This is a genomic window from Microvirga antarctica (assembly GCF_017921815.1).
GTDB lineage: Bacteria > Pseudomonadota > Alphaproteobacteria > Rhizobiales > Beijerinckiaceae > Microvirga > Microvirga antarctica.
Map to the genome: position 1 here is coordinate 227,504 of NZ_JAGEMM010000006.1, position 55,618 is coordinate 283,121.

Consider the following 55,618-nt stretch of genomic DNA (forward strand, 5'->3'; position numbering starts at 1 on the left):
ACGCGGCGGCGTCGCCCGGCGCCGGCGGTTCTCCGTCAGGTCAGAGTGAGACTCCCGCGACGGTCAAACCCATCACCTCGCCGTAGCGGGCGAGCCGGGAATCAATCATGTCGTCGATCTTGGCGGAGACTTCTGCAATGCTGAGCTGGCGCGTCTTGCGTCCGACCTTGGCAAAAAACAGCGCCTTGTTGGCCTTCGCGGCGGCCGGGAACAAACGCGGAGCGCTCTGCTTGGGCTTGTCGTCGACGAGGCTCATGAACCTGCGGGCGCTGTCGACGCCGAAGAAGTGCGCCAGATAATATTCCGACCGGCTGATCTTGCGGCCCAGTTTGCTCTCGATGGTCGCTGTGTCGCGCTTCTTCATCTCGCCTGCCATCAAGGCCGACAGGAAGGCGTTGCGCCGCAAGCCGAGAATATGCTCGCGCATGCGCGCGTCATCCACCGTGAGTTGGCCCCCCACCATCTGAATCGCGTCGGCCTCTGCCTCGAAGCCATATTTGGCGCCAAAGGTGCGGATGACCTCGAGCCACGTGCCGGTGATAAACTGGAACAGGCCCTCGGCTGACGACGTCCCCGCCTTGTTGTGAGGAATGAAACTCGATTCCTTGTCGGCCAGCGCCATCATGTAGACCGGGTCGACGCCCGTGGTGTCCGACCCGCGCAAGATCGCATCGACGATCCAGCGGGGCACGCTGCGGTCGCCGAAATGCACCGCGTCTCCTGGGCTCTGCTGGCTGTCGGAGAACCCGTCGTCGCCCCAGTCGGCCGTCATGCCTGTAATCATGGCCCCACGAGGATCCGGGATGGTCGCCGCCGCACCGACCTTCACGATTTCCAGGGGATCCGGGCCCTCTGGACCACCGTCAGACGAGGCCGTTTCCGCCGGCCATGGAGTCGTCGCCCCCGCGACAGGAGCCAGCCCCGACAGGTCGATGGGCGCCGGCTCCAAGGCTGCCACAGAGGCATTCGGATCGAGCAGAAGCGGCGTATGAATGGAGCCCGCTGGCCCGCTCGCGCCATTGGCGGTGGCCAACGTGACGCAGAGGGCGCCCAGGGCACTCATGGTCACGCGGCGAAGAGAACGGAGCCTGTTGTTTGGTTGAGGCAAAGAGAACCGGTGCTCTGAGCTGCCGTTAATGGATTCGTAATACATTTCTGGCTGGCAAGCGTCATGTAACGCTGTCAGTTCGACTTTCATAGAATAACCCCCGACGGGATGGCGCAGTGCCCCTGTCAAAGTGGCATGCCATACGTGTTTCTTGTAAGCTGTACTGCCTCCTGACGTTCGGATGTGTTCAGAATAGGTCAGCTTGACCTTTTCGACGACACTCTGTGCCAGATGCGACGACCCGTCGCCTCTCGGAATGAAGGGGGTGACGTTAGCGCGCCCGTTGGCCCAGCGCGGTGGCGAGGCGCGGCAAGGCCTCGGGGAGGGGAATGCCGAAGCGCAGCAGGTTCGGGTCATGGGAGAAGGGGCGAACCCAGATCCCGGCCTGGGCCAAGTCTGAAAAGACCGTGAGGGCGTCAGGGTGACGGGCGAGACGAAACAGCCATGTGCCACCCTCAATCGTCAACCCGGCTTCAACCAGCAGATGGTCAAGCTCGTGGCAGACCAGCCGCAGGGCTCGCTTCTGGGCCAGCAGCCAAGCCGGATCGGCCAGAGCCTCGGCCCCGATGGCCAAAGCGGGTCCTGAAATCGACCACAAGCCGAGATGGGGTCGGATCGTGTCGGCGATGACCGTGGTCGCGATGGCAAAACCGAGCCGGATTCCGGCCAGCCCATAGGTTTTTCCGAAGGAACGCAGGACGATCATGGCCGGGCCGAGGCGCGGGACGACGGAGACGCCGTCTTCCAGATCCGCGAAGGCTTCGTCGACCACGAGCCAGCCGGCCCTGTCATGGAGCGCCTGTGCGGCCCGGGCGAGATCGGACCCGGGGATCACGCGCCCGTCGGGATTGTTGGGGTTGACGAGAATGACAACGTCCGGCCGGGTCGCGAGCGCCTGGGCCAGATCAGCGGCGGGCAAGCAGACATGCCCCGCACGCGCCCAGCATTCGGCGTGCTCCGTATAGGTCGGACCGAGAATGGCGACGCGGCCGGGGGGGCGAAGACGCGGCAAAAGCTCGATCAGCGCCTGGGTGCCGCCCGCTGCAACCACTTGCGCGGGATCGACCGCGCCATAGGCACGGGCCGCGATGGCCTCGAGGTCTCGAACGGCTCCGGTCGCGGGCAGCCTGGCCGAAGCCTCCGGCGGAAGGGCGCTGAACGGATAGGCCTGCGGGTTGATTCCGGTCGACAGGTCGATCCAGGGTTCGGGTGCTTCCGGGAACTTCGCTTTTGCGTCATGAAGGTCGCCGCCATGTTTCACGCTTGGGATGCTCCTGACCCGATGCCGTTCTTTCTTGCCACCCTTTCGACCACGTTGACAGCTCTCGCTGTGGAGGCAGCGGGCGGTTATCCGGCGCGGATTTATGCTGCGATCGGCCATCCGGTGACGTGGTTCGGTTCCCTCATCGGCGGCCTCGAACAGGTTCTGAACCGTCTTGAGCTTTCGCCGTCCAGCCGCCGATTTCGGGGAGTTGTAGCGCTTGTCGCCACGCTGGTCCTCACGGTGGGGGCGGCCGTGGTGGTGTCGGCGCTCGCAAGCCGCTGGCTGGCGGGCGGGGCCGTGATCCTTCTCGGCATTCTTGCGAGCACCCTGATCGCTCAACGGAGTCTCCACGACCACGTCCGCCGGGTGGCGAGCGGCCTGTCGACCAGTCTCGGCGAAGGCCGCATGGCCGTGGCGCATATTGTCGGCCGAGACCCCCAAACCCTCGACCGGGCCGCCGTCGCTCGCGCTGCGATCGAAAGCCTGGCTGAAAACTTCTCCGACGGGGTGGTGGCGCCGGTTCTCTATCTGGCCGTCGCCGGGTTGCCGGGCGCGGTTGCCTACAAGACCATCAACACGGCTGACAGCATGATCGGCCACCGCTCGCCCCGCTACGAGGCGTATGGGTGGGCGGCCGCCCGCCTCGACGATCTGGTCAACCTGCCGGCATCCCGCCTCTCTGCCCTGCTGATCGTGACGGCGGCAGCCTTGCGCCCTGGCTGCAGCGCGCTCGAGGCCGCAAGGGCTGTGTGGCGGGATGCATCCCGCCATCGCTCACCCAATGCGGGCTGGCCCGAGGCCGCGATGGCAGGAGCCCTCGGGCTGCGCCTTGCAGGCCCGCGCACCTATGACGGTGTGGTGGTCCAGGACGGATGGATGGGGCATGGGCGCTCCGAGGCGGAGGCCTCGGATATTCTGGCCGCGCTGGCTCTCTATCGCCTCGCCTGCACGCTTCAGGCCCTCGTGATCGCCGTCGTGCTCGTCACGGGGGGCGCCGGCTTTGCGTGAATCAAAACAACTTTCGCCCCTGCTGGGAGCGCTCGCCACAGGCCTCCTGCTGACCCTGGCGGCGATCTCGGCTGCGACGGCGCAAGAGCGCCCGGCCCGGGTCGTCTCGCTCAACCTCTGCGCCGATCAGTTGCTCCTGCGGTTGGCCGACCCGGCGCAGATCGCCTCTCTCAGCCCCCTGTCGCGGGACGCCTCCCTGTCGTATCTGGCCGATGGGGCAACCCGGTTCACGGCCAATGACGGACGGGGCGAGTCCATCCTTTTCAGCGGCGCGGATCTCGTCCTCACCGGCAGCTTCGGCCAGCAGACCCGGACCGCGCTGCTGCGCCGCCGGGGGTTCGACGTCCAGGCGCTTGAGCCATGGCGCTCGCTGGCCCATGGGCGCGAGCAGATCCGTCTTGTGGCCGGACGCCTCGGGCATCCCGAGCGAGGTGAAACGCTGATCGGCGAGATCGACGCCGCACTTGCTGACGCAGCCCATGCGGTACCGGCCGGACGCCGGATCCTGACCTATTATCGGCGCGGCTGGGTGCCCGCTTCCGACTCGCTGGTGAGCGAGATCCTGACCCATCTGGGCTTTTCCCCGCATCAGGAGAGCCTGGGCCTCGAGCGCGGCGGCATCGTGCGCCTCGAGACCCTCGTCATGACGCCGCCGGACGCACTCCTGCTCGATGACGAGTCTGGCAGGGCCATCGATAACGGATCGGCCCTGCTCACCCACCCGGCCCTTGCCGCCGCGGTCCCTTCGACGCGCCGCCTGTCTGTCGATAGTCGGTTGTCGATCTGCGGCGGACCCTCGACACCGGCGCTGATCCAGTCTCTGGCGGCACAGGCCCGTTCCAGCCTGCGCTAGCTTAGACAGCCGAGCGCGCGATCGCCAGAATGGCTTGCGTGTCGAGATGCGTGTCGAGATGAAGCGCCAGGGCATCGAGCGTGGCCTCGACGGTTTCGTCGTAGCGAAGGCCGTCGAAGGGCTGGTCCGGTGTCATGCCCTGGAGAAACGCCGTGCGGAAGGCGTCTACCGTGAACAGTCCGTGCAGATAGGTTCCGATAACCCTTCCGTCGGCCGAGGCCGCGCCCTCATCCAACCCGGCCACCTTAAATGGCGCGCGCGCTGTGTCCTCGCCTTGGGTCAGGCCGAGATGGATCTCGTAGGCGGCAAATGGCGTCCCGGTTGCTCTGTGGCGGGCCTGAATGGGTCGAACGGTCTTGTCCTGCCCTAGAACGGTGTCGACGGCGAGCAATCCAAGGCCCGCGACGGTTCCGGCATCGCCCTCCACGCCGTGGGGATCGGCGATCGTGCGCCCCAGCATCTGGTATCCCCCACACAAGCCCAGAACCGCGCCGCCGCGCCGGCGATGGGCCGCAAGATCGATGTGCCATCCCTGGGCTCGCAGGAAAGCGAGGTCGGCGATGGTGGATTTCGAGCCGGGCAGGATGATGAGGTCCGCATCGAGCGGCAGCGGCGTGCCGGGCGGAATCATCACCAGGTCGATGGCGGGATCGAGCGCAAGGGGGTCGAGATCATCGAAATTGGCGATCCGCGGCAGGACGGGAACGGCGATCTTGAACCCGGCCCCCGCACGGCGGGACGACGCGATGTCGAGAGCATCTTCGGCCGGCAGCGCGTGGGCCGATGGAAACCATGGGACGACGCCGAGCGACGGCCAGCCCGTCAGCTGTTCGATGGTTCTGACGCCTTCTTGGAACAGGCTGACGTCGCCGCGAAACTTGTTGATGAGAAAGCCCCGGATTTGGCTGCGGTCGGCTGCGTCGAGGACGGCGGACGTTCCCACAAGGCTCGCGATGACGCCGCCCCGGTCGATATCCCCCGCGAGCACGACCGGGACCCCCGCCGCATGGGCGAATCCCATATTGGCGATGTCCCCCGCGCGCAGGTTGGTCTCCGCGGGACTGCCTGCGCCTTCCACGATGATCAGGTCCGCGCCCTCGCTCAAATGGCGAAAACTGTCGAGCACGAAGGGCAGGAGGGTGGCCCGGTCGCGATAGGTGGCGGCGTCGAGCAGGCCGTGACGCTTCCCCTGGACGATGACCTGCGACCGGCGATCGGTCTCGGGTTTGAGCAGGACCGGGTTCATGTGGACATGGGGCGCGATCATCGCCGCCCGGGCCTGAAGCGCCTGTGCGCGGCCGATTTCGCCGCCCTCGACGGCTGCGGCGTTGTTCGACATGTTCTGGGGCTTGAACGGCCTCACCCGCAGACCGTGGCGCGCGAACAGGCGGCACAGGCCGGCGACGAGCATTGACTTGCCCACATTCGACCCGGTCCCCTGGATCATGACGGCGGGGATCCGCAGGCTCATGCGAGGTCGAGACGAAATGCAGGCGTGGGTTTTACCATGCGCGGGATGCCCGCCGTCACGAGCACGACCGCCTGTGCGGTCTCGGCGATGCGCTGGTTGAGTCGCCCCTGCGCGTCGCGAAAAAGCCTGCCGAGTGCCGTTGCCGGGACAATTCCCTGCCCGACTTCATTCGAGACGAGAACCAGCGGGCCCGCGGCGGATGACACGGCGTCGACAAGACGCTCGGTCTCAGGTCCCGGATCGCGCTCCGCCAGAATGACATTGGACAGCCACAGGGTGAGGCAATCGACGAGGACGGCCCGTCCCGGCGCGGCCTCGGCAAGGATCGCATCGGCGAGGTCGAGGCTCGCCTCCCGGGTCCGCCAGTGGATATCTCGGTCCGCCTGGTGCCGGGCAATGCGGTCCCGCATCTCGTCGTCGAACGCCTGCGCGGTCGCGATGAACACGCGCTCGGCGGAGGCCGCCTCGGCAATCTGCTGGGCGACCCGGCTCTTGCCCGAGCGGGCGCCGCCAAGAATCAAGGCGCTGCGGTACCGATCCATGCGACTACAGGGACAGGCGATCGAAGGGCAGGATCATGTGGAGATGCAGCCCGTCAGGGCGCCAGTCCCGCTCGAGACTGCCGCCCAATTGACCGCTGACGCTGCGCAGAGCGAGCTGCGTGCCAAAGCCCTCGAAGGTCGGGGCGCCCTCCAGGGGCGGACCGCCGGTTTCCTCCCAGATCAGGTCGACCCCGGTCTCGGTTTCCGTCCAACGAATCGTCAAATGGCCCTCCGGGCGCGACAGGCAGCCGTACTTGGCGGCGTTTGTCGCCAGCTCATGAAGCACCAGCGCAAGGCTCGTGGTGGTATTCGACCCCACGCTCACGGGCGGGCCCGCTGCGATCACCTGACTGCCGCCGGCTTCCACATACGGCGCGAGGACGGCATCGATCAACTGACTGAGGCTGGCCCGAGCGCCCGTCGAAGGGGCGCCGACGGTCAGCGGCTGCGCGAGCTCATGAGCACGGGCGAGCGCGCTGAGGCGTCCGCGCAGGGCCGTGGCCATTTCCTTGGTGTCCTTGGCGGTCCGCGCCGTCATGGACACCATGCCGTTGGCGATGGCGAAGAGGTTTTTGACCCGATGCGAGAGTTCGCGCATCAGCAACTCCTGCGCTTCCGCGACAGAGCGCCGGTGCGTCACGTCCCCGATGACACCGGAAAGACCGGCAACACGGCGCTCAGGACAGTCATCGACATAGATCACCCGGCCGTTGGAGCGCGTCCAGCGGACCGATCCATCCTGGAGGACGGTGCGATACTCAACCTCATAGACGCCGTTCGAGCCGGGAGCGAGGGCCGCCTCCATGCGTGCGCGAACGGCGTCGCGGTCATCGGGATGCACCCTCTCGAAGGCTTCATCGATGGGGAGGCTTCGTAAGCCGTCGGCCGGAATGTCGAACAGAGCGCAGCAGCCTTCGTCCCAGCTGACCGTGCCGGTTTCGCGTTCGACCCGCCAGGTCCCCAGCCTGGCGGCATCGAGAGCAAGGCGGTGCTGCTCCTCGAGCCCGCGCAGAGAGGCTTCCGCCTGCTTCTGGGCGTCAATGATCGTGCAGGTGCCGAACCACCGCAGGACAGTCCCGGCCTCGTTCCGATCCGGCATTCCCCGGCTCAGAACCCAGCTGAAAGCGCCCGACGCGCTCCGGATCCTGTATTCGACCTCGTAGGGTTCGCCCGCGGCAAGCGCCACAGCCCAGAGCCAGTCGACCGTTTTTAGATCGTCCGTGTGGACGGCGCTGCGCCACCCGCTGCCCACCGATTGTTCCGGCGACAGGCCGGTAAAGTCATACCATTGCCGATTGAAATAGTCGTGGAAGCCGTCTGGCCGGGTGGACCACACAAGTTGCGGCAACCGCTCTGCGAGGGTTGCGAACTGGCTCTCGGAATGGTTGAAATTCACCCGCGTTCCCCTGGCACCAGCAGAAAGCTGCGGTCCGCCCTTACTATAATCACAGTTGAGGGCTTTTTTTCGAGCCCGCACCGCCAATCCCAACATTACCCTGCGCCAGCCGGAGGGCAACGGGATGAGCGTGGGGCGCGAACGGATGATCTGATCTCCCCGTCTCTGGCACTTTTCGCAAGGAGCGACTAGATGCAGGATCACATCCGCATCGGGTCCGGCCTCCTCAACGTTTGCAACCGGTTTTCTTCTATGAACGATATGAGCCCTCGACCCGCGCCCGCCCCGGAGATGACGTCTGCCGAGGCGCTTCATCCCCGCGAGAGACGATCGCGCCGGTTTGCCTGGATTGGGATGGCCGCAAGCCTGCTGCTGTTCGGCGCGTCTCTGGTCGTGCTGTGGCATATGGTGTCGGGAATTGACGTTGCGGAGCTCAAGGCGGCCTTCACGGCAGCGAGCTTAAGGCAGATCGGACTGGCGGTGTTGTTGACGGCGGTCAGCTACAGCCTCTTGACCTGCTACGACGCCATCGCGCTTCGCCAGCTTCAGGTCCATATCCCTTACCGCACGACCTCGCTTGCCTCGTTCACCAGCTATGCGGTGAGCTTTACTCTCGGGTTCCCGCTCCTGACGGCCGGCACCGTCCGGTACTGGATCTACGCGCCTCGCGGGCTCAGTGCCGGGAGAGTGGCCAGCCTGACGGTCATCGCGGGCGTGACCTTCTGGCTCGGCATGGCGCTCGTTCTGGCGTGGACCATGATCAGGCAGGCTGATGAAGTCTCGAGTCTCGTCTGGACCAATATCTGGGTCAATCAGCTGGTTGGCCTTGCGGCCGCCCTCCTCGTGGTGGGCTATCTCATCTGGGTTTCCTTCAAGCGCCGCGTGGTCAAGATTCAAGGCTGGCGTCTGGAGCTTCCGGGGTTCCGCCTGACGGTCGCGCAGATGCTCATTGGAGCCGCCGACGTCTGCGCCGGCGCGGCCGTTCTCTACGTGCTGCTTCCCGGCGGACACAATATCGGGTTCGAAACGTTTGTGGCGATCTACATCTTCGCCGTGATGCTGGGGGTGGCAAGCCACGCGCCTGGCGGCCTCGGCGTCTTTGAGGCGACAATCCTGCTGGCTTTGTCGAGCTATCCCCGTGAGCCCGTTCTGGGAGCCTTGCTGCTCTACCGCCTCTGCTATTATCTGGTGCCCTTCGTGGTCGCCCTGGCGTTCCTTGGGGCGTACGAAATCCGCAACCGCATCAAGTCGTCGCGCGCTGCCTTCCGGCAGGATGAGGATGAGGCGGACAACGCGTCGCCCTGATCCCAGTCGTTACGCATATCCCGAAGGCCCAGAGATGAGCGCGCGCCCATGAGCTCCCAGGACGATCCCGAGCGGGGCGAGACAGCGCGGGCGGTGGCCGTCAGAAGCGCGGTGCTGACCTGCGCCATCCTCCTCGCCGCCGCTGCACTCCTCGGCGTCTTCAGCCTCTGGATGATGGGCGCGGCCGTCATCGCCATCGCTGTGTGCGCCGGACTTGCTCCCCGACGCCGGATCAGGGCCCTGCTTGCATCCGATCCCAGCACCATCGCCCGGCATCCCGGCGTGGCCGACGCCGTGCTGGCCCACATCCCCGACCCGGTGATCCTTGTCGATCAGCGCGCCATCGTCGTGGAAGCCAATGAGGCCGCGCTGCTGCTTCTCCCCGGGCTGAAACTCGGTCACCCGCTCTCGTTCGCCCTGCGCAGCCCGGTCGTGCTGGATGGCATCGATGAGGTTCTGGCCGCGCGCGAGCCCTTGAAGGTGGAATATTCCGAGCGCGTGCCGACGGAGCGAACCTTCGAAGTGCATATCGGCCCGCTGCGAAGCCAGAGTCCCGACCTGAAGGTTAGGTCGGGGGTCGTGCTGTTCTTTCGCGATCTCACCTCGGCGCGGCGGCTGGAGGCCATGCGGACGGATTTCGTTGCCAATGCCAGTCATGAGCTGCGCACGCCACTGGCCTCCCTGCTCGGGTTCGTCGAAACCCTCCAGGGCCCGGCGCGCAACGACACGGTCGCGCGCGAGCGTTTTCTCGATATCATGCGCCAGCAGGCCCAGCGCATGACGCGGCTGATCGATGACCTGCTGTCGCTGTCGCGCATCGAGATGCGGCTGCACGTTCATCCGACGACCCCGGTCGATCTCGTGGCGATCACCGCACACATGGTCGAGGCCTTGACCGCGCTTGCCACCACGCGGGGCGTTTCCCTGGAGGCTGACCTTCCAGCAGGTCCCCTTTTCGTTCTTGGTGATCGGGATGAGCTGCTGCGCCTGCTGGAAAACCTGATCACCAACGCTTCGAAATACGGCGAAGCCGGCGGCCGGGTGGACATCTCTCTGGCGCGGTCCGACGGTCCGCACGGCCAGTCACAGGCCGTTCTGTCCGTTCGCGACTATGGTCCGGGCATCGCGCCCGAACACCTGCCGCGGCTGACGGAGCGCTTCTACCGCGTCGATGTGGAACAGAGCCGCGAAAAAGGCGGCACGGGTCTGGGGCTCGCCATCGTCAAGCACATCGTGAACCGCCACCGGGGAGTTCTCGCCATCGACAGTAAGCCGGGCGAGGGTGCCCGCTTCCTTGTCACGCTTCCCGAAGTTCGGACCTGAAACAGCCTCTGGCCGGGTGTCACTGAACTGTCATCGAACTGTCGTAGACCCGACATCGCGACCCCGTAGGTGTCCGGTGCGGTCGGGTTCGGTCCCTTCTTCGAGGTGACTCCGCCGCTTCTGTGAACAAGGAGATGTCTCTTGAAACCTCTATCCTTCGCCTTCGCGGCTGGCCTTGCCGTCGCCTCTTTCTCGACTGCTGCCACGGCCGCCGAAATCACCGGCGCAGGCGCGACGTTCCCGTTTCCGATCTACGCGAAGTGGGCGGAAGCTTACAAGAAAGACACCAATAACAGCCTGAACTATCAGTCGATTGGCTCCAGCGGCGGCATTCGCCAGATCCGCGCCAAGACGGTTGATTTCGGTGCGACCGATGCGCCCCTGAAAGGCGATGAGCTGGACAAGGACGCCTTCGTCCAGTTTCCGATGGTCACGGGCGGCGTGGTCGCCGTCTACAACATTCCCGGCGTCGCCTCGGAGAAGCTGAAGCTGAGCGGCGAGGTTCTGGCCGATATCTTCAACGGCAAAATCACCAAGTGGAACGATCCCAAGATCGTCCAGATCAACGCGGGCGTCACGCTTCCGGCCGCCACCATCACGCCGGTCTACCGTTCCGACGGATCGGGCACCACCAGCGTGTTCACGACCTACCTGTCGCAGGTCTCCGAGACCTGGAAGAGCGGTCCGGGAGCGGGCGCTTCGGTGCAGTGGCCTGCAGGTCAGGGCGGCAAGGGCAACGAGGGCGTCGCAGCACTCGTCAAGCAGGTGCCGAACGCCATCGGGTACGTCGAATATGCCTATGCCAAACAGAACGCCATTCCGTTCGCCCAGATGCAGAACAAGAACGGCAAGTTCGTGTCGCCTGACTCGGCCACCTTCCAGGCGGCCGCAGCCGGCGCGGACTGGAAGTCGGCTCCCGGTTACGGCATCTCGCTGACCAACCAGCCGGGCGACGCCGCCTGGCCCATCACCGCCCCGACCTTCATCCTGGTTCCCAAGAACCCCGAGAAGCCGGAACAGGTCGCCGAAGCCCTCAAGTTCTTCGATTGGGCCTTCAAGAACGGCGACAAGATGGCGGTCGAGCTTGATTACGTTCCCCTGCCTGCGCAGGTGAAGGACCTTGTTCGGGCCACCTGGGCTGCCGACATCAAGGACAAGTCCGGCCAGCCGGTCTTCAAGAAGTAACGCGACCACCTCTGGATAAGAATCGGATCGGCGGATGGTAGCTCTCTCGCAAGAACGTCTCGTCTCAAGCATCAGCGCTCCCGTCCGCCGCTCACCGCCCAAAGCCTTCGACCGCTTCTTTCGGATCGCCAGTCTCGGCTCGGCCCTCCTGGTGCTGACCGTGCTGCTCGGCATCCTTGCCTCCATGGTCTACGGGGGGGCTCCGGCCTTCCGCGAATTTGGTCTCGGGTTCATCACCTCCAGCGTCTGGGATGTGCAGCGCGACCAGTACGGCGCCTGGGTGGCCATCGTCGGGACGCTGACGACGGCGCTGATCGCCCTGGTCATCGGTGTTCCGATCTCGCTCGGCATCGCGATCTTCCTGACGCAGCTCTGCCCGCTCTGGCTGAAGCGTCCCGTCGCCACGACGATCGAACTGCTCGCCGCCGTGCCCAGCATCATCTACGGCATGTGGGGTCTGTTCGTCTTTGCGCCGCTCTTCGCGCGGTTTATCCAGATCCCTGTCTCCAATCTGGTGGAAGGCATTCCGATCATCGGCACCGTGCTCTATGCCAGCGTCCCGTCCGGCGTCGGCATCCTGACGGCCGGCATCATCCTGGCGGTGATGATCGTACCCTTCGTCGCCTCCATCACCCGGGACATTTTCGACCAGATCCCGCCAGTTCTGCGCGAGAGCGCCTATGGCATCGGCTGCACGACCTGGGAAGTGGTGCGCCATGTTCTCCTGCCGCAGGCTGGCGTCAGCATCATCGGGGCGGTCATGCTGGGTCTGGGCCGCGCGCTCGGCGAAACCATGGCGGTGACCTTCGTCATCGGAAACGCCAACCGGCTGTCGGCCTCGCTGTTCGATCCGGGTTCGACCATCGCGTCGCGGATCGCCAATGAATTCAATGAGGCGCTCGGCCTCCAGCTCAATGCGCTGATGGCGCTGGGTTGCATCCTGTTCCTCGTTACCTTCACCGTCCTCGTGCTGGCGCGCCTCCTGATCGCCCGCGTCAATGCCCGATAGGAGGCACTGATGGATACGGCCCTGCAAAACTCCCACATGGCCACGGCAAAGCCGTGGGGCCGCGTACGTCGCAGCCGCTATGTGGCGGACCGCGCCCTCAAGATCATCTGCACGCTGTTCACCATCATCGGCGCCTTCGTTCTTGGCTGGATCCTGCTGATGCTGATCATCGAGGGCGCCCAAGGCTTCTCGCCGCTCCTGTTCACGCAGACGACCCCCGGTCCCGGCACGCAGGGAGGCGGCATCGCGAACGCCCTCGTGGGCAGCCTGATCCTCACCGTTCTCGGCATCGTGGTTGCGACCCCGGTCGGGGTGTTGGCCGGCACGTATCTGGCCGAGTACGGACGGACCTCCAAGCTCGCGGAGGTCATCCGCTTCGTGAACGATATCCTGCTCGCCGCACCGAGCATTCTCATCGGCCTGTTCGTCTACACCCTGATGGTGCAGCCCATGGGCAGCTATTCGGGTTGGGCCGGCAGCGTGGCGCTGGCCATCATCGCGGTTCCGGTGATCGTGCGAACGACCGAGGACATGCTGCGCCTCGTTCCTGGCTCGCTGCGCGAAGCGGGCGCTGCCCTCGGCGCGCCGATGTCGACAGTCATCATGCAGGTGAGCTGGCGGGCGGCGCGGGCCGGCATGGTGACGGGCGTGCTGCTTGCCACTGCGCGCATCGCCGGCGAGACGGCGCCATTGTTGTTCACCGCGCTGAACAACAATTTCTGGTTCAAGCCGAATCTCATGGGCGGCGTCTCGAACCTGCCGGTCATGATCTACCAGTTTGCTTTGGCGCCTTACCAGAACTGGCGCGAGCTGGCATGGGCCGGCGCGCTTATCATCACCCTGTCCATCCTGGCGCTCTCCATCGTGGCGCGCCTGATCGTGAAGAAGGATCAAGCACGATGAGCCAGATCTCCGTCAACACCAGCAGCGCCATCGGCCATGCGGCAGCCGCCGACATCGATGCGCCGATCCGCATCGCCGTGCGGAATCTCAATTTCTACTATAGCGACGCGCTGGCCCTGAAGAACGTGTCGATGAATTTTCACGACAAGCAGGTGACGGCTCTGATCGGACCGTCCGGCTGTGGCAAGTCGACGTTGTTGCGCACGTTCAACCGCATCTACAGCCTCTACCCGGAGCAGCGCGCCGATGGCGAGATCCTGCTCGACGGCCAGAATGTGCTGTCGCCGTCCGTGGACGTGAACGAACTTCGCGCCCGCGTCGGCATGGTGTTCCAGAAGCCGACGCCGTTTCCGATGTCCATCTACGACAACATCGCGTTCGGCATTCGCCTCTACGAGAAGCTGCCGAAGTCGGAACTGGATGGCCGCGTCGAGGAAGCGCTCAAAAAGGCGGCCCTCTGGAACGAGGCGAAGGACAAGCTGCGCCAATCCGGCATGGGCCTGTCAGGCGGTCAGCAGCAGCGCCTGTGCATCGCCCGCACGATTGCCCAGAACCCGGAAGTGATCCTTCTCGACGAGCCGACCTCGGCGCTGGATCCAATCTCGACCGGCAAGATCGAGGAACTGATCGAGCAGCTTCGCGAGGAATTCACCATCGTGATCGTCACGCACAACATGCAGCAGGCCGCGCGCATCTCGCAGTTCACCGCCTTCATGTATCTGGGCGAACTGGTCGAGTTCGGTCAGACCGACAAGATGTTCATGACGCCGACCAAAAAACAGACCCAGGACTACATCACCGGCCGCTTCGGCTAACCGCCCGCTTGAACGGAGGCCTCCCCATGTCGGAGCACATCGTCAGTTCCTACGACAACGACCTGCAGGATCTGCGTCGCCGCATTTCCGAGATGGGCGGCATCGCCGAGAAGATGCTTGTCGATTCCATCGCGGCGCTGCTGCGCGGCGACCTGCCGCTGGCACAGACCGTCATCGCGTCTGACACGCGCCTCGACATTCTGCAGCGCGAGGTTGAAGAGAGCGCCATCCTCACGATCGCCCGGCGGCAGCCGCTCGCTGTCGACCTGCGCGAAACGATCTCGGCCATCCGCGTCTCCGGCGACGTCGAGCGCATCGGCGATCTCGCCAAGAACATCGCCAAGCGGGCCTTGGCCATCGGCGGCCAGCTCCAGCCGCAGAAGATCGCCGTCGGCGTGCAGCATATGAGCGATCTGGTTCTCGGGCAGCTCAAGGACGTGCTCGATTCCTACGCCCAGCAGGACACCATCAAGGCGGTCGACGTCTGGCGGCGTGACGGGGCTATCGATGCGCTCTATACATCGCTGTTTCGCGAACTGCTGACCTACATGATGGAAGATCCGCGCAACATCTCGTTCTGCACGCACCTTCTGTTCTGCGCCAAGAACATCGAGCGGATCGGCGATCACACGACCAATATCGCCGAAACGGTTCACTACCTTGTCACCGGCGAGACCCTGGCTATCGACCGGCCCAAGAACGACACGTCGATCGACGCCACCGCCGAGGTTGGAGCCTGACATGGGTCCGCGCGTTCTGATCGTCGAGGACGAAGAGCCCCTGACGTTGCTGCTGCGCTACAATCTCGAAGCCGAGGGCTACGAGGTCGACAGCGTCGCGCGGGGCGACGAGGCCGAGATCCGTCTTCGTGAACAGCTTCCTGATCTCGTTCTTCTCGACTGGATGCTGCCGGGATTGTCCGGAATCGAATTGTGCCGCCGCATTCGCGTGCGGCCCGAGACCGAGCGCATGCCCGTGATCATGCTGACGGCGCGCGGTGAGGAGGGCGATCGCATTCGCGGTCTTGCCACGGGTGCAGACGATTACATCGTCAAGCCGTTTTCGGTGCCGGAACTCCTGGCCCGGGTCCGTGCGCTTCTGCGCCGCGCCAAGCCGACCCATATCGCCACACTCCTCACAGCCGGCGACATGGAACTGGACCGCGAAACCCACCGCGCGCGCCGCGACGGCAAGGAACTGCATCTCGGTCCGACAGAGTTCCGCCTGCTCGAGTTCCTGATGCGCAGCCCCGGCCGGGTTTTCAGCCGCGAGCATCTGCTCAACGCTGTATGGGGCCATGACGTTTATATCGACGAACGCACGGTCGACGTGCATGTGGGCCGCCTGCGAAAGGCCATCAGCCTGCCGCGCAAGCCCGATCCCATCCGCACCGTACGGGGTGCCGGTTACTCCTTTGACGAGACCTTTGCCCGCGGCGAGTAGCAGCGACTAGCCGCGAGGCTCGCTGCGAGCGCGACGAACGTTGCCTTAGGGAGGCCGCTTTCACGCAACCAAGCCGGCGGTCGCAGATCTGCGCCATATCGTGGTGACCTGCCTGCGTAGAGCAGGCGCGACAGGAAATTCAGGGGTCAAGAAAACCGACACTGTGCGAAGCAGTCGACGCTCACGCGCGACCGCGAAGCTATTAAAGTGCTGCCGCGCGATGTCGGGCCGTTGCGCCCGACGTCGACCAGGCCTCAGCCGCGCGCGAACTTGCGTTCGCGCTTCCGGTCGGCCACCGGCTGATAGGCGATCCGCGCATGGTGATCGCAATAGGGCAGACCGCCAATTGAGCGGGCGCCACAGAAACGGAACTCTGCCTTGGTCGGATCACCCATCGGCCAGCGGCACATGGACTCACGCAGTTCCATGATGGTTACGCGCTCGGAGACGGGAACGCCGATCTCGTCATCTTCGACCGGCAAAACAGGCGCTTCGTGCACGACGGCCGGACGCGGAACTGGCGCAAGGACGACGTTGCTGCGGTTCTGTGGCGGAATGGCAACGGGTGCGCTCGGCGCGCGAGCGGCCTTGCGCGGCCGTTGAGCCGCCGCAGCCTTGTCCTTTTCCCGACCCGACAGACCCAGGCGATGCACTTTGCCGATCACTGCATTGCGCGTCACATTGCCCAACTCGGTGGCGATCTGGCTCGCACTCAAGCCATCGGTCCAGAGCTTCCTCAGAAGCTCCACTCGCTCGTCCGTCCAGGTCAGGCTCACGTCTGTCATTCTCAACTGCCTCCATCGGGGCCGCTCTAGCCAGGCTCGAATCCCTGATGCGCCGCGGTCAACGAGATTGCCGCGTCGCGAGGATCGCTCCTGGGGGTGAAAGCCGCCGCACGAATGTCGTACTCGACGGCCCCGAAGTTACTTGATCGGTGGACTCCGGCGCAAGAGTCCGCGGACAAGGGTTTCCGTTTTCCCCAGGGAACTGGCTTGCTCTGGAAATCTCCCGGCGATGGATAAGATCATTTCTCTTGAATTGACAGCCTTACGGGTCACATTAGAATCCATAGCTGCCGCCTCGCATTGGGCGGCGCTTTCTTTTTCGGGCCCATGCTTGATTTTGGGCCTATCCAGGCGGAGACGACCCGTGACATCGCCCTTGCTGCAGATCTTTGCGCGCGCTGATCTTTCCTTCGAGAAAGGAGAGGGGGCCTGGCTCGTGACCAGCGATGGGGAGCGATATCTCGATTTCGGCGCTGGGATCGCCGTCAACGCATTGGGTCACGCCCATCCCCATCTGGTCGAGGCGCTCACGACCCAGGCCGGCAAGCTGTGGCATACGTCCAATCTTTTCCACATTCCAGAGGGAGAGCGCCTTGCGCAGAGACTGGTGGATGCCAGTTTTGCCGATGTGGTGTTTTTCTCCAATTCCGGCGCCGAGGCGAACGAGGCGGCGATCAAGATCGCCCGCCGCTATCATTTCTCGAACGGCCATCCGGATCGTTACCGCATCATTACCTTCGAGGGCGCGTTTCACGGTCGCACGCTGGCGACGCTCGCGGCCGGCGGGCAGGCCAAATACCTGGAGGGCTTCGGTCCCAAGGTCGAAGGCTTCGATCAGGTTCCGCTAGGAGATATGGCGGCCCTGAAAGCGGCGATCGGCCCCGACACGGCCGCGCTGATGATCGAGCCGATCCAGGGGGAGGGGGGCGTGCGCGAAGTGCCGAACGCCTATCTCCAGGAATTGCGCGCGCTGTGCGACCAGCATGGCATTTTGCTCATCTTCGACGAGATCCAGACCGGCATCGGCCGGACCGGCAAACTCTTTGCCTATGAGAATACCGGCGTCACCCCCGACATCCTGGCTGCCGCCAAAGGGATCGGCGGCGGATTTCCCATGGGAGCGTGCCTGGCGACCAGCCGCGCCGCGAAAGGCATGACCTATGGGTCGCATGGGACAACCTTCGGCGGCAATCCCCTCGCCATGGCGGTGGGGAATGCCGTGCTCGACGTGGTGCTGGCGCCGGGCTTTCTCGAGGATGTCGAGCGCAAGGGCCTGCTGCTGAAGCAACGGCTCGCCTCCCTCATCGACCGGCATCCGACGATGATTGCGGAAATCCGCGGCCACGGGCTGATGATGGGGATCAAGACACGGGTGCCGAACACGGATTTCGTGACCGCGGCGCGCGATCAGAAGATCATCGTGATCGGGGCTGGCGACAACGTCGTTCGGCTACTGCCGCCGCTGATCGTCTCCGATGCCGAGATCGCCGAGGCGGTTGACCGGCTCGACGCGACCTGTGCGGCGCTCGAATCCGAGCAAGCGGCCAAAGCGGCGCCGGGAGCAGCCCTATGACCACCCGTCACTTTCTCGATCTTAGCGACCTCTCGGGCCAGCAGATCCGCCATGTTCTCGATGTGGGCTCAGCCATCAAGGCCAAGCGTCGCAAAGGCGAACGGTCGGTCGACCGGCCTCTCGAGGGCAAGGTGCTGGCGATGGTCTTCGACAAGCCCTCCACCCGCACGCGGGTGTCGTTCGATGTGGGCATGCGGGAACTCGGTGGCGAGACTTTGATGCTCACCGGCCGCGAGATGCAGCTTGGCCGTGGCGAGACCATCGCCGATACGGCGCGGGTGCTGTCTCGCTATGTCGATGCGATCATGATCCGCACGCTTGATCACGCAATGGTCACGGAACTTGCTGAAAACGCATCGATTCCCGTGATCAATGGCCTGACCAAGATGACCCATCCCTGCCAGATCATGGCGGATGTGATGACCTACGAGGAGCATCGCGGACCGATCAAGGGCCGCACGGTCGCCTGGACCGGCGACGCCAACAACGTGCTCGCCTCATGGGTTCACGCGGCCGCGCGGCTGGATTTCCGATTGACCATCGCGTCCCCGCCGGAACTCGCGCCGCGCCCCGAGCTTCTGGCATGGGCGAAGAAAGAAGGGGCCGACATCACGGTGACGACGGATGCATTCGAGGCGGCCGATGGGGCGCATGCCATTGTGACGGATTGCTGGGTCTCGATGGGCGACGAGGATGAGTTCCGTCGTCACAATTTGCTGAAGCCTTACCAGGTCAATGCCACGCTTATGGGCGTCGCCGACAAGGACGCGATCTTCATGCATTGCCTGCCAGCCCATCGCGGCGAAGAGGTCACCGACGATATCATGGACGGACCACGCTCTGTGGTGTTCGATGAAGCCGAAAATCGGCTCCATGCCCAGAAGGGAATTCTTGCCTGGTGCCTGGGAGCGGCGGAAGCATGAGCGGCGCACCTTTCGAGGGCGCAGACGATGTGGTGCTGCCATTCGCGGTGGAGCCGCTGGACATCCGCGGAAAGATTGTCCGACTGGGAACATCGATCGACACCATCATCGCCCGTCACGGCTATCCTGACGCCGTTTCGCGCGTGCTGGGCGAAGCCGCGGCCCTGACGGTGCTGCTCGGGTCATCGTTGAAGTTCCAGGGCCGTTTCCAGCTCCAGACCAAGACCGACGGACCGATCGAGATGATCGTCGTCGATTTCGATGCGCCGGATCGTCTTCGCGCGACTGCGCGGTTCGACCAGGAGCGGCTGGATGCCGCGTTGGCCGCAGCACCAAAGACCGGCGATCTGATCGGATCGGGCTATCTCGCCATGACCATCGACCAGGGCACCGATCAGAGCCGGTATCAGGGCGTGGTGGCCCTTGAGGGTCAGGGCTTCGAAGAAGCAGCGCACGAGTATTTCCGGCAATCCGAGCAGATTCCGACCCGCGTTCGCCTCGCGGTCGCCGAACAGTTCGAGAACGGCACCCGTACCTACCGGGCAGGCGGCCTGATGGTGCAGTTCCTGCCGACGTCGCCCGAACGGATCCGGCAGGCCGATCTGTCGCCCGGCGACATCCCCGAGGGCCATGCCGCAAGCGAAGCGGACCCCGTGTCGGAGGATGATGCGTGGGCCGAGGCGAAAGCTCTCGTTCAGACCGTCGAAGACCATGAATTGATCGATCCCACTGTCTCCAGCGAGCGCCTTCTCTATCGGCTTTTCCACGAGCGTGGCGTGCGCGTCTTCGAGGGCCAGAGCGTACACGAGGAATGCCGCTGCTCGGAGAGCCGGGTGATGTCGATGATGCGCCGCTTTGCGCCGGACGATCGCCGCGACATGGTCGGGGACAACGGCCGCATCGGCATCACGTGCGAATTCTGTTCGCGCTTCTACGATCTCGATCCCGTGGCCGTCGAAGCGGAAATCGCCCGCGCGGAAGCCGAGTCCGAGTGAGCCGGTCGTCTGTTGCGGGCGTTATGCTCCGATCAGGCTGCGCGTTTCGGCGCAGGTCGCCGCAAGACGTCGCATGAAGGCCGTCCCGGCTTCGATCTGGTCCAGCGTAATGTACTCGTCCGCCTGATGGGCCTGGTTGATGGAGCCTGGACCGCAGACCACGGTTGGAATGCCCGCCTGCTGATAGTGCCCCGCCTCCGTCCCGAAGGGGACCGTCTGCGTGCGGTTGCGCCCTGCCAGGCGCAGCGCCAGCGCCTCGGCGGCTGACCCCGGCGCCGGCGCAAGCCCTGGTACGGCCACAGCAAGCGTCGTCTCGATGCGGCCGAAATCGCCGAAGCGGTTGAGGCGCCGGAGCGCCACCTCTGATGCGTAATGATCGAGCCGGTTCGGGATCTCCTGCGGATCGAGGCTTGGCAGCCCGCGAAACTCCCACTGGAAACTGCAGAACTTGGAGATGATGTTGCGCGCGGTGCCGCCGGCGATCGTCCCCACATGCACGGTCGTGTAGGGCGGATCGAACCGCCCGCTCGGATCCCCGCGCTCCATCATTTCGTCGGCGATCCGGTTCAACTCCCCGATGAGATCGGCCGCCGTCATGACCGCACTGGCGCCGAGATACGGCTTTGAGGAATGCGCCTCGAAGCCGTGGACGTCGGTCGTGAACGTGACGACGCTTTTATGCGCATCGACCACTTCCAGTTCGGTCGGCTCGCCGACGATGGCGACTTTCGGCAGCGGCAGTTCGCGCCCGAACTGGCGGATTGCGCCCATCACGCCGAGACAGGTCGTCTCCTCGTCGTAGGAAAGCATGAGGTGAATGGGAATTGTCAGATCGGCGGCGAGAAATTCCGGCACGAGCGCCAGAGCGATGGCCAGAAACGCCTTCATGTCGACGGCGCCCCGGCCATAGGCCCTGCCGTGATCGATCCTCAGTGTGAACGGGTCAGAGGTCCAGCTCTGCCCGGTGACGGGAACGACATCCGTGTGGCCTGACAGAACGATGCCGCCCCGATCCCGGGGGCCGATCGTGGCGTAGAGCGCAGCCTTTTTGCCGGTCTCGTTCGGCAAGCGAAGAACCGGAATGCCCCAGCCCGAGAGATACTCCTCGACGAACGCAATGAGCGGCAGATTGGATTTTGCGCTTTCGGTATCGAACGACACGAGCTTGGCCAACATGTCGAGCGGTGTGAAAGACTGACCTACGGCGGACATGACGACCTCAATGGACCACACGCCTGGCCTGGGGAATGTCGAGTGAGAAAAGGGGTATTTCGGCGACGAACGTCTCGCCGGCGTCGGTCTCCATGATGTAATTGCCCTGCATCGTGCCGCTTCTGGTCTGCAAGGGACATCCGCTCGTATAGCTGAAGCTCTCGCCCGGCCCCAGGATCGGCTGCTCCCCGACGACGCCGGGACCGCGAACCTCCTGGACCTGGCCGCGATCGTCCATGATGCGCCAGTAGCGTGAGCGCAGCTGCACCCGCTCCGAGCCGGTGTTTACGATTTCGACTGTGTAGGCAAAGAAATAGCGTTCTTCCTTTGGGGACGATTCTTCCGGCATGTAGCGCGGCGCAACCGTCACGCTGATGTCCCGGGTCACGGCCTTGTACATCGGTATCTCTCGAGAACGCTCGTCTGGTACAATCGTCCTGACGTGGTAGGACGGCGCATGCGTGCCGTCAATCGAACGCCGGAACCCCGCCTGTCTAGGGTCCTGATGAGGCGACGTTAGGGCAACGGCCGGCGCAGTGGCGATGCCCCTTGGCCCAGGTGGCGCTTCTAAGCTAGGGAGAGGGGTCAAACCGGAAGAGACCTCATGATTGCCTTGAAGGACGGGATTCAATCGGCCGATACCATCGAGCGTCTTGCCGCGGCAGGCGTGATCCGGTCGGACCGTCCGTTCGCGTCGGACCAGGTCCAGCCGGCAAGCCTCGATCTGCGCCTCGGCAACCGCGCCTATCGGGTGCGCGCCAGTTTTCTGCCCGGTCGCAACCACACGGTTCGCGACCGCCTCGTTCAGCTGAGCTATCACGAGATCGACCTGACGGCAGGGGCGATCCTCGAGACAGGCAGCGTCTACATCGCGGAATTGCAGGAGAGTCTTTATCTCCCGCCGGATCTCTCTGCCGCCGCCAACCCGAAAAGCTCCACCGGCCGGATCGACGTCTTTACCCGGGTCATCACTGACCGTTCGCAGGAATTCGATACCATCGGGGCCGGCTACCAGGGTCAGCTTTTCGCCGAAATCTCGCCGCGCACTTTTCCCGTGCTCGTGCGGACCGGCACGCGGCTGTCGCAGCTGCGACTGCGCAAGGGCGTGGTGCGGATCAGCGACGACGAACTCCATGCACTCCATGCCCGCGAGCGGGTCGTGACCTCCGCCGAACCCTCGATCCAGGATGGCGTCGCCGTGAGCGTGGATCTGGCAGGCTTCGGCGCCGATCACCTCATTGGCTACCGCGCCAAGCGTCATACCGGACTGGTGGACGTGGACAAGGCGGGCGCCTGCGCGGTGGCGGATTTCTGGGAGCCCCTCTACGCCAATCCCGGCCGCACGCTGATCCTCGACCCCGGCCAGTTCTACATCCTGGCCTCGAAGGAAGCGGTCCACGTGCCGCCTGATTTTGCGGCCGAAATGGTCCCGTTCGATCCGCTGGTGGGCGAATTCCGCGTCCACTACGCGGGCTTTTTCGATCCCGGTTTCGGTCATGCGGCCGCAGGCGGCGAGGGCTCGCGCGCCGTTCTCGAGGTCCGCTCGCGGGACGTGCCCTTCATCCTTGAGGACGGGCAGATTGTGGGTCGGCTCGTCTACGAGCACATGGCCGAGAGACCCCGGGTGCTCTATGGGGCAGGCGTGGGGTCGAATTACCAAGCCCAGAGCCTGAAACTCTCCAAGCATTTCCGCTAGTCGACTGCACGACGACCGGCAGTCGGGTCGGGATAAGGCGGAGTGTCGTGTCTGGCCTTTATCCCTCACGCTTCCCATCGGACGTCAGATCGACAAGGCTCGCCCGGTTACCACCGGCTCGCTTGGCGCGATAGCAGCCGAAATCGGCCCGTTTGAGAATGTCGTCAAAGGCGTCGGAGCTGCGAAACGGCGCAATTCCGATGCTCGCCCCGACCGAGAAGGTCATGCGATCCCAGTCGAGCGGAGCCTGGCTGACGGCCTCAATGAGACGGTTGGCGATCCGCTCGGCTTGCGCGGCCCCGCAATCGACGAGAAGCAGGCCGAACTCGTCGCCTCCCAGGCGCGCAATGGTATCCGATGAGCGACCGAGGCGGTTCATGGCCAGGCTCACTTGCCGCAGCAGGGCATCTCCGGCCGCATGCCCGGCCGTGTCGTTCACGTTCTTGAAGTCATCGAGATCGATGTAGCACAGCGCATGCGATCGGGGTTGCTGGCCATCTTCGGCGACGAGAATGCGGCGAAGCGCTTCCTCGAAGGCGCGCCGGTTCGGCAAACCGGTCAGGGGGTCGTGGTTGGCGAGGTAGCCGAGTTCAGACACAAGCGAGTCACGCTCCGCCTCCGCCTCCCGCTGGGCGGTGACATCCTGAATCTGGCTGATCACGACGGTCTCGGCTCCGTCCTCCCGCAAGTGTACACCCGAGTAGACGATCGATCGTCGGGACCCATCCCGGCGGATGAACAGCATTTCGGTTTCGACCGCCGCGACAGCACCGGCGACGAGCTGGCCAATCGTGTTCATGGCCTTCGCGCGGTCCGCCGGGTCTATCACGTCCCAGAGTGCGCGACCGACCAGATCGCCGGCCGTATAGCCGAGGATCCGGCAGAAGGCCGCGTTCACCTCCCGGAACGATCCGTCTTCGGCATTGATGCTCATGCCGACGGGAGAGCGGTCGATCACAGCGCGGAAGCGCTGCTCTTCGGCCCGCGCCACGGCCTCGGCTGCCTGAAGCTGCCGCTGCTCCTGACGGAAGGCGCTGATGTCGAAGTGGACGCAGGTCTTCTCGCCGTCCATCGAACGCTGCTCGATGATGCGGACCCAGCGATCCTCCGGGAGGGGAATTTCAAATGCCACACCGGCAAACCGCTGCTCTTCCCGCAGCACAGGCAGGACCTGCCGGTCGAAGGTTTCCTCGCCGCCTTCGATCTGTTGCCATACTCCCCGCAGAACCTCGGCGAAAGTCCGACCGCTGATAGCGTCCTGGGTGGACAACCGGTAGAGCGTCCGGAACTGGTCGTTGAAAGTCAGGATTTTTCCGCCGCGGTCGAGGACGACAATGGCATCGGGAAGACTGTTGTAGGGCGTCAAATGGGCCAGATCGGCCGGCGTGCTGCGGCCTCTCTGAGGGGCCTCGCCGTCCACAAGCGGCGGCGGGACTTCCGTCCAGATCCTCACCCGTCCGACGTCGGGGAGCGTGTGGACGGCAACACGGACCCAGCGGCCGTGATGCTCGAAGATATACGGCCGCTGCTGCGACCGATGGCGGGCCAAGCCCCGTTCAATATACTCGTCGATGAACGGTATTTCGTCGCGCTCAAGTCGGCTCTCGTAGAACCGCCTCAAATTAAGCCGGTAATGCTCGCCCACCGAGATCCTGCCTCGGTGATCGGGAAAGAACAGGAGGAACGTGTCGTTCCAGAGGAGTGTTTTGTCCCGACCGTCAAAGATGCACACCGCGATCCCCAGGCTGTCGAGCAGGCTGGCGATCGTACCGTAGCGATGATTCACAAAAGCGGTCAGGCTTTCGAAGTCGCGCTCTGTCTCGTTCGTTGGCGCCATCGATCCCTCAAGTCAGAGCAGTCTTTCAACCAAGAAGCATCGACGCGGCAAAACGTTGCGCCGATCTTTGTCAAAACAGCAGGAGAGGCCACCTAGCCTTGCGATTCGTGGCAGGAATCGGGGTCCGTGTGAACTGCAAATGCACTTGTCGGGCGCCCTGACCCTTGCGGGCTCCAAAAGTCCCGCCGCGGCCGTTTTCCGAGGGCGTGAATAATTCCGCACGGGGCGGCTCGCGTACCGCACGATGGACATCTATCGCCGTACTCACGCTGGGGCGGCCAAGGGCCCGGCGAACGTGAGACGTCTGGATCCGGAGACCAGGAATGTCGAGCCCGCTTCCCTAACCGTTCCTGCCGGGTCCGCTGTTCCCGCTTGGTCCTCTGCATGAGCGTCTGCCGGAAAAGGCCACAACAGCACCGTTTATGATCGCATGACCGGTTCGCGGCAGCGCCCGCGCTGATCGGCAGGCTTGACGACCGCCCCCCAAACCATTGTAAACACGGAGCTGCGCGGGCGTAGTTCAGAGGTAGAACGTCAGCTTCCCAAGCTGAATGTCGTGGGTTCGATTCCCATCGCCCGCTCCACTCTCTCCCCAGCAAGCCAGGTTTTTGGTCTCAGACGGCCAGATAGCGCTGCTGGAGATCGGCCTGTGCGTCGAACTCGGCCCATGTTCCCGAGAAGACGATGACGCCGCTGTCGATGAGATAGAGGCGTTCCGTGCAGGTGCGGGCAAACCGCACATTCTGTTCGGCGATCAGGCAGGCGGTTCCGTTGGCGGCCCGGAAGGCGTTGATCTGGCGCGCCAGATCCTCGACGATCACCGGGGCAAGTCCTTCCGTCGGCTCGTCGAGCAACAGGCAGTCCGGCCGCCCGTAGATGGCCCGCGCGATGGCCAGAAGCTGCTGCTGGCCGCCGCTCAGCTCGAACCCGCGTCGGGTCTGGAGATCGCGCAGCAGCGGAAAGAACCCGAAAATGTCCTCGAGCGTATAGGGCGGCCGATCGGCGCGCGCCGCATGGCCGCCCATGGCGATGTTTTCGGCGACGGTGAGGTGGGGATAGATGCGCCGGTCTTCCGGCACGAAACCGAGACCCCGTCGCGCGCGCGCGAAGGACGGCAGCCCGGTGATGTCCTCGCCCCTCAGGCGGATGGGCCCATCGACGCGCGGACCGCCGTTCATGATGCTCTTGAATAAGGTCGACTTGCCGACGCCGTTGCGGCCGAGGATAGCGACGCCTTCGCCGTCCCCGATCGTGATGGAGACGTTCTGGACGATGTGGCTGTCGCCGTAGAAGGCGTCGAGCGGACCGACGTCAAGCATGGACAGGCTCCGATCCGAGATAGATTTCACGCACCATTGGATCGTCCCGCACCTGCGCGGGCGTTCCCGTGACGACCATGGCGCCCTGGTGCAGAACCGCGACCCGGGAGGCGAGACCGAAGACGACCTCCATGTCGTGCTCCGTCAGCACGATGGTCATGCCGTGGCGTTCCTTGATGGCGGCGATCAATTCAGTGGCGGCGCGACGATCCGACGGAGACATGCCCGCCGTCGGCTCGTCGAGCATGAGAACGCGCGGGCGAAGGGCCAGGCTCATGGCCAGTTCCAAGCGCTTCTTGTCGCCATGTGAGAGGAGGCGCGCGATCTCATGGCGTTTGTCGATGAGCCCCACTTCAAGCAGGGTGTCTTCGACGATATCGCGGGTCTCGCGCGAGGGTTTGCAGGCCAGGCCCCGGGTGACCGGTTGGCCCGCATTGCGGTGATAGGCCTCGATGGCGATCACTACATTCTCATCCGTCGTCAGGTCCGGGAACACACGGGCCACCTGAAACGACCGGCCGAAGCCGAGGCGGACGCGCTTCCACTCGGGCATGCGCGTCACATCCAGATCCTTGAAGGTCACCGTTCCCCGGTCGGCGAACACCTCGCCGCTCAGCACCTTGAACAGCGTCGTCTTGCCGGCACCGTTCGGGCCGATCACCGCAAAGGTGTCGCCCTCGGCAACAGAGACATCGACGTCCTTGAGAACCTTGACCGACGGATAATCCTTGACGATCTTGGTCGCCACCAGAAGCGGCGTTCCGCCCTGTCTTGCTGCGGTCATCGTGCGAGCTCCGGTTTTGCCGCGACGGCCGGTTTGCCGGCCATGCGCTTGCCCAGGCGGGACAACCCGCCGAGCAGCCCACCCGGAAACGCCAGGACGATCAGCAGCAGAATGCATCCGACGACGATCTCGGACAGGCCGTGCAGCGTGCGTGTGCCATATTCGAGAACCGCAAAGCACAGCGCGCCAACGACCGGACCCCAGAAGCTCTGCACGCCGCCGAGAAGCGTGTAAAGAATGGGCCTGGCCGAGAACGTCCAGTGGGCGATTTCGGGGGTGAGCAATTGCAGCCACGGCCCATACAGCGCCCCTGCGATCGCCGTGGTGCCCGACGCGATTGCAAACGATCTCAGGCGGTATCCCTGAACGTTGATGCCGAGGAAAGCCGCGCGTTCCGGGTCCTGCTGGATGCTCTTGAAGACGCGGCCCATGCTGCCATGCACGACCCACCACAAGCCGATGGCGAGCAGCGTGCACATGGCGATCATGAAGTAGTAGTAGTTGTCTCCCCTGGCGAGATCGATGGTGGTCAAACCGAGCGACAGAAGAGGCCGCCGGATCCCCGTCAAGCCATCCTCCTGGCCGAGGGACGGCGTATAGGAGAGCAGCAGATAGACGATCTGGCTGAGCGCCAGAGACAGGATGGCGAAATACACACCGACAGAACGCCGCAGCGCGATCATTCCGACGACGAGCGCCACGAGCGCTCCCAGCACGCCGGCGCCTGCAAAGAGCAGTAGCGGATGAAGCTGGGGGAACATCTTTGCCGTCCATGCAAACGCATAGCCGCCGATGGCGAAGAAGGAGGCGTGGCCGAAGCTGACGAGACCGGTCTGGCCGAACATCAGGTTCCAGCTCAGACCGAAGACGACATGCAGCGCCAGCGTGCCGGCGACGAACACGATGCCCTTGTTGGCAACGAACGGCAGCGACACGAGAACCGCCAGGGCCACAGCAGCGATCAGGGCGTCACGACGCCAGGTGCTGCCATTGATGGTGCTGCCATTGGTCGAAGAGGTCATAGGCGCGCTCCCGCGATCAATCCCTGGGGCCGCGCGAGAAGCATGACCGCCATGGCAACATAGAAGAAGATTCCGGGGACCTGCGAGAACACGATCGATCCATAGGAATCGATCACGCAGAGCAGGATTGAGGCCAGGAACGCGCCCCGGATATTGCCCATGCCGCCCACGATCAGAACGCCGAAGGCCTGCACCACGAACACACTCGCCAGATTGGGCGACAAGGTCTGATTGGGGAGCAGAAGGCCGCCGGCGAGGCCCGCGAGGAAGAAGCCGATGACGACGATCCAGGCGTAGAACCGCGGCACATTGATGCCGAGCATGCCGGCCATCCAGGGATCGCTCGCCAGCGATTTCATGAGCTTGCCGACGGCCGTATGCTGGAGAATCCATTCGAGGACGGCGTAGCACAGGACGCCCAACGCAATGATGAAGATCGCAAAGACCGGCATCACGAGATCGCCGACCACCACCGCGCTGCCCAATGCGCTGGGAGTCGTGGCGCTGTGAAACGACACACCCCAGATCGCCTTCACGGCGCCCTCTGAGATGAGCAGCAGCGCATAGGTGGCAATCAGCGAATAGGCCTCATCCACGTGCTGGAGCCGCCGGAAGATCAGGCGCTCGACGACAAGGCCGCAGAACCCCACGGCGATGCCGGCCGCGATGCTGACCAGAAGATACGAAGCGATCGACATGTCGCCGCCGATCAAGCGGACGAGGGTGAACGCCAGGTAGGCGCCCAGCATGAAGAACCCGCCATGGGCGAAGTTCAGGATGCGCAGGATGCCGAAAATCAGTGTCAGGCCGGTGGCGAAAAGGAAGACCACCATGGCCGAGAAGAGCCCGTTGAAGAGAGGGCTGAGAAATTCCGCAAGCACGATTGTTCACCTGTCCGTCGACCTGCCGGCTCTTCGCCGGCAGGTCTTGAGAGGGAATGCAACTTGGAGAGTCCGAGCCTTGGCTCAGCCCTTTTTGTTGTAGAGGAACTTGAGCGGCTGACCGGGAGCCGGAGCCTCGCTGAGGCCCTCATCCTTGATCACCTTGAAGTCGGTGATCTTCCAGCCCTGCTCGGTGTCATCGGGGCCGAACTGCACGAAGTTGATGTCGCAGATCGCCTGGTGATCTTCCTTGCGGATCTTGCGCATGCCCTTGCAGGAATCGAACTCGAGGCCCTCGAGTGCGGCGATCACCTTGTCGGTGTCGGTGCTGCCGGCCTTCTGGATGGCATTTGCATAGGCAAGCACCGAAGTATGGGCTTCGCCCACATAGCCTGCAGGATATTTGTCGCCGGTCATCTTCACGTAGGCGTCATAGAGATCGTCGTTGATCTTCTGGCCCTTGTAGGCGCCGTAGAACCAGTGGAAGCCCGACCACAGGCCGGGCGGGGTGTTCTTGCCCATCGCCTGCGCGATGATGAACTCGCTGCCGGGATCGACCAGGACCTTGAACTTCTTGGTCAACCCATAGGCTGCTGCTTGTCCGAACATGGTCACCGCATCGCCGCCATAGACGCCGCAATAGAGCCCTTCGGACTTGCTGCGCATGAGCTGCGCGATATCGTTCTTGTAATCGGTGGCGCCGAACTTGGCCCAGATCGCATCCGTGATCTTGGGGTCCTTCTTGTTCAGCTCCGGATAGAACTGCAGCATGCCGTCGACGAACGAATCCCAGTTCGATGTGCCGATGGCCGTCTGCGGATTAATGGCCGTCCAATCCGACACTGCCGGGTAATCGCCTGCCACCAGTTTGGCCAACGCGCGCTGGCGCGAATAGGCGTGGTCGGCGGTGCGGAAGACGTTGGGGCTGAACTGGTCGTGTGTGAGTTCGTTGGCGGCCGCGGCCGACACCACGAGCACCGACTTGTCGGCCTGGAGGGTCGGCGCGATGGCCAGCGCCACGCCGCTCGACAACACGCCGAGCATGAGGTTCACGCCGTTGCCGGAGAGGTCCTTGGCGGCGGCGACGCCAGCAGCAGGCGCTGCCTTGTCGTCACGGGTCACCAGTTCGATCTTGCGACCGAGCACGCCGCCGGCCTGATTGATCTGATTGACCGCGATGGTCGCGCCGGCAAGCTGATAGCGCCCGATGACCTCCTGCGAGCCACTGAGCGGCGAGATCAGTCCGAGGCGGATCGGCTGCCCTTGAGCAAAGCTCGGACGCGTGAAGCTCCCGAAGGCGCTTGCTGCTCCGAAAACGGCCAGCGATTTGGTGATTTGGCGTCGTGAGAAATCGTTCGACATGGTTCCCTCCTTTTATTTATCTATCTAACGGTAGTTAGCTTTTGGGGCCGGTCAACGGCTATTCGTGGGCGAGCAGGCCCCGTTACTCTGCGTAGACTCCTGCGCTGAGAAGAGCGTTTGATCCGAGATCCGCTCCCTGGCGATTGGTGTAGTAGCCCGCGCACAATCCCCCATCGACCGGCACCAGCGCGCCGGTGACGTAGGAGGCGGAATCGGACAGCAGAAAGAGAACCACGGCGGCGATTTCCTCCGGCTGCGCCATGCGGCCGAGGGGCGTGCGGTTCACGAGCACGTCCTCAAGATAGCGCGGCGGAATCCCCTTGCGGACGAGCGGTGTGTCGACGCCGTTTGGCGCGACGGCGTTGACGCGGATGCCGCGCCGTCCCCATTCGATCGCCAGGACGTCCGTCAGCCCGGTGATGCCGAATTTGGACGAGCAGTAATTGGCCCGGCCGGCCGAGCCGCCGAGCGAATTGACGGACGCGATATTGACGATCGCGCCGCGCCCGTGGGCGAGCATGCGCCGCCCTGCCGACTGGCAGGACAGGAACATGCCTTTGAGATTGGTGTCGACCACAAGATCCCAGGTCGCCTCGTCCATGGATTCGGCAGGCGAGGGCCGTGAGAGGCCGGCGGCGGTCACGAGGCCGGTGATGGGGCCGAAGGCCGCCTCCAGCGTGGCGACCGCGTTTTCCGTCGCGTCGGCATCGCGCACGTCGAAGGGGAGAGCGATGGCCTTGCCACCCTCGGCGGCAATCGCGGACACGATGGCTTGTGCGGCGTCGGTCGCGATGTCGCCAATCCCGACGGCCGCGCCAGCCTTCGACAATGCCCGCGCGGTCGCTTCTCCGATGCCGGAGGCCGCGCCGGTAACCAGCACGGTGGACCCGGTGAAGTCGAAACGAGCGTCACTCGACGTTGGCCGCATGGACAATTCTTCTCACCTGCAGGACATCGAGGGTTGCTGGACAGCGTCATTTCATGACTGTTGCATAATCTAACATTCGTTAGATATTTAAGTCAATGACAGCTTGGCTTCACGATTGGCCAATTCCGCTGCCCGGGAGAGACTGCTCCACGCCGTCCTGTGAGGGCCGGCTACGCGCTCGGGCAGCGCAAACAGAAGAGGACGCGGCAATGTCAGAATTCGATCGCCAGGTCTGCGTGGTGACAGGCGGCGGGCGCGGGATCGGGCGGGCCATCGTGGCGATGTTCGCGGCCGAGGGCGCTCATGTTCACTCTCTCGACACGTTCGAGCAGGCGCCGCTCGACGGTCACGTCAGTCTTCACAAATGCGACATCGCCGATTTGTCGGCCGTAGAGGCGTTCTTCGCTCAACTGGGAGCCGACTGCTCCCTCGACATCCTCGTCAATAACGCCGCAACCGTCACCCGCGCTGTGCCGATCACGGAGCTTTCGGCCGAGGAATGGCAGCGCACGCTGGCGGTCAACGTCACGGGCGTTTTCAATGTGACCCGCAGCGCCCTCGGGCTCATGGGGAGTGGCGGACGGATCATCAATCTGGCGTCGACCTTTGCCCATGTGGGCTCCCCGGGGCGCGTCGCGTATTCGACCACCAAGGGTGCGATCCTGGCATTCACCCGGTCTCTGGCGCTGGATACGGCGGCGCTCGGCATCCGCGTCAATTCCATCTCGCCAGGCGGAATCGCCACCGATCGGCTGATCGAGTTGTTCGGTTCGGAGGAGGCCGCCGAGGCGCATCTCGCCCCCCTGCATCCCATCGGCCATACCGGCAAGCCCGCGGATATCGCCAACGCCGTGTGGTATCTCGCGTCCCAGCGCGCAACCTTCATAACGGGCGCAGACCTGCGCGTGGACGGCGGCTACACCGCGCAATAAGGGCTCTCCGTCGGCGCGATCGACGTGCCGCTCGCAAGCCGCTTGCCAATCTTTCGAACGTCCGTTAGATTTTATCGGGAAGAGGATCGGCCGGTCGCCGGTCCCAAACGGATGGCAGGCATGGCGAAGTACAATCTGATTGCGCTGACGAACCCGCTCGATGGTCGCGACGACGAATTCAACGAGTGGTACACGAACGTCCACTTGGCCGACGTCCTGAAGCTTCCGGGCGTCACCGCGGCCCAGCGCTACCGTCTCGCGGAGACACAGCATCGGGCGGGCCCGCTCGACTGGAAATACATGGCCGTCTACGAGATCGAGATCGACGACATCTCGACCACGCTCTCGGCCCTGAAAGCCGCGAGCGGGACCGAAACCATGCCGTTGTCGCCGGCTCTTTCGCCTGAGCGCATGGTGTGGATCTTCGAGCCGATCACCGAGCGCGTCGAGCGCCCTGCCGCGATCGCCGGCTGATTCTGTCGCAAAATTTCGACGCGCCAAGCAAGCGCGCGCCATCTATCGGAGAGGTCACAAGCCCCATGAAAGTGCTCGTCCCTGTCAAGCGGGTCGTCGATTACAACGTCAAGATCCGGGTCAAGTCCGACGGCTCCGGAGTCGAGCTCGCCAACGTCAAGATGTCGATGAATCCGTTTGACGAAATCGCCGTTGAAGAGGCGATCCGCCTCAAGGAGGCCGGCAAGGTCGACGAGATCGTCGTGGTGTCGATCGGGCCGGCGCAGGCGCAGGAAACCCTGCGCACCGCCCTCGCGATGGGCGCCGACCGGGCCATCCTCGTCAAGGTCGAGCACGCGGTCGAGCCGCTCGGCGTGGCCAAGGTTCTGAAGGGTGTCGTGGAGGCCGAACAGCCAGGCCTCGTCATCCTCGGAAAGCAGGCCATCGACGACGATGCCAACCAGACCGGACAGATGCTTGCGGCCCTCCTCGGCTGGGCGCAGGGAACCTTCGCGTCGAAGGTCGAGATCGACGGCGACAAGGCCCGCGTGATCCGCGAGGTCGATGGCGGCTTGCAGACGATCGACTTGAAGCTTCCGGCCATCGTGACGACGGATCTGCGGCTCAACCAGCCGCGCTACGCCTCGCTGCCCAACATCATGAAGGCCAAGAAGAAGCCCCTCGACGAAAAGAGCCCGGCGGATTTCGGCGCCGACGTGACGCCCCGTCTCGAGGTCCTCAAGACCGAGGAGCCCGGCGGCCGGAAAGCGGGCGTCAAGGTCAAGTCCGTGGCCGAGTTGGTCGACAAGCTCAAGAACGAAGCCGGCGTTCTCTAAGCGCCGCGACGAGGAAACAGATCATCATGGATATTCTTCTGATCGCCGAACACGACAATGCCACCCTGTCGGACCAGACCGCCAAAGCGCTGTCGGCAGCGCTGAAGATGGGTGGCAGCGTGGATATCCTTGTGGCAGGTCACGAGGCGAAAGCAGCGGCCGACGCGGCAGCGAAACTGGCAGGCACGCGCAAGGTGCTGCTCGCGGACGCCTCCGAACTGGCGCAACGCCTCGCTGAACCGCTGGCCGCACTGGTAGTGTCGTTGGCCGGTTCCTACGATGTCATTGTTGCCCCCGCGACAGCAGCGGGCAAAAATGTCGCGCCGCGCATTGCAGCGCTTCTCGATGTGGCGCAGATCTCTGAAATCGTGGAGGTCATCTCGGCCGACACCTTCAAGCGCCCGGTCTATGCGGGCAACGCCATCCAGACCGTGCGCTCCACTGACGCCAAGAAGGTCATCACCGTGCGCACCGCGTCGTTCCAGGCGGCGGGCGAGGGCGGGTCCGCTCCCGTCGAGACGGTTCAGGCCGCGACCGATCCCGGGCTGTCGACCTTCGTGGAAAACAACCTCTCGAGCAGCGATCGCCCCGAACTGACATCTGCCCGGATCATCATTTCCGGCGGTCGGGCGCTGGGCTCGGCCGAAAAGTTTCAGGAGGTCATGATCCCGCTCGCGGACAAGCTCGGCGCAGCCCTCGGCGCAAGCCGGGCGGCTGTCGATGCCGGCTACGCGCCGAACGACTGGCAGGTGGGTCAGACCGGCAAGGTCGTGGCGCCGGATCTCTACATCGCCGTCGGCATTTCCGGAGCCATCCAGCATCTGGCCGGCATGAAGGATTCGAAGTTCATCGTGGCCATCAACAAGGATGAGGAGGCGCCCATCTTCCAGGTCGCCGATTACGGACTTGTCGGTGACCTGTTCACCCTCCTGCCGGAACTCGAAAAGGCCCTATGACATGACAGAGGTCTCCGGCGCACTCGCCGGCCTGAAAGTGGTCGACCTCACCCAGATGCTGGCGGGGCCCTATTGCACGATGCTGCTGGCCGACCAAGGTGCCAGCGTCGTCAAGATCGAGCCGGTCAATGGCGATCCCACGCGGCATTTCGGGCCGTTTCGGGAGGATGATACCCTTCATCACTTCGGCGGGTATTTTCAGAGCACCAACCGCAACAAGAAGAGCGTTGCGCTCGATCTCAAGTCACCGGACGGCAAGGCGCTGTTCCTGCGCCTCGCGAAAGACGCCGACGTGGTGGTTGAGAACTTCCGCGCCGGTGTCATGGACCGCCTCGGTATCGGTTATGAAGTGCTGGCGGCGGCCAATCCGCGGCTGGTCTATGCGGCGATCCGTGGCTTTGGCGACCCGCGCACCGGCAGCAGTCCTTACGTCGACCGGCCTGCCTTCGACGTCGTCGCCCAGGCGATGGGCGGCGCGATGGGCATCACCGGCCCCGATGCGCAGACGCCCATGAAGATCGGGCCGGGCGTTGGCGACATCTTTCCAGCCTCGCTGGCGGCTTTCGGCATCATGGCGGCCTTGCATCACGCGGGCCGCACGGGGCAGGGGCAGTTCGTCGACGTGGCCATGTATGACGGGATTCTCGCCATGTGCGAGCGCATCGTCTACCAGTACTCCTATGTGGGAAAATCGCCCGTGCCCGAGGGAAACCAGCACCCGATCCTGTGTCCATTCGGCACCTTCGCGGCCAAGGACGGCCAGGTGACCGTCGGCTGTCCGCGCGATTCGTTCTGGCGCGAGCTGGCGACGATCATGGGGCGTCCCGAACTGGTGGACGATCCGAGATTCTCTTCCAACAACGCCCGCCTTGCTCATTCGGGAGAAACGGTCGCGATCGTGGAGGGCTGGACGTCGGCCCGCACCAAGGCCGAAATCGCGCTGGCGCTCGACGGACGCGTGCCGTTTGGGCCCGTCAACACGGCCGCCGACATCTATGCGGACCCGCATGTGGCCGCCCGCAATATGCTGGTAGAAGTCGAGCATCCGGGCTCGTCCACACCCGTCACCATCGCGTCGACGCCTGTTCGCATGACGGCAACACCCGGCGGCGTGTTTCATCGGGCGCCGCTCGTGGGCGAGCACACAACCGAAGTGCTGTCGGGGCTGGGTCTGTCGGGCGACGACATTGCCGAGCTCAAGGCGCGAGGGGTGGTCGCAGGGGGAGAGTGACGGGCGGCATTCCGCCGGCCCGCGCTGTTGTTTCGACCTGACGTCTTCAGCGGATGGGCGAAAAGCTCGTGGGCTTCAGGATGGTCGTTTCCATCGTCTGGATAAAGGACGTCGTTTTCGGCCCGAACGCGATCCATTCCGGGTCCGCATAAAGCTTGGCGCGCAGGTCGTCGCGCTGCTGCATGTTGTCGTATCCCCACATTGTGATGACCTGGTTCAGCGTGCCGAGCTCAGTGACGAAATAGCCGATCATCTTGAGGTACTTGGTGTGCAGTGCGAGGCCCTCTGCCTCGTAAAGGGCAAGGAATTCCTGGAGTTTTCCCGGGTGGAACGTGTAGGTGCGCTTCTCGATGATCACGGCGGGGTTCCCCTCATTGTGCGAAATGTCGGGCCGCAGGCTAATCCCGTTCTCGACTAAATTCAAACAAATGTTAGAATAGACGCAGTCGCCCGAAACGCCTTTGCGGCCTTTCGGGCAGATAAGAAACACCGGGAGGCGATATGTTAGAACGAACCCTCTTTTCCGAGGAACACGAGATGTTCCGCGAGTCCGTCCGGCGTTTCATGGAACGCGAACTCGCCCCCCATCACGAAGAATGGGAAGAGAAAGGCGAAGTCCCGCGCTGGGCGTGGAAGAAGGCCGGCGAGCAGGGCTTTCTGTGCGTAGCCATTCCCGAGGAATGGGGCGGCGTGGGCGCTGACCGGCGCTACTCGATCATTCTGATGGAAGAGCAGGCGCGGCTGAACCTGACCGGTCTCGGCTTCGCGCTCCATTCCGACATCGTCGCACCCTATATCCATCATTACGGCACGACCGAGCAGAAGCTTGCTTGGCTGCCCAAGATGGCGAGCGGCGACGCGATTGCGGCCATCGCCATGACCGAACCCGGCGGCGGCTCGGACCTCCAGGCGATCCGCACTACCGCAATCCGCGACGGTGACGATTACATCATCTCGGGTCAGAAGACGTTCATCACCAACGGCCAGACGGCCGATCTCTTTCTCGTGGCCTGCAAAACCGACCGGGCGGAAGGCGCCCGCGGCATCAGCCTCGTGATGGTGGAGGCCGATCGCGCCGGATTCCAGCGCGGGCGCCGGCTGAAGAAGCTGGGGACGAAAGCGCAGGATACCTCGGAGCTTTTCTTCAACGATGTGCGGGTGCCTGTCACCAATCGCATCGGCGAGGAGGGCAAGGGGTTTGCGTATATGATGCAGGAACTCGCCTGGGAGCGCATGCATGTGGGCATCCAGGCCGTGTCCTGCTGCGAGGCGGCACTGGGCTGGACCATCGACTACACGAAGCAGCGCCGCGCCTTCGGCAAGGCCATCATCGAATTCCAGAACTCGCGCTTTACCCTCGCCGAAATGAAGACCGAAGTGCAGGTCGGACGCGTGTTCCTCGACCGTTGTCTGGAGTTGGTCCTCGAAGACAAACTCGACACCACGACGGCCGCCATGGTCAAGCTCTGGACGAGCGAGATGCAGGGCAAGGTGCTGGACGCCTGCCTGCAGCTTCACGGCGGCTACGGGTATATGTGGGAATATCCGATCACGCGCGCTTTCGCGGACGCGCGTGTGCAACGCATCTATGCCGGCACCAATGAGATCATGAAGGAGCTCATTGGCCGGACGCTGTGAACCTGACCCGCCGCCGCTAGCCGGCGGCGAGGTCTGTCCGTCTCGCGGAGGCGTAGTCCCGCCAGGTGATCGGCTGGCGTCCGGTCACGCGCGCGACCGTGTCGTAGACCGCGCCCGCGAGCGGCATCTCGCCCGCCTCGATGGCCGCGACTCCCGTTGCGAGACTGGTGGCATAGACCGGTTCCATGCCTTGTTTGAGAAGGATGGGCAGCAGGCTCGCAGCGGGCCTTGGCTGGTAGGTCACGGGGTTCTGCGTCACGTCGGACAGGGTTGCGGCGATCTCCGACATGGTCAGCGCCTCGATGGCGAGCGGATAGATCTGTCCGGCGTGTTTGTCGGGCTCGCGCAAGGCGGCTGCGGCGACGGCCGCCATGTCGTCGGACGAGATCCAGCTCACGCGTTGATCGCCGATGAAATGGACCACGCGGTCGGGCCGATGGCGGAACGCGCCCCAGACGGTATCGATGAAGAAGTTGGGCCTCAGGTGCGTGAACGAGAAGCCCATCGCCTCGATGGCGCGCTCGATGAGCTGATGCCAGCCGAAATGGGCGTAGGGTGTGTCATCTGCCGCCAGCGCGCCGAGATGAACGATATGCGGCACGCGGGCCGCCTTGGCGGCGTCCAGCAGGCGCTTCGACTGGATCATCATGTCGACGCTGTAGCCCGTCACCAGGAAGATGGAATCCACGCCCTCGAGTGCAGGCCGCAGTGTCCTGGGGTCGTCATAGTCGAACGCCACCGGTTCGAAGCCGGATTCGCGCAGTCTCGCGGCTCCGGCATCGCTGCGCGTGGCCCCCAGCAGTTCGATCGCGCCAGCGGCAGCATCCGGTGCGAGCGCTCTCATGGCCGCTCCGCCCACCGTTCCGGTCGCGCCGGTCACCAAGATCCGTCTGGTCATGCTCGCCGTATCCTAAAATCTAACATATGTTCATTTTTATAGAGGAACGGCCGCGCCTGTGTCCAGAGCACGCAGGCGCGGCCTTTGACAGGGAACGAAAGTCAGGCGGCGCGCGGAATCGGCGCTTGCGCTGTTTTCGAACGAGTGTTAGTTTTTGCGAAGGCCCTCCCTGGCCAAGGTGGGAGCCGTCAGTTTGGATCCGAAGAGATCCGCCATCAGCGCGTCAGCGCTCGCGGCACATCAGGGAGGTCGGGCATGCGTCGTCTTGAAGGAAAACTCGCCGTCGTCACGGGTGCAGCAAATGGCATCGGCCGTGCATCGGCCCTCCGGTTCGCATCCGAGGGCGCCAATCTCGCCATCATCGACATGGAAGAGGAAGGCCTCGCCGTCACGGCGGATAAGGCGCGCGAAGCGGGCGCAACGGTGCTGACGATCACGGCCAACTGCACCGATGAGGACGTCGTGGCGGACGCCTTCAAACGGATTTATGCCGAGGCAGGCTTCGTCGACATTCTCATGAACAATGTCGGGCAGAGTGCCCGTCAGCGCGCGTCAGAGTTTTATGCCTCATCGTCGGAGGTGTGGCGCTTCGTGCTGGAAGTCTCGCTGATGTCGACGCTGATCTCGTCGCGCCAGGTTGTTCCCGCCATGCGGGAGGCCGGCAAGGGCAAGATCGTGAACGTCGCGTCCAATGCGGGTCTGGCCGGCGAGGTCGGATTGTCCGAATATGCTGCTGCCAAAATGGGTGTGATCGGGTTCACCCGCTCGCTGGCCCGCGAGCTGGCGCCATTCCGCGTGAACGTCAACGCGATCTGCCCCGGTGTGACCAAGACGCGCATCATCGGCAATATTTCCGAGGACATCCTCGAGAAGATCCGCCAGTCGATCCCGCTGGGGTTCTTCGCCGAACCCGAGGATATCGCGGCCACAGCGGCCTTCCTTGCAAGCGAGGATTCTCGCTACATGACGGGCCAATCGGTCGTCGTCGACGGCGGACGCTGGATGGTTTGACGGTCCGCGACGATCGCCATTGGCGGGCGATCGCGCAGAGAGCACACGTTGGTTTTAATATTTGCAGAAGCTGCAACACATGAAAAGGCGCCCCTGACATGGGAAAGATGCTGGAAAACAAAGTGGCCCTGGTGACAGGAGCCGGACGCGGCATCGGCCGAGAGATCGCCATGATGATGGCAGCCTACGGCGCCAAGGTCGTGGTCAACGATCCCGGCGTGTCGCTCGAGGGAAAAGACGAGAGCGATGCGCCTGCCCGTGAAGTCGTGCGCGAGATCAAGAGCGCTGGCGGCGAGGCGGTCGCGGATTTCGGGTCGGTCTCCGATTCGGAGCAGGCGCGTGCCATGGTCAAGACCGCTGTCGACACGTTCGGCAAGATCGACATCGTCGTCAACAACGCCGGCATCCTGCGCGACGTCATCTTCCACAAGATGACGGACGAGGACTGGGATTCGGTCCTCAAGGTTCACCTGTACGGCAGCTACAATGTCAGCCGCGCGGCCGCCGAGCATTTCCGCAAGCAAGAGAGCGGCACCTTCGTCCACATGACCTCCACGTCGGGTCTCGTGGGAAATCCCGGTCAGGCGAACTACTCCGCTGCCAAGATGGGTATTGTCGGTCTGTCGAAATCGCTGGCCCTCGATATGGCGCGCTTCAACGTCCGCTCGAACTGCATCTCGCCCTTCGCCTGGAGCCGCATGGTCGGCTCGATTCCGAACACACCGGATCAGGAAGAGCGACTGAAGAACCTCAGAATGCTGACCCCCGACAAGATCGCGACGCTCGCGGTCTTCCTGGCAAGCGAAGACGCCAAGGATGTCAACGGACAGATCCTGGCGGTGCGCGGAAACGAGATCTTCCTCATGAGCCAGCCGCGGCCCCTGCGCTCGGTTCATCGCTCGGAAGGCTGGACGCCCGAGACCCTTCGCGACCACATGCTGCCGACGCTCAAGCCGTCCTTCATTCCGCTGGAAATGTCGCGCGATGTCTTTTCCTGGAACCCGGTCTGACGATGGCCGACTTCAAGCGCTATGACGAGGTCGCCATCGGCGATCTCTACCCGCCGGAACCGCTCCGGTTCGAGGTCAGCGCCGCCGTGGTCGATGGGTTTCTCGCAGCCACCGGTAATGATGATCCGCGCTACCGCTCCGCTGATGGGTCGCGACGCGCGCCGTCGATGATCGCATCTGTGTACCTCATCGACCTGTTGAACGCCCGGCGAAGCCCGCCCGGCGGGATTCATGCCAAGCAGGCTCTTCGATTCCATCGCCCGCTTGCGGTGGGCGAAACGCTGAAGATCCAGGCTCGCATCGTGGACAAGTACGTGCGCAAGGAGCGGCCTTACATCGTCTCGTCGTTCGAGGCCCGCAGCGAGGACGGCACTGTCGTGGCCAGCGGACGGGTCACGTCGATCTGGGGAAGAGATCAATGACTTCACCTGACGCACGCTCCGCGATGTCCAATGTTCCTCAGCGCTTTGCTGTCGGTGCGACACTCCCTGTCCTGACACGGGACGTGACGCAGCCGATGATCGACGCCTACGCAAAAGCATCGGGTGACTTCAATCCCATCCACGTCGATCCAGAATTTTCCAGGACCGGGCCGTTCGGCCGCACCATCGCGCACGGGCTCATGACGCTCGCCTTCGTAGCGCAGATGCTCAATGACTGGACCGATGGCCAGTTCGACGAATGCGGCGAGATCGACATCGCTTTCGTGGGTCCGGTCTATACCGGCGATCATCTGGAGATCTCCGGTGTCGTCGAAGATGTCATCTCGTCGGAAGGCAGGCTGGCATCGCAGGTCAAACTGATCTGCAAGGCCGGCGATCGGCAGATTCTCGCCGGGACCGCCCTCCAGCCAATCGAAGTAAGGAAGGCCTGAAATCATGGCGCGTGAAGCAGTGATCGTAGGTGTCGGCGACGTGCCGCTCAAGGATGGCCGGGTCGTCGGCGGCGGCTCAGTTCTGCAGGTTCAGGCGCGGGCCGCCAAGGCGGCGCTCGACGACGCCGGCATCGCCATGCGCGATGTAGATGGTCTGCTCGTTGCAGGTCTCTGGGGCGTGCCTGGTCCGGGCCAGCTCGCCTCCGTCACGCTTGGCGAATATCTGGGCATCTTCCCGCGGTTCGCCGACACGACGAATATCGGCGGTTCCGCCTTCGAGGCCCACGTGGCCCACGCGGCGATGGCGATCGAGAGCGGCTATTGCGACGTGGCGCTCATCGTTTATGGCAGCACGCAGAAGAGCGAACGCAGTCGCACTCTTGGCGGACGCCCGCCGGTGCTCACCATGCAATTCGAAAATGTCTGGGGCATTCCGCAGCCGGTCGGTGGCTATGCCATGGCGGCCAAGCGCCACATGCATGAGCATGGCACCACCCAGGAGCAGCTGGCCGAAGTCGCCGTTGCGACACGCAAATGGGCCAGCCTCAACCCGGCCGCCACCATGCGCGATCCCATCACCATCGATGACGTGATGGCTTCGACCCGAATCTCCGACCCGTTGAAGCTTCTCGATTGCTGCCTCGTCACGGATGGCGCGGGCGCTGTCGTCATGACCACGGCCGAGAACGCCAAGGCGCATGGCAGCCGGGCCGTCAATATTCGCGGCTACGGCGAGGCGCACACGCATTGGAGCATCGGCGCCATGCCGGATCTCGCAAGGCTCACGGCCGCCGAGATGTCGAGCAAGGCCGCCTTCGACATGGCAGGCATCAGCCGCGATGCGATCGACGTGGTCGAATGCTACGACAGCTTCACGATCACAGTTCTGCTGACGCTCGAGGCGCTTGGCTTCTGCAAGCGTGGCGAGGGGGGACAGTTCGTGGCCAACCAGCGCACGGCGCCGGGCGGCGCGTTTCCGCTCAACACCAATGGCGGCGGCCTGTCCTACTGTCACCCCGGCATGTACGGCATCTTCCTGCTGGTCGAGGCGGTCCGTCAGCTTCGCGGCGAGGCCGGGGATCGCCAGGTTGCAGGCGCCAAGACCGCGCTCGTTCACGGGACCGGGGGAACGCTGTCGTCCGGCGGCACCGTGATCCTCGCCAACCATTGAGGAATCCCACATGACCGAAGCAGCAGCCTACGACAAACCCCTTCCCGTCATCGATCCCGGCACCAAGCCCTTCTGGGATGCGGCCCGCGAGCATCGCCTGTCGATCCCGCGCTGCCGGTCCTGCGGGAAACACCATTTCTATCCGCGCGAGCTTTGCCCCCATTGTCATTCGGACGATCTCGAATGGACGGACGTGAGCGGCAAAGGCGAGATCTACTCCTACACCATCGCCCGCAAGCCCGCTGGCCCCGTCTTCGCACCCGACGTTCCTTACGTGATCGCCATGATCGCACTGGATGAGGGCCCGCGCATGCTCACCAACATCGTCACGAGCGATGTCGAGGCGGTGCGCATTGGCGACCGCGTGACGGTGTCGTTCGATGACGTGACGCCGGAGGTCACGCTGCCGAAGTTCACATTGGACAATGCCTGACATGAAGCCGATTCACGTTCCGGAAGAGATCGTCGCCATTGGCGAAAGCCTGATCCGCTTCGTCGATCAGGAGGTGGTTCCGATCGAGTCCGCCAACAAGGCGCTGCTGTCGAGCGACCGCACGATCTTCGACGAGAAGGGACGTTTTACGCCCGAGGTCGAGGCGCTGAAGCGGGAGGTCCGCGAGCGCTCGTCACGCCAGGGCTTTTACACGATGTTCGGGCCTGAGGCGATCGGTGGCGGCGGGCTTGGTCCCGTGGCTGCCGTCTATCTCAACTGGGTGCTGTCGGCCCATTGCGGACCCGGCCGCGTGCTCGTCCACCCGGTCGTCATTCCGTCGCCCTTCACCAACGGGCTGTCGCCGCTCCTGACCAATCTCTCGCCATCCGTGCGGGACCGGTATCTGCCCGATCTCGCGAGCGGCGAGAAGACACTCTGCTTCGGCCTCAGCGAACCCGATGCAGGTTCCGACGTGTTTGCCATGAAAACGCGCGCGGTGCGCGATGGCGACGAGTGGATCATCACCGGTTCGAAGCAGTGGATCACCAATGGTCCCTACGCGGATTACGCAATGATCTTCGCGGTGACCGATCCCGAGCGCGCCGCACAGCGCAAGGGCGGCATCACCGGGTTCTTCGTCGACACCAAGGCGCCCGGCTTTTCGGTCGTCTCGACGATTCCGATCATGGGCCAGCTGGGCGCCGAAATCGGCATCCTGTCCTTCGACGGCCTGCGCGTGCGGGACGATCACAGGCTAGGCGCTGTCGATGAGGGGCTGAAGGTCGCGCTGCAAGGCGTCAATACCGGACGTCTTGGTTTGTCCGCCACTTGCATCGGGCTTGCCCGCTGGGCGCTGGACCAGGCGCTTGCCTATGCCAAGGTTCGCAAGACGTTCGACAAACCCATCGGCGAGCATCAGGCCGTCCAGATCCTGATCGCCGACAGCGCAGCCGATATCTACGCGGCCGAAACCATGCTCGTGGATTGTGCGCTGAAGCTGGAGCGTGGCGATCGGGCTTTGGCCGAGACCTCCATGGTCAAGCTCCATTGCACCGAGGCTGCCAACCGGGTTTTCGACCGCTGCATGCAAGTGCACGGCGGCATGGGCCTGACAAACGAGCTTCGGCTCGAGGCAGGCTATCGGTTCGCGCGCTCGATGCGCATTCCTGACGGCACCAGCGAAATTCAACGTCGGACGATTGCGCGCGAGCTCATCGTGTCGGGCGTCAACTTCTAAGGCTTTCTGACCATGACGCACGCCACGCCCACCAGCCTCGACCATCTGTTTCGACCCACTTCCGTGGCTATCCTCGGCGCATCCGACGATCCGACACGGATTTCCGGCCGCCCGGTACGCTATCTGATCGAGGGTGGGTTCAAGGGGCCGATTTATCCGGTCAATCCCAATCGCCAGACGGTTCAGGGATTGAAGGCCTATGCGTCACTGGCGGACGTGCCGACCGTGCCAGATGTGGCGTTGCTCGCCGTGCCCGCGGGACTGACAGAGGCCGCGGTGAAGGAATGCATCGCCAAGGGCGTGCGCGGCGCGGTGATCTTTTCCGCCGGCTACGCGGAGAGCGGCGAGGAAGGCCTCGCCATCCAGCAACGCATCGCCGATATCGCGCGCGAAGGCGGGCTGCGCCTGCTTGGACCAAACTGCCTCGGCATCTTCAACCCGCAAATCGGATTCTTCGGCACCTTCACGCAGTCGCTCGACCGCGAGATGCCCAAGGCGGGACCGCTCGGCATCATCAGCCAGAGCGGCGCATACGGCTCACATATCGCCTACCTGGCGCGGCGGCGCGGCATCGGAATCAATTACTGGATCACCACCGGCAACGAGGCTGACGTGGACGTGGCCGAGGCGCTCGAGTGGATGGCAGGCCAGCCCGACGTCAAGGTCATCATGGCCTATGTGGAAGGGGTGCGCGATGGCGCTCGCTTCCGGGCTGCGTTGGAGCTTGCGCGCAAGAACCGTAAACCCATCGTGATGATGAAGGTCGGCCGCTCGGAAGTCGGCGCGAAGGCTGCAAGCTCGCACACGGCCTCGCTTGCGGGCTCGGACGCCATCTACGATGCGTTGTTCAGACAATATGGCGTCCACCGCGCCGCGACGACGGAAGAGCAGATCGACGTGGCTTATGCGTGCGCCCGCGGGATTTTCCCGAAAGGCAATCGGCTGGGCGTGGTGACACTGTCCGGCGGTGCTGGCGTTCTCATCTCCGATTCGGCGGAAAAGCACGGCCTCGATGTGGCGCCGATGCCGCTCGCCGCGCAGCAGAAACTCAAGGCTCTGCTGCCCTTCGCGTCGGTGGAAAATCCCGTCGACACCACCGCGCAGGCGCTCAACGACATGAACCTCCTGGCCAAGAACATGGAGGTCATCCTGGAGGATGGCGGCTATGACGCGCTGCTGGGGTTCTTCTCGACGGTGCCGAATACCCGCACCCTGTCGGGGCCCCTGAAGAAGGCGATTGCCGACGGATGCTCGCGGTTTCCCGATCGCCTCATCGCCATGGCGATGATTGGCGACGAGGACGTGGTGCGCGCATATGAGGAGAGCGGCTTCCTGGTTTTTGAGGATTCCGACCGCGCTGTGCTGGCGCTGGCAGCGCTGACCCGCTTCGCGCGCGCTTTCGATGACGTGGAGGACGTCCCCCGCGTCGCAGCCGCAGCGCCGATTGGCGAGGGCGCGATGTCCGAATTTGCCGCCAAGGAGCTGCTTGGAAAAGCCGGCATTCCTTTCCTGGACGAACGCCTGGTGACCGCTGCCGACGCGGCGGGCTCGGCGGCAGACGGGATCGGCTATCCGGTCGTGATGAAAATCGTCTCGCCCGATATCGAGCATAAGACGGAAATCGGCGGCGTGCTTGTCGGCCTTGCCGATCGCCAGGCTGTCACCGAGGGCTTCGCGACCCTCATGGCCCGGGCGGCGCAGCACCGGCCGGATGCGTCCATTGAGGGGGTGCTGGTCGCCCCGATGGCCAAGAAGGGCGTCGAGACCATCATCGGCGTCAGCCGCGATCCGGTTTTCGGCCCGGCGGTCATGTTCGGGCTCGGCGGCGTACACGTGGAAGTTCTGAAGGACGTCACGTTCCGCTTGGCACCGTTTGGTCGCGCCGAGGCGCTGCGGATGATCGACGACATTCGCGGCCGGGCGCTGCTCGCCGGCGTTCGCGGGGCGCCGGCCTCCGACGTCGAGGCGCTGGCCGATCTGCTGGTCAGCATCTCGCAGTTCGCTGCTGCGCACCATGACGATATCGAGACAATCGACCTCAATCCCGTGCTGGCGTTTCCAAAAGGCCAGGGTGTCGTCGCCCTTGACGCATTGGTCGTGCCGCGACGCGGGGCTTGAACTGCAACAGTTTTCGAACTACCGTTAGAAAATCATTTGGACGGAAAACGTCCCGCCGCTTTCCGGGAGGATCAAGGCAATGGATTACTCAGGCTATAAATTCATCAAGTTCGATCAGAGCGGCCGCACCATGACGGTGACGTTCAACCGTCCTGAGTCGCTGAACGCCATGACGGCGGCGATGCACGAGGAAACCTCGCGCGTGTTCTACGACCTCGGCATGGATCACTCCATCGACGTCGTCATCCTCACGGGCGCCGGCAAGGCCTTCAGCGCAGGCGGCGACATCGCCGGCATGCAGGAGATGTACGAGAAGCCGGAACTCTTCGAGCTCGGCATCATGGAAGCAAAGAAAGTCGTGTTCGGCATTCTGGACTGCGACAAGGTTCTCATCTGCAAGATGAACGGCGATGCGGTCGGCCTCGGCGCGACAATCGGCCTGTTCTGCGACGTGATTTTTGCGGCGGATCACGCCCGCATCGGTGACCCCCATGTGCGAGTTGGTCTGGCGGCGGGCGACGGTGGCGCCATCATCTGGCCCCAGCTTATCGGCTATGCGCGCGCCAAGGAATATCTGCTGACCGGCGACCTCATGACCGCCAAGGATGCGGCCGCGATGGGGCTGATCAACTATGCGGTGCCGGCAGCCGAGCTTGACGCCAAGGTCGATGCCTTCGCGAAGAAGATCGGATCGGGCGCAATGAAGTCCATCAAGTGGACCAAGACGGCGGTCAATATCGGCCTCAAGCAGCTTGCCCATTCGATGATGGACACCTGCATGGCCTACGAGGCCCTGTCAAACCGCACCGACGACCATCTCGAGGCGCTCAAGGCCTTCAGCGAGAAGCGCAAGCCGAACTTCACCGGGAACTGATCCCGGTGGCGGGCTGAGCGCGACTGAGGCCATCACTGCGAACCGGAAGGACGACCCATGGATTTCGGCGAACCCGAACATATCGGCATGCTGCGCGAGAGTATCCGTCGTATGCTGGAACGCCATGCTCCGCGCGAGCAAATGGCGAAATGGGATGTCGAGGACCGCGTCCCCCGGGCCTTGATGGACCAGATCCGCGATCTCGGCGTGTGCGGCATGACGGTGCCGGAAGAATACGGCGGCACCGGCCGAGACATTCTGGCCACCATGGTCACCGTCGAGGAGCTGTCCCGGCGGTCCATGGTCATCGGCACGCTGTTCCTGATGAATGCCTGTTACGGCAGCATGAACATCCTGGCGTCGGGGAGCCTCGAGCAGAAGCAGCGCCTGCTGCCCAAGCTCGCCAACGGCGAATTGCTGTTCGCCTATGGCCTGTCCGAGCCGGATGTTGGCTCGGACCTCGCCAGCGTGACGACCCGCGCCGAACGCAAGGGCGACAAGGTCATCATCAACGGCAACAAGCGTTGGTGCTCGGGTGCCGAGATTGCCGATTACATCTACGCGCTCGTTCGCACCGGCGATCCCGATGCGCGCTACAAGAACCTGTCCCTCGTACTGATCCCGCCCACCGCCAAGGGCGTGACGCTGACGCACATTCCGGCGCTTGGCGCGCGTGGGCTGAACACCAACGACGTGTCGTTCGACAACGTGGAGATCTCCATCGACGATGTGGTCGGTGGGGAAGAGGGCTGGAACCAGGGTTGGACCAAGCTTGCAGGCCCCGCTCTCGAGGTGGAAAAGCTCGAAGTCGCCGCCATGGCGCTCGGCATCGCGGCTCAGGCGGTGGATGATGCCTGGGAGTATTCGCAGCAGCGCCGGCAGTTCGGCAAGCGGATCTGCTCCATTCAGTCCATCCGCCACATGCTGGCAGACGCCCAGACCAAACTCGCCGCCACGCGGTTGATGCTCTATCGTGGCTGCTGGCTGGCCGACAATGATCTGCCGTGCAGCGTCGAGACGTCGATGGCCAAGATGTTCGCGGGCGAGACCGGGCTCGATATCGTGCTCACCTGCCAGAAGGTGATGGGCGCCTATGGCTACGCGCATGGTTTCGACATGGAGCGTCACGTTCGCGACATGCTGCTGATGCCGATTATCGGCGGGTCGACGGCCATTCAGAAGAACAATATCGCCAACCGCATGGGCCTGCCGAAGGCCTGACGGCTTGACGAAGGGAGTCGGCAATCATGATCGAGACACTCGGCGACATTCTCCGCAACAACGCCTACAAGTTCCCTGAGGAGCTCGCCTACATCTATGGCGATCGCCGCATCACGTTTCGCCACCATCACGACCGGGCGCAACGCCTCGCATCGGCCTTGTACAAGATTGGACTGCGGCCGCAGGATCGGCTCTCCATTCTGTCGCAGAACAGCATGGAGTTCATGGAGGCGTTTGGCGCCTGCGAGTTGTCGGGCTTCATCGCCGCGACGGTGAATTTCCGGCTCGCTCCGCCGGAAATTGCCTACATCCTCGGCGATTCAACGCCGCGCGTGTTGATTTTCGAGAAGCAATACGCGGCAACGATCGCGCAGATCAAGGACACGCTGCCCCATATCGAAACCTACATCTGCGTGGGCGGCGACGGTCCGGACTGGGCGCAGGACTACGAGGAGTTTCTCTCGACAGGCGACCTTGAGGGCGCACCCGTGCGGCCCCTGCCTGACGACATCATGCACCTTATCTACACCAGCGGAACCACCGGGCGTCCGAAGGGCGTCATGCGCAGCCATCGCGGCGACCTCGCCATCGCACAGCTGATGGCGACCGAGCTTGGCCTCATCGTGTCGGACCGCCTGCAACTCATGATGCCGGTTTTCCACGTGGGCGCTCGCTTTCTTCAGCTGGGTATGCATCTGCGTGGCGGCAGCGTCGTGTTTCACCGCGACTTCAAGCCGGTCGAAATCGTCGAGGCGATCGCGCGCGAGCGGGTGACAATGACGCACATGGCGCCCACGATGGTTCAGGCCATGTTGAACGTGCCCAATATCGAAGCCGCGGATCTCTCCTCGTTGCATACCCTCTGTTATTCGGCGGCGCCGATGCCGGCGCCCCTGTTGCGGCGCGGCCTGAAGCTGCTGGGCCCGGTGTTCCTCCAGCTTTACGGCATGACCGAGGGCGGCGGCACCACCCTCCACAAGCGGCAGCACAAGCCGGACGGAACGCCGGAAGACCTGAAGCGCCTCGGCTCGATCGGGCAGGCTGCTCCCAATGTCGGCGTCAAGATCGTCGACGACGAGGGTCGAGAACTCCCGGCGGGTCAGGCCGGCGAGATTCTCACGCGCACGGCAAGCCACATGGTGGGCTACTGGAACAACAGTGCCGCCACCATCGCGGCGTTGCGCGACGGGTGGTACCACACCGGCGATCTTGGCTATCTCGACGACGAGGGCTTCCTCTACCTCGTCGACCGCAAGAAGGACATGATCATCTCCGGTGGCGAGAATATCTATTCCCGCGAAGTCGAGGAAGCGTTGGCGACGCACCCGGCCGTGCAGGACACGGCAGTGATCGGGATCAAGGACGATTACTGGGGCGAAACCGTGTGCGCGATCGCCGTTCTGACGGCCGGATCTTCGGTGACGGAAGCCGAACTGATCGAGCATTGCAAGACGCAGATCGCCAGCTACAAGAAGCCCAAAACCGTCATCTTCGTCGATGATCTGCCGCGACTTCCGAGTGGCAAGATCAACAAGGTCGTGTTGCGCCAGCTTTACGGCGCTTCCGGCACAAAGGCTCAGTGACATGGCAGAATTTGCTTCCCCGCCGCCCGTCACGCGCTGGCTTGCCGCGCGTGCTGCAGGGGTTTCGTACGAGACGCTGCCTCCTGAAGCGGTCACCGTGGCGCGTCAATGCATCCTCGACTGGTTTGCGGTGACGATCCCCGGCGCCGACGAACCTGCCGTTCGCATTCTGCGCGAACAGCTTCTTGCCGATCGCGCAGCGCCGGTGGCGTCGCTCACCGGGTCGCCGGAGCGGACCTCGGCGATGAATGCTGCTCTCATCAACGGAACAGCCTCGCACGCGCTCGATTTCGACGACGTCAACATGGCGATCCTCGGCCATCCCACTGTCGCGATACTGCCGGGCTTGCTGGCCCTGGCGGAAGATATCGGCGCGTCTCCCGAGGAGGTCATCGCGGCGTTCGTGGCCGGCTACGAAGTGGTCTGCCGCACGGGTGCGTTGATGAGCCCAGGACATTACCAGTATGGATTTCATGCAACCGCCACGGCCGGCAGCATCGGCTCGGCGGCGGCCTGTGCCCGCCTGCTCCGCCTGGACGAAGATACAACCGCAACCGCGTTTGGCATTGCCGCCACGATGGCGTCGGGGCTGAAGTCGATGTTCGGCACGATGTGCAAGCCCATGCATGCCGGGCGCGCCGCCCAGAACGGCCTGCAGGCCGCCCAGCTCGCGGCCCGAGGCTTCACCAGCCGTCAGGATGCGCTGGAATGCGCGCAAGGCCTCGCTGCGACCCAAAGCACGGACTTCAATCCGGAAGACGCGATGATGGATGCGCCGCTCGACTTTCACATCCGCAACAATCTCTTCAAATACCACGCGTCCTGCTACCTCACACACGGCGCCATCGAGGCCGGGCAGGCACTGCAGCGCGGGCATCGCGTGTCGTCGAACGATGTGCAGGGAATCGAGATTCGCGTGTCGCCCGTGACCGATCGCGTCTGCAATCTTGCCAAGCCGGAGACAGGACTCGAGGCAAAGTTCTCTCTTCGCCTGACGGTCGCCATGGCGCTTGCGGGCCGCGACACGTCGGGCATTGCAACCTTCGACGACGCAGTCACGCGCGAACCCGAATTGGCGCGCCTGCGCGACATGGCGACGATTGTCTTCGACGACTCATTCCCTGAGGCCAAGGCTTCCGTGACGATGACGACATCGGACGGCAAGAGTGTCAGTGCAACTCACGACGCAGGGGTCGCGGATTCCGACCTTCATCGTCAGGGCGACAAGCTGAAACGCAAGTTCGACGCCCTGGTCGAACCGGTGCTGGGTGCACAATCAGCGGAACTACGCGACCTCCTCGCGTCCTTCGGCGAAAGCGGCTCGGTTGCCGACATCATGGGACGCGCCCGGAGTGTGAAGTCATGACTGACCTCAAGGAAACAGCCGTCGTCACAGGCGCGGCTCGCGGCATCGGTCGTGGCATCGTCGAGCGCCTCGCGCAGGACGGCTATCGCGTCGTCGCACTCGATCAGCTTGAGTCCGTTCATGAGGTCGCCGCGACCTTGAGGTCGTCCGGTGCCGACGTGACGTCGGAGGTGGTCGACATCCGCGATCGCGATGCCATCGCGGCGATCATGGACCGCTTTGCTCCACTCGACGTGATCGTGAACAACGCGGCCATCACCAGCACGCACCGCTTCGAGGATCTGACGGAGGATCATTTCCGGAGCAATTTCGAGATCAATACCGTGGGCACCTTCGTCGTGTCGCAAGAGGGCGCGCGCCGCATGAAGAACGGAGGTCGCATCGTCAACATCGCATCGCGCTCCTTCGCCGGTGCGCCGCACATGGCCCATTACATCGCGTCAAAAACGGCTGTTGTTGGCCTTACGCGTGCAATGGCCATCGATCTGTCGCCTCGAGATATTCGCGTCAACGCGGTGGCCCCGGGGGTCGTCGACACCGACATGCTGCACTATATGACACCCGAGCAGCAGAACCTGATGCTTGGCCTGCAATTGCTTGGCCGTATCGGTCAGCCCGAGGACATTGCCCGCGCGGTGGCGTTTCTCGCCTCCCGCGATAACCGCTACATCACTGGACAGGTCCTGATCGTCGACGGCGGACGTTCGCTCGGCCAAGGACAATTGCCGCCCGAGGATTCGCCCTATGCCTGAATTGTCCGACGAACGCCGCCTCATTCAGGAATCCGCGCGCGACTTCACGCGGGACGTTGTCCGCCCGCTCGCCGACAAGCTCGATCCGGTCAAGGGCGAGATGCCGCGCGAACTGATCGACCAGATGGCCGAGCTCGGCTATTTCGGCATCCTGATCCCAGAAGAATACGGCGGCCTCGGCCTTGGCGCGTTCGAGTATTGTCTTGTGGCCGAAGAATTGGCGCGCGGGTGGATGAGCGTGGCCAGCATGATTGCCCGCGGCAACATGCTGATCGGCTCTCTCAAGTATATGACGCCCGAACAGAAGGACGTTTACCTGCCGCGGATGGCACGCGGCGAGTTCCTGGGCGCGTTTTCCCTGTCCGAGCCGAATGCGGGATCTGATGTCGCCAATATCTCGTGCCGCGCCAAGCGGGTCGGCGACGAGTGGGAAATCACCGGCAACAAATACTGGTGCACCTTCGCCGATGGGGCGGACTTCATCCTGGTTTTCGCCCGCACCGACCCGAGCGTTGATCCCAAAGCCCGCCATCGCGGCATTTCCGCCTTCATGCTGGAGAAGCCGCGTGGACAATTGCCCGAGGGCGTTTCCGGAAATCCAATTCCAAAAATCGGCTATCACGGCTGGACGACCTGGGAGCTGGCCTTCGACCAGTGCCGTGTGCCTGCCGCCAACATGATCGGCGAGGAGGGCAAAGCCTTCTATCTCGCCACGGCCGGTCTCGAGACGGCGCGTGCGCATACAGCGGCGCGCTCCATCGGCCTCGCCCAGGCGGGCCTTGACGATGCGATCGCGTTCTCGAAGGAGCGCCGGCAATTCGGCAAGGCCATCGCGTCCTTCCAGGCCATCCGATTCAAGATCGCCACGATGGCAACCGAGATCGAGGCGGCCCGCGCACTGATGTACGCCGTGTGCGAGAAGATCGACCAGGGCGTGCGGTGCGACAAGGAAGCCTCGATGGTCAAGCTCTTCGCGTCAGAAATGTCCGAGCGCGCCACCAGCGAAGCCCTGCAGATCCATGGGGGAGGCGGCTACACCACGCTCAACGCCGTGGAACGCCACTGGCGGGATGCGAGGCTGACGAAGATCTTCGAGGGAACATCGGAGATCCAGATGCGTATTATCTCCGACCACATCCTCGGTCGCGATACCTGATCGCCGGCTTGGGGTCGGTCCCGTGAGGGCGTGAGAGCCGACGGTCGATCGCCTACAAGGCGCGAATTCGAACAGTCCGCGGAGGATCCTTTTCCTCCGCTTCAGCAGCACCGCTTGCCGTTACGTCAGGCCTGACCACCAGACCATCCACCACGACGGCCGAGAAATTACGCGCCACCTCGTCGATGCTGCTGCCGCCCGGCTTGAACCACTCGACGGTCCAGTTGAGCGCGCCGAGAATGAACAGGCGAGCCAGGCTGAGGTTCGCATCGGGCCGGAATTCGCCCCGTTTCTGCGCCTCGGTGAGAATATCCTGCCACATGGCCGCGTAGGAATTTCTCAGCCTGAGGTTCTTTTCACGGATGGCCTCGGGCACCTGCCCGAACACGCGCCGCGTCGCCAGAGTGTAATCGCCATTGTCGATGATAGCCGACAGGTGAGCGTGAATCGCAGTCTGCACACGCAGGCGCCCGGGCGCATCCTCAGGCAGCTTGGCCAAAGCGTCCTTGACGGCATCGATGACCGCCTTGATGCCAAGATCAAGAACGGCGCTGATGAGATCATCCTTGGACTTGTAGTGGTAGTATATGCTGCCAGCTTTCAGTTCGGCTTCTTCGGCGATGACGCGCATCGTGGTGCCGGCATAGCCAAAATCCCGGAAAATCTTGGCAGCAGCATCCAGAACGCGCTTCTGGGAGATGGCTGATTTGGCAAGTTTCTTGGTCATGCTGCGTCTTTGCTTGCCTCGATCTGAATTGGCCGCAGCATTATACGCTGCAATTTGATTCGACGAAACGGATTCGAACGCTCCCCAGAATTGGCCTCTTTTCTAACTAGTGTTAGTTTTTCGATTGGTGTAGCCTGCGGCCAAAGAGACAGAGTGCTTCGGGAGGAGCTGATGGACATCATCGACATCGAGCGACATGAGCGTGGAATCGTTCGTGTGGTGATGAAGCACGCAGCTGCACGCAACGCGATGGGCGAAGATCTCCGGGGCGCGTTGCTGCCTGCTTTCACTGAATTGCTCAGCGACCAGACGACCCGCGTGATCATCATTGCATCCGCCCTCAAGGACTTTTCCGTCGGCGGGGACCTCTCAAAAATGGACACGCTGGCTGACCCGAAGGCGGGTCGCCGGAGAATGACATCGGCGCATCGGCTGGCGCGTGTGCTGCTTGCCGCCGACAAGCCCATGATCGCCGAGGTTCGCGGCCATGCGGTCGGTGCCGGTGCCGGCCTTGCCCTTGTCTGCGATACGATCGTCATGGGCGAGACAGCCAGCATGGGCTTCCCGTTTCCGCGGGTCGGCCTGACGCCCGATTTCGCCATCGCCTACACGCTACCGAAGCGAATTGGATTCGCGCGCGCCAGGCAGGCCCTTCTCTATTCGCGCAGCTTCAAGGGTCCGGATGCGTTGGCCATCGGCCTTGCGGACGATGTGGTAGCGGACGAGGCTGTGTCTGCCACAGCGATGGAACGTGCTCGCGAAATCGCAGCATTGCCATCTCACGCGGCAGCTCTGACAAAGCGCATGCTCGAGCATGCGCACAATGCCGAGGCCGTTCTCGACTTTGAAGCCATGGCGCAGCCACTCTGCTTTGCGAGCGACGACTTCCGCGAAGGCCTCGCGGCGTTCCGTGAGAAGCGCAAGCCGAATTTCGACCCGGGCGTCGCGTAAGCGGACGAACAGAGGATGTGCCGATGAAGGTGCCGCAGACGATCGCCGACATGCTCGACAACAATGCGTGGAAATATCCAGACGAAACCGCCTTCGTCTGGAACGACACGCGCGTCACCCATGCGCAGTTTCACGAACGGGCGAGTCGCCTGGCCAGCGCGCTCCGGAGCCTGGGGCTGAAGCGGCAGGACCGTGTCGGAATTCTCAGCCAGAACTCGTTGGCCTTTCAGGAGGTCTACGGCGCCTGCGAGCTATCGGGCTTCATCTGCGCGACGGTGAACTGGCGTCTCGCGATCCCCGAGATGGTCTACATCATCAATGACGGCGCGCCGAAGGTGCTGATCTTCGAGGCAGACTATGCCGACACGGTCTCGGCGATGAAGGATCAGCTGAAGAGCGTCGAGCACTATATCTGCATCGACGGCGCGGTCGACTTCGCTGCCGGATTCGACGATGTGGTCGCATCGGGCGATCCGTCGGGGGTTCCCTTCCGGCCGCGGACGGACGACGTGGCGTTCCTGATCTATACCAGCGGCACCACCGGGCGCCCAAAAGGTGTCATGCTCTCCCATGGTGGGCAGGTCGCCGCGGCGGAAATTCTCGGCTCCGATCAGCGCAATTCGCCGGCCGACCGGCTCCTGATCATGATGCCGCTTTTCCATATCGGGGCGAAGATCATCCAGATCGCGCAGCATTGGCGCGCCGGCACTGTCGTGGTGCAGAAGGGCTTTGACGCGAAGGCCATCCTGGATTGCATTGAGCGTGAAAAGATCACCGTGACGCACATGGCGCCGACCATGATCCAGAGCCTCCTCGACTCGCCGGCGATCGGCAGCACAGATACGTCGAGCCTGCGGATGATCGTCTATGCGGCAGCCCCCATGCCCATCCCAGTCCTGAAGCGCGGCCTGAAGATTCTCGGGCCGGTATTTCAGCAGCAATTCGGCCAGACCGAAGGGATCGGAACCACCCTGCTCGCTCATCAGCACAGGCCCGACGGGACCGACCGCGACCGTGAAATTCTGACGTCGGTTGGCCAAGCGTCGCCGCGCGTTAATGTGCGGATCGTCGACGATAACGGCGAGCCGGTGCCGACGGGCAGTGTGGGCGAGATCCTGCTGACCAGCCCGGGCGTGATGAAAGGCTATTGGAACAACACGGCGGCGACGCTTGAGACGTTGCGGGATGGCTGGGTCCATACGGGCGATGTGGGGAGGCTCGACGACGAGGGATTCCTCTATCTCGTCG

At 63.7% G+C, this 55,618-nt stretch carries 55 protein-coding genes and 1 tRNA gene (2 of these 56 cut by a window edge); 38 read left to right on the forward strand and 18 right to left on the reverse strand.

The annotated features are described in order from the left end of the window. Window positions 1–86, forward strand: partial view of an MFS transporter gene (locus J4G32_RS17625; RefSeq protein ID WP_210496820.1) — the 3' portion only. The gene continues 1,225 nt to the left of window position 1, outside the view; only the last 86 of its 1,311 coding nucleotides appear in the window; its start codon lies beyond the left edge, outside the window; it ends in the stop codon at window positions 84–86. Here J4G32_RS17625 and J4G32_RS17630 read toward each other — a convergent pair. After that, entirely contained in the window at window positions 41–1,063 is a 1,023-nt protein-coding gene (locus tag J4G32_RS17630; protein WP_210496821.1) for a lysozyme family protein, read from the reverse strand. The two genes, J4G32_RS17625 and J4G32_RS17630, sit on opposite strands and share 46 nt — an antisense overlap. Before the next feature lie 316 nt (window positions 1,064–1,379). Then, the gene (gene cobD, locus J4G32_RS17635) at window positions 1,380–2,369 is read right to left on the reverse strand and encodes a threonine-phosphate decarboxylase CobD (protein WP_343232675.1); all 990 of its coding nucleotides are present in this window, start codon (window positions 2,367–2,369) and stop codon (window positions 1,380–1,382) included. Between cobD and cbiB the strand changes: the two genes are divergently transcribed. Together cbiB and J4G32_RS17645 are read left to right on the forward strand one after the other, a co-directional pair. Further along, window positions 2,361–3,380, forward strand: a complete 1,020-nt coding sequence (gene cbiB / locus J4G32_RS17640) for an adenosylcobinamide-phosphate synthase CbiB (RefSeq protein ID WP_425515530.1) — start codon at window positions 2,361–2,363, stop codon at window positions 3,378–3,380. The genes cobD and cbiB overlap by 9 nt on opposite strands. Continuing rightward, window positions 3,373–4,233 carry an ABC transporter substrate-binding protein gene (locus J4G32_RS17645; RefSeq protein WP_246505210.1) on the forward strand — a complete coding sequence of 287 codons (861 nt, stop codon included), beginning with the start codon at window positions 3,373–3,375 and terminating at the stop codon, window positions 4,231–4,233. Before cbiB ends, J4G32_RS17645 begins: the two co-directional genes overlap by 8 nt. A 1-nt stretch (window position 4,234) precedes the next feature. On the opposite strand, the gene J4G32_RS17650 is transcribed toward J4G32_RS17645, so the two are convergent. From J4G32_RS17650 to J4G32_RS17660, 3 genes are read right to left on the reverse strand one after another with little or no spacing between them, the layout of a single operon-like run. Next, window positions 4,235–5,704, reverse strand: a complete 1,470-nt coding sequence (locus J4G32_RS17650; RefSeq protein WP_210496824.1) for a cobyric acid synthase — start codon at window positions 5,702–5,704, stop codon at window positions 4,235–4,237. Then, window positions 5,701–6,246 (reverse strand): bifunctional adenosylcobinamide kinase/adenosylcobinamide-phosphate guanylyltransferase, encoded by a 546-nt coding sequence (gene cobU, locus J4G32_RS17655; protein ID WP_210496825.1) that lies wholly within the window; start codon window positions 6,244–6,246, stop codon window positions 5,701–5,703. The genes J4G32_RS17650 and cobU overlap by 4 nt, the downstream gene beginning before the upstream one ends. Before the next feature lie 4 nt (window positions 6,247–6,250). Further along, window positions 6,251–7,642: a sensor histidine kinase gene (locus J4G32_RS17660; protein ID WP_210496826.1), complete on the reverse strand. Its 1,392-nt coding sequence runs from the start codon at window positions 7,640–7,642 to the stop codon at window positions 6,251–6,253. A gap of 252 nt (window positions 7,643–7,894) precedes the next feature. Here J4G32_RS17660 and J4G32_RS17665 point away from each other — a divergent pair, with 252 nt between their 5' ends. The 8 genes from J4G32_RS17665 (at window position 7,895) to phoB (ending at window position 15,625) form a co-directional block, all read left to right on the forward strand. After that, window positions 7,895–8,947 carry a lysylphosphatidylglycerol synthase domain-containing protein gene (locus J4G32_RS17665; protein WP_210496936.1) on the forward strand — a complete coding sequence of 351 codons (1,053 nt, stop codon included), beginning with the start codon at window positions 7,895–7,897 and terminating at the stop codon, window positions 8,945–8,947. 48 nt (window positions 8,948–8,995) lie between these two features. Then, complete coding sequence (locus J4G32_RS17670; protein ID WP_246505214.1) at window positions 8,996–10,270, forward strand: ATP-binding protein; 1,275 nt, start codon at window positions 8,996–8,998, stop codon at window positions 10,268–10,270. 141 nt (window positions 10,271–10,411) lie between these two features. Beyond that, window positions 10,412–11,455 carry a phosphate ABC transporter substrate-binding protein PstS gene (pstS, locus tag J4G32_RS17675; RefSeq protein ID WP_210496827.1) on the forward strand — a complete coding sequence of 348 codons (1,044 nt, stop codon included), beginning with the start codon at window positions 10,412–10,414 and terminating at the stop codon, window positions 11,453–11,455. Window positions 11,456–11,489: 34 nt separating this feature from the next. Then, window positions 11,490–12,464, forward strand: a complete 975-nt coding sequence (gene pstC / locus J4G32_RS17680; RefSeq protein ID WP_210496828.1) for a phosphate ABC transporter permease subunit PstC — start codon at window positions 11,490–11,492, stop codon at window positions 12,462–12,464. A 9-nt stretch (window positions 12,465–12,473) separates the two neighbouring features. After that, a complete protein-coding gene (pstA, locus tag J4G32_RS17685; protein ID WP_210496829.1) occupies window positions 12,474–13,367 on the forward strand; it encodes a phosphate ABC transporter permease PstA in 894 nt (297 codons plus the stop codon). After that, window positions 13,364–14,182: a phosphate ABC transporter ATP-binding protein PstB gene (pstB, locus tag J4G32_RS17690; protein WP_210496830.1), complete on the forward strand. Its 819-nt coding sequence runs from the start codon at window positions 13,364–13,366 to the stop codon at window positions 14,180–14,182. Before pstA ends, pstB begins: the two co-directional genes overlap by 4 nt. A 26-nt stretch (window positions 14,183–14,208) precedes the next feature. After that, window positions 14,209–14,922 (forward strand): phosphate signaling complex protein PhoU, encoded by a 714-nt coding sequence (gene phoU, locus J4G32_RS17695; protein ID WP_210496831.1) that lies wholly within the window; start codon window positions 14,209–14,211, stop codon window positions 14,920–14,922. A 1-nt stretch (window position 14,923) separates the two neighbouring features. Continuing rightward, window positions 14,924–15,625 carry a phosphate regulon transcriptional regulator PhoB gene (phoB, locus tag J4G32_RS17700; RefSeq protein WP_210496832.1) on the forward strand — a complete coding sequence of 234 codons (702 nt, stop codon included), beginning with the start codon at window positions 14,924–14,926 and terminating at the stop codon, window positions 15,623–15,625. 254 nt (window positions 15,626–15,879) lie between these two features. On the opposite strand, the gene J4G32_RS17705 is transcribed toward phoB, so the two are convergent. Further along, on the reverse strand, window positions 15,880–16,410 hold the full coding sequence (locus tag J4G32_RS17705; RefSeq protein ID WP_210496833.1) for a GcrA family cell cycle regulator: 531 nt from the start codon (window positions 16,408–16,410) through the stop codon (window positions 15,880–15,882). A 364-nt stretch (window positions 16,411–16,774) separates the two neighbouring features. Here J4G32_RS17705 and J4G32_RS17710 point away from each other — a divergent pair, with 364 nt between their 5' ends. Genes J4G32_RS17710 through J4G32_RS17720 form a run of 3 tightly spaced genes read left to right on the forward strand, consistent with a single transcriptional unit; the run spans window position 16,775 to window position 19,901 of the window. Next, window positions 16,775–17,983, forward strand: a complete 1,209-nt coding sequence (locus tag J4G32_RS17710; RefSeq protein WP_210496834.1) for an aspartate aminotransferase family protein — start codon at window positions 16,775–16,777, stop codon at window positions 17,981–17,983. Further along, a complete protein-coding gene (gene argF, locus J4G32_RS17715; RefSeq protein WP_210496835.1) occupies window positions 17,980–18,906 on the forward strand; it encodes an ornithine carbamoyltransferase in 927 nt (308 codons plus the stop codon). Before J4G32_RS17710 ends, argF begins: the two co-directional genes overlap by 4 nt. Beyond that, window positions 18,903–19,901: an Hsp33 family molecular chaperone gene (locus J4G32_RS17720; protein ID WP_210496836.1), complete on the forward strand. Its 999-nt coding sequence runs from the start codon at window positions 18,903–18,905 to the stop codon at window positions 19,899–19,901. The genes argF and J4G32_RS17720 overlap by 4 nt, the downstream gene beginning before the upstream one ends. A 21-nt stretch (window positions 19,902–19,922) precedes the next feature. Here J4G32_RS17720 and argE read toward each other — a convergent pair whose 3' ends face one another. Together argE and apaG are read right to left on the reverse strand one after the other, a co-directional pair. Continuing rightward, on the reverse strand, window positions 19,923–21,113 hold the full coding sequence (gene argE, locus J4G32_RS17725) for an acetylornithine deacetylase (protein WP_210496837.1): 1,191 nt from the start codon (window positions 21,111–21,113) through the stop codon (window positions 19,923–19,925). A 7-nt stretch (window positions 21,114–21,120) separates the two neighbouring features. Then, window positions 21,121–21,513, reverse strand: coding sequence for a Co2+/Mg2+ efflux protein ApaG (gene apaG / locus J4G32_RS17730; RefSeq protein WP_210496838.1), 393 nt, complete (start codon window positions 21,511–21,513; stop codon window positions 21,121–21,123). A gap of 204 nt (window positions 21,514–21,717) precedes the next feature. On the opposite strand from apaG, the gene J4G32_RS17735 reads away from it, so the two are divergent. After that, entirely contained in the window at window positions 21,718–22,809 is a 1,092-nt protein-coding gene (locus tag J4G32_RS17735) for a 2'-deoxycytidine 5'-triphosphate deaminase (protein ID WP_210496839.1), read from the forward strand. A gap of 58 nt (window positions 22,810–22,867) precedes the next feature. On the opposite strand, the gene J4G32_RS17740 is transcribed toward J4G32_RS17735, so the two are convergent. Beyond that, the gene (locus J4G32_RS17740) at window positions 22,868–24,646 is read right to left on the reverse strand and encodes a diguanylate cyclase domain-containing protein (protein WP_210496840.1); all 1,779 of its coding nucleotides are present in this window, start codon (window positions 24,644–24,646) and stop codon (window positions 22,868–22,870) included. Between the two features lie 509 nt (window positions 24,647–25,155). On the opposite strand from J4G32_RS17740, the gene J4G32_RS17745 reads away from it, so the two are divergent. Continuing rightward, window positions 25,156–25,230 (forward strand) — tRNA-Gly (locus J4G32_RS17745). A gap of 30 nt (window positions 25,231–25,260) precedes the next feature. On the opposite strand, the gene J4G32_RS17750 is transcribed toward J4G32_RS17745, so the two are convergent. The 6 genes from J4G32_RS17750 to J4G32_RS17775 all read right to left on the reverse strand — a co-directional run bounded on the left by J4G32_RS17750 (window position 25,261) and on the right by J4G32_RS17775 (window position 30,942). After that, entirely contained in the window at window positions 25,261–25,965 is a 705-nt protein-coding gene (locus tag J4G32_RS17750) for an ABC transporter ATP-binding protein (RefSeq protein ID WP_210496841.1), read from the reverse strand. Further along, window positions 25,958–26,749 (reverse strand): ABC transporter ATP-binding protein, encoded by a 792-nt coding sequence (locus J4G32_RS17755; protein WP_210496842.1) that lies wholly within the window; start codon window positions 26,747–26,749, stop codon window positions 25,958–25,960. The genes J4G32_RS17750 and J4G32_RS17755 overlap by 8 nt, the downstream gene beginning before the upstream one ends. After that, window positions 26,746–27,771 (reverse strand): branched-chain amino acid ABC transporter permease, encoded by a 1,026-nt coding sequence (locus J4G32_RS17760; protein ID WP_210496843.1) that lies wholly within the window; start codon window positions 27,769–27,771, stop codon window positions 26,746–26,748. The genes J4G32_RS17755 and J4G32_RS17760 overlap by 4 nt, the downstream gene beginning before the upstream one ends. Continuing rightward, window positions 27,768–28,652: a branched-chain amino acid ABC transporter permease gene (locus J4G32_RS17765; RefSeq protein WP_210496844.1), complete on the reverse strand. Its 885-nt coding sequence runs from the start codon at window positions 28,650–28,652 to the stop codon at window positions 27,768–27,770. The genes J4G32_RS17760 and J4G32_RS17765 overlap by 4 nt, the downstream gene beginning before the upstream one ends. An 84-nt stretch (window positions 28,653–28,736) precedes the next feature. Next, window positions 28,737–30,014, reverse strand: coding sequence for an ABC transporter substrate-binding protein (locus J4G32_RS17770; protein ID WP_210496845.1), 1,278 nt, complete (start codon window positions 30,012–30,014; stop codon window positions 28,737–28,739). 82 nt (window positions 30,015–30,096) lie between these two features. Further along, entirely contained in the window at window positions 30,097–30,942 is an 846-nt protein-coding gene (locus J4G32_RS17775; protein WP_210496846.1) for an SDR family NAD(P)-dependent oxidoreductase, read from the reverse strand. A 209-nt stretch (window positions 30,943–31,151) separates the two neighbouring features. Here J4G32_RS17775 and J4G32_RS17780 point away from each other — a divergent pair, with 209 nt between their 5' ends. The 5 genes from J4G32_RS17780 (at window position 31,152) to J4G32_RS17800 (ending at window position 35,350) form a co-directional block, all read left to right on the forward strand. After that, window positions 31,152–31,874: an SDR family NAD(P)-dependent oxidoreductase gene (locus tag J4G32_RS17780; RefSeq protein ID WP_210496847.1), complete on the forward strand. Its 723-nt coding sequence runs from the start codon at window positions 31,152–31,154 to the stop codon at window positions 31,872–31,874. A gap of 120 nt (window positions 31,875–31,994) precedes the next feature. Next, window positions 31,995–32,348, forward strand: a complete 354-nt coding sequence (locus J4G32_RS17785; protein ID WP_210496848.1) for a DUF4286 family protein — start codon at window positions 31,995–31,997, stop codon at window positions 32,346–32,348. 65 nt (window positions 32,349–32,413) lie between these two features. Further along, entirely contained in the window at window positions 32,414–33,163 is a 750-nt protein-coding gene (locus J4G32_RS17790) for an electron transfer flavoprotein subunit beta/FixA family protein (protein WP_210496849.1), read from the forward strand. A gap of 26 nt (window positions 33,164–33,189) precedes the next feature. Next, window positions 33,190–34,119, forward strand: coding sequence for an electron transfer flavoprotein subunit alpha/FixB family protein (locus J4G32_RS17795; protein WP_210496850.1), 930 nt, complete (start codon window positions 33,190–33,192; stop codon window positions 34,117–34,119). A 1-nt stretch (window position 34,120) separates the two neighbouring features. Next, window positions 34,121–35,350: a CaiB/BaiF CoA transferase family protein gene (locus J4G32_RS17800; protein WP_210496851.1), complete on the forward strand. Its 1,230-nt coding sequence runs from the start codon at window positions 34,121–34,123 to the stop codon at window positions 35,348–35,350. 46 nt (window positions 35,351–35,396) lie between these two features. Here J4G32_RS17800 and J4G32_RS17805 read toward each other — a convergent pair whose 3' ends face one another. Then, window positions 35,397–35,708 (reverse strand): NIPSNAP family protein, encoded by a 312-nt coding sequence (locus tag J4G32_RS17805; protein ID WP_210496852.1) that lies wholly within the window; start codon window positions 35,706–35,708, stop codon window positions 35,397–35,399. Window positions 35,709–35,851: 143 nt separating this feature from the next. Between J4G32_RS17805 and J4G32_RS17810 the strand changes: the two genes are divergently transcribed. Next, entirely contained in the window at window positions 35,852–36,988 is a 1,137-nt protein-coding gene (locus tag J4G32_RS17810; protein WP_210496853.1) for an acyl-CoA dehydrogenase family protein, read from the forward strand. A gap of 16 nt (window positions 36,989–37,004) precedes the next feature. Here J4G32_RS17810 and J4G32_RS17815 read toward each other — a convergent pair whose 3' ends face one another. Then, the gene (locus J4G32_RS17815) at window positions 37,005–37,886 is read right to left on the reverse strand and encodes an NmrA family NAD(P)-binding protein (protein WP_210496854.1); all 882 of its coding nucleotides are present in this window, start codon (window positions 37,884–37,886) and stop codon (window positions 37,005–37,007) included. Window positions 37,887–38,141: 255 nt separating this feature from the next. Between J4G32_RS17815 and J4G32_RS17820 the strand changes: the two genes are divergently transcribed. From J4G32_RS17820 to J4G32_RS17885, 14 genes are all read left to right on the forward strand, one after another. Then, a complete protein-coding gene (locus tag J4G32_RS17820; protein ID WP_210496855.1) occupies window positions 38,142–38,897 on the forward strand; it encodes an SDR family NAD(P)-dependent oxidoreductase in 756 nt (251 codons plus the stop codon). A gap of 98 nt (window positions 38,898–38,995) precedes the next feature. Further along, window positions 38,996–39,907 (forward strand): SDR family NAD(P)-dependent oxidoreductase, encoded by a 912-nt coding sequence (locus J4G32_RS17825; RefSeq protein ID WP_210496856.1) that lies wholly within the window; start codon window positions 38,996–38,998, stop codon window positions 39,905–39,907. A gap of 2 nt (window positions 39,908–39,909) precedes the next feature. Further along, window positions 39,910–40,329 (forward strand): MaoC family dehydratase, encoded by a 420-nt coding sequence (locus J4G32_RS17830; RefSeq protein ID WP_210496857.1) that lies wholly within the window; start codon window positions 39,910–39,912, stop codon window positions 40,327–40,329. Continuing rightward, window positions 40,326–40,781 (forward strand): MaoC family dehydratase, encoded by a 456-nt coding sequence (locus tag J4G32_RS17835; protein WP_210496858.1) that lies wholly within the window; start codon window positions 40,326–40,328, stop codon window positions 40,779–40,781. Before J4G32_RS17830 ends, J4G32_RS17835 begins: the two co-directional genes overlap by 4 nt. Window positions 40,782–40,785: 4 nt before the next feature. Then, a complete protein-coding gene (locus tag J4G32_RS17840; protein WP_210496859.1) occupies window positions 40,786–41,952 on the forward strand; it encodes an acetyl-CoA acetyltransferase in 1,167 nt (388 codons plus the stop codon). Between the two features lie 10 nt (window positions 41,953–41,962). Continuing rightward, complete coding sequence (locus J4G32_RS17845; RefSeq protein WP_210496860.1) at window positions 41,963–42,385, forward strand: Zn-ribbon domain-containing OB-fold protein; 423 nt, start codon at window positions 41,963–41,965, stop codon at window positions 42,383–42,385. A 1-nt stretch (window position 42,386) separates the two neighbouring features. After that, complete coding sequence (locus J4G32_RS17850) at window positions 42,387–43,622, forward strand: acyl-CoA dehydrogenase family protein (RefSeq protein WP_210496861.1); 1,236 nt, start codon at window positions 42,387–42,389, stop codon at window positions 43,620–43,622. A 12-nt stretch (window positions 43,623–43,634) separates the two neighbouring features. Continuing rightward, the gene (locus tag J4G32_RS17855) at window positions 43,635–45,740 is read left to right on the forward strand and encodes an acetate--CoA ligase family protein (RefSeq protein ID WP_210496862.1); all 2,106 of its coding nucleotides are present in this window, start codon (window positions 43,635–43,637) and stop codon (window positions 45,738–45,740) included. A gap of 79 nt (window positions 45,741–45,819) precedes the next feature. Then, the gene (locus J4G32_RS17860) at window positions 45,820–46,614 is read left to right on the forward strand and encodes an enoyl-CoA hydratase/isomerase family protein (protein ID WP_210496863.1); all 795 of its coding nucleotides are present in this window, start codon (window positions 45,820–45,822) and stop codon (window positions 46,612–46,614) included. Window positions 46,615–46,671: 57 nt separating this feature from the next. Next, window positions 46,672–47,835 (forward strand): acyl-CoA dehydrogenase family protein, encoded by a 1,164-nt coding sequence (locus tag J4G32_RS17865; protein WP_210496864.1) that lies wholly within the window; start codon window positions 46,672–46,674, stop codon window positions 47,833–47,835. Window positions 47,836–47,861: 26 nt separating this feature from the next. After that, window positions 47,862–49,418 carry a long-chain-fatty-acid--CoA ligase gene (locus tag J4G32_RS17870; protein ID WP_210496865.1) on the forward strand — a complete coding sequence of 519 codons (1,557 nt, stop codon included), beginning with the start codon at window positions 47,862–47,864 and terminating at the stop codon, window positions 49,416–49,418. A gap of 1 nt (window position 49,419) precedes the next feature. Then, window positions 49,420–50,784, forward strand: coding sequence for an MmgE/PrpD family protein (locus J4G32_RS17875; RefSeq protein WP_210496866.1), 1,365 nt, complete (start codon window positions 49,420–49,422; stop codon window positions 50,782–50,784). Continuing rightward, window positions 50,781–51,536: an SDR family NAD(P)-dependent oxidoreductase gene (locus J4G32_RS17880; protein ID WP_210496867.1), complete on the forward strand. Its 756-nt coding sequence runs from the start codon at window positions 50,781–50,783 to the stop codon at window positions 51,534–51,536. The genes J4G32_RS17875 and J4G32_RS17880 overlap by 4 nt, the downstream gene beginning before the upstream one ends. Next, window positions 51,529–52,692, forward strand: a complete 1,164-nt coding sequence (locus J4G32_RS17885) for an acyl-CoA dehydrogenase family protein (RefSeq protein WP_210496868.1) — start codon at window positions 51,529–51,531, stop codon at window positions 52,690–52,692. Before J4G32_RS17880 ends, J4G32_RS17885 begins: the two co-directional genes overlap by 8 nt. Window positions 52,693–52,744: 52 nt before the next feature. Here the strand turns inward: J4G32_RS17885 and J4G32_RS17890 are convergent, their stop codons facing one another. After that, on the reverse strand, window positions 52,745–53,419 hold the full coding sequence (locus J4G32_RS17890) for a TetR/AcrR family transcriptional regulator (RefSeq protein ID WP_210496869.1): 675 nt from the start codon (window positions 53,417–53,419) through the stop codon (window positions 52,745–52,747). A gap of 171 nt (window positions 53,420–53,590) precedes the next feature. Here J4G32_RS17890 and J4G32_RS17895 point away from each other — a divergent pair, with 171 nt between their 5' ends. Both J4G32_RS17895 and J4G32_RS17900 read left to right on the forward strand, forming a co-directional pair. Continuing rightward, window positions 53,591–54,370 carry an enoyl-CoA hydratase/isomerase family protein gene (locus J4G32_RS17895; RefSeq protein ID WP_210496870.1) on the forward strand — a complete coding sequence of 260 codons (780 nt, stop codon included), beginning with the start codon at window positions 53,591–53,593 and terminating at the stop codon, window positions 54,368–54,370. A gap of 23 nt (window positions 54,371–54,393) precedes the next feature. Beyond that, window positions 54,394–55,618: the 5' portion of a class I adenylate-forming enzyme family protein gene (locus tag J4G32_RS17900; protein WP_210496871.1), read on the forward strand. The gene runs 320 nt beyond the window's last position; the window shows 1,225 of its 1,545 coding nt (coding positions 1–1,225); it begins with the start codon at window positions 54,394–54,396; the stop codon falls past the right edge of the window.

What these genes read in the sequence shown, in the direction of transcription:
- J4G32_RS17630 (WP_210496821.1), bottom strand. Translation starts at nt 1,063, where the DNA reads ATGAGTGCCCTGGGCGCCCTCTGCGTCACGTTGGCCACCGCCAATGGC.
- cbiB (WP_425515530.1), top strand. Translation starts at nt 2,361, where the DNA reads ATGTTTCACGCTTGGGATGCTCCTGACCCGATGCCGTTCTTTCTTGCC.
- J4G32_RS17650 (WP_210496824.1), bottom strand. Translation starts at nt 5,704, where the DNA reads ATGAGCCTGCGGATCCCCGCCGTCATGATCCAGGGGACCGGGTCGAAT.
- cobU (WP_210496825.1), bottom strand. Translation starts at nt 6,246, where the DNA reads ATGGATCGGTACCGCAGCGCCTTGATTCTTGGCGGCGCCCGCTCGGGC.
- J4G32_RS17665 (WP_210496936.1), top strand. Translation starts at nt 7,895, where the DNA reads ATGAACGATATGAGCCCTCGACCCGCGCCCGCCCCGGAGATGACGTCT.
- J4G32_RS17670 (WP_246505214.1), top strand. Translation starts at nt 8,996, where the DNA reads ATGAGCTCCCAGGACGATCCCGAGCGGGGCGAGACAGCGCGGGCGGTG.
- pstC (WP_210496828.1), top strand. Translation starts at nt 11,490, where the DNA reads ATGGTAGCTCTCTCGCAAGAACGTCTCGTCTCAAGCATCAGCGCTCCC.
- pstA (WP_210496829.1), top strand. Translation starts at nt 12,474, where the DNA reads ATGGATACGGCCCTGCAAAACTCCCACATGGCCACGGCAAAGCCGTGG.
- pstB (WP_210496830.1), top strand. Translation starts at nt 13,364, where the DNA reads ATGAGCCAGATCTCCGTCAACACCAGCAGCGCCATCGGCCATGCGGCA.
- phoU (WP_210496831.1), top strand. Translation starts at nt 14,209, where the DNA reads ATGTCGGAGCACATCGTCAGTTCCTACGACAACGACCTGCAGGATCTG.
- phoB (WP_210496832.1), top strand. Translation starts at nt 14,924, where the DNA reads ATGGGTCCGCGCGTTCTGATCGTCGAGGACGAAGAGCCCCTGACGTTG.
- J4G32_RS17705 (WP_210496833.1), bottom strand. Translation starts at nt 16,410, where the DNA reads ATGACAGACGTGAGCCTGACCTGGACGGACGAGCGAGTGGAGCTTCTG.
- argF (WP_210496835.1), top strand. Translation starts at nt 17,980, where the DNA reads ATGACCACCCGTCACTTTCTCGATCTTAGCGACCTCTCGGGCCAGCAG.
- J4G32_RS17720 (WP_210496836.1), top strand. Translation starts at nt 18,903, where the DNA reads ATGAGCGGCGCACCTTTCGAGGGCGCAGACGATGTGGTGCTGCCATTC.
- argE (WP_210496837.1), bottom strand. Translation starts at nt 21,113, where the DNA reads ATGTCCGCCGTAGGTCAGTCTTTCACACCGCTCGACATGTTGGCCAAG.
- apaG (WP_210496838.1), bottom strand. Translation starts at nt 21,513, where the DNA reads ATGTACAAGGCCGTGACCCGGGACATCAGCGTGACGGTTGCGCCGCGC.
- J4G32_RS17735 (WP_210496839.1), top strand. Translation starts at nt 21,718, where the DNA reads ATGATTGCCTTGAAGGACGGGATTCAATCGGCCGATACCATCGAGCGT.
- J4G32_RS17740 (WP_210496840.1), bottom strand. Translation starts at nt 24,646, where the DNA reads ATGGCGCCAACGAACGAGACAGAGCGCGACTTCGAAAGCCTGACCGCT.
- J4G32_RS17750 (WP_210496841.1), bottom strand. Translation starts at nt 25,965, where the DNA reads ATGCTTGACGTCGGTCCGCTCGACGCCTTCTACGGCGACAGCCACATC.
- J4G32_RS17755 (WP_210496842.1), bottom strand. Translation starts at nt 26,749, where the DNA reads ATGACCGCAGCAAGACAGGGCGGAACGCCGCTTCTGGTGGCGACCAAG.
- J4G32_RS17760 (WP_210496843.1), bottom strand. Translation starts at nt 27,771, where the DNA reads ATGACCTCTTCGACCAATGGCAGCACCATCAATGGCAGCACCTGGCGT.
- J4G32_RS17770 (WP_210496845.1), bottom strand. Translation starts at nt 30,014, where the DNA reads ATGTCGAACGATTTCTCACGACGCCAAATCACCAAATCGCTGGCCGTT.
- J4G32_RS17775 (WP_210496846.1), bottom strand. Translation starts at nt 30,942, where the DNA reads ATGCGGCCAACGTCGAGTGACGCTCGTTTCGACTTCACCGGGTCCACC.
- J4G32_RS17780 (WP_210496847.1), top strand. Translation starts at nt 31,152, where the DNA reads ATGTCAGAATTCGATCGCCAGGTCTGCGTGGTGACAGGCGGCGGGCGC.
- J4G32_RS17785 (WP_210496848.1), top strand. Translation starts at nt 31,995, where the DNA reads ATGGCGAAGTACAATCTGATTGCGCTGACGAACCCGCTCGATGGTCGC.
- J4G32_RS17790 (WP_210496849.1), top strand. Translation starts at nt 32,414, where the DNA reads ATGAAAGTGCTCGTCCCTGTCAAGCGGGTCGTCGATTACAACGTCAAG.
- J4G32_RS17795 (WP_210496850.1), top strand. Translation starts at nt 33,190, where the DNA reads ATGGATATTCTTCTGATCGCCGAACACGACAATGCCACCCTGTCGGAC.
- J4G32_RS17800 (WP_210496851.1), top strand. Translation starts at nt 34,121, where the DNA reads ATGACAGAGGTCTCCGGCGCACTCGCCGGCCTGAAAGTGGTCGACCTC.
- J4G32_RS17810 (WP_210496853.1), top strand. Translation starts at nt 35,852, where the DNA reads ATGTTAGAACGAACCCTCTTTTCCGAGGAACACGAGATGTTCCGCGAG.
- J4G32_RS17815 (WP_210496854.1), bottom strand. Translation starts at nt 37,886, where the DNA reads ATGACCAGACGGATCTTGGTGACCGGCGCGACCGGAACGGTGGGCGGA.
- J4G32_RS17820 (WP_210496855.1), top strand. Translation starts at nt 38,142, where the DNA reads ATGCGTCGTCTTGAAGGAAAACTCGCCGTCGTCACGGGTGCAGCAAAT.
- J4G32_RS17825 (WP_210496856.1), top strand. Translation starts at nt 38,996, where the DNA reads ATGGGAAAGATGCTGGAAAACAAAGTGGCCCTGGTGACAGGAGCCGGA.
- J4G32_RS17830 (WP_210496857.1), top strand. Translation starts at nt 39,910, where the DNA reads ATGGCCGACTTCAAGCGCTATGACGAGGTCGCCATCGGCGATCTCTAC.
- J4G32_RS17835 (WP_210496858.1), top strand. Translation starts at nt 40,326, where the DNA reads ATGACTTCACCTGACGCACGCTCCGCGATGTCCAATGTTCCTCAGCGC.
- J4G32_RS17840 (WP_210496859.1), top strand. Translation starts at nt 40,786, where the DNA reads ATGGCGCGTGAAGCAGTGATCGTAGGTGTCGGCGACGTGCCGCTCAAG.
- J4G32_RS17845 (WP_210496860.1), top strand. Translation starts at nt 41,963, where the DNA reads ATGACCGAAGCAGCAGCCTACGACAAACCCCTTCCCGTCATCGATCCC.
- J4G32_RS17850 (WP_210496861.1), top strand. Translation starts at nt 42,387, where the DNA reads ATGAAGCCGATTCACGTTCCGGAAGAGATCGTCGCCATTGGCGAAAGC.
- J4G32_RS17855 (WP_210496862.1), top strand. Translation starts at nt 43,635, where the DNA reads ATGACGCACGCCACGCCCACCAGCCTCGACCATCTGTTTCGACCCACT.
- J4G32_RS17860 (WP_210496863.1), top strand. Translation starts at nt 45,820, where the DNA reads ATGGATTACTCAGGCTATAAATTCATCAAGTTCGATCAGAGCGGCCGC.
- J4G32_RS17865 (WP_210496864.1), top strand. Translation starts at nt 46,672, where the DNA reads ATGGATTTCGGCGAACCCGAACATATCGGCATGCTGCGCGAGAGTATC.
- J4G32_RS17870 (WP_210496865.1), top strand. Translation starts at nt 47,862, where the DNA reads ATGATCGAGACACTCGGCGACATTCTCCGCAACAACGCCTACAAGTTC.
- J4G32_RS17875 (WP_210496866.1), top strand. Translation starts at nt 49,420, where the DNA reads ATGGCAGAATTTGCTTCCCCGCCGCCCGTCACGCGCTGGCTTGCCGCG.
- J4G32_RS17880 (WP_210496867.1), top strand. Translation starts at nt 50,781, where the DNA reads ATGACTGACCTCAAGGAAACAGCCGTCGTCACAGGCGCGGCTCGCGGC.
- J4G32_RS17885 (WP_210496868.1), top strand. Translation starts at nt 51,529, where the DNA reads ATGCCTGAATTGTCCGACGAACGCCGCCTCATTCAGGAATCCGCGCGC.
- J4G32_RS17890 (WP_210496869.1), bottom strand. Translation starts at nt 53,419, where the DNA reads ATGACCAAGAAACTTGCCAAATCAGCCATCTCCCAGAAGCGCGTTCTG.
- J4G32_RS17895 (WP_210496870.1), top strand. Translation starts at nt 53,591, where the DNA reads ATGGACATCATCGACATCGAGCGACATGAGCGTGGAATCGTTCGTGTG.